The following is a 57,671-nucleotide window of genomic DNA, read 5'->3' on the forward strand; positions in this document are numbered from 1 at the left end:
GGAACATGAAGTCCTCGTTCTCGGTGCCGCGCTTCATGCCCCAGTCTTCCGGTTTGAAGGTCAGCGCTTCCATTTCCAGATCTTCTTTCTGTTTGGTCAACACAAAGGGATCGAACTCGGTGGCGCGTGCCGGGTAGTCTTTACGCAGCGGGTGGCCTTCCCAGGTTTGCGGCATCATGATGCGCGACAGGTGCGGGTGGCCGTCGAAGGTAATACCGAACATTTCCCAGGTTTCACGCTCATACCAGTTGGCATTAGGGAAAACCTTGGTCGCTGTGGGCACGTGCAGGTCTTTTTCAGACAGCGCCACTTTCAGCATGATGTCGCGGTTGCGTTCGATAGAAATCAGATGATAGAAAACAGAAAAATCCGCAGCCGGCAAACCGTCGCGGTGGGTGCGAAGACGCTCGTCCACGCCATGCAGATCGAACAGCATGACGTAAGGCTTCGGCTGTTTTCTCAAAAACGTCATTACTTCCAGTAACTGGTCAGGTTTGACCCATACCACGGGCATTCCGGTACGGGTGGGCTGAACAGTAAAGGCTTCCGGCCCAAAACGGTTGCGCAGTTCGCCAATCACCGGGTCGTCAAGGTGATCTCTGGTTTGCCAGGCCGGCAATGCGTCGTGCGTCGTTGAATCTGTCATAATTTTTTTCACCACACTGAAGGGTTATTTCGCCGCAAGTTCACTTTTCGCTGTGTTAACCAATAGCGCACTAAGATGGACGTTAAATGAACGTCTTAAATCTCGTCAGGCGTCCGAAGGTTGGTCACCGCGATACGCTCGCCGTGTTTACGCTCTCTTTCAGACTGCATGTTGGCGCGGTAAACACCCTGATCGCCGACAACCCAGGACAGAGGGCGGCGTTCTTTGCCAATAGATTCCTGCAACAGCATCAGTGCCTGCATGTAAGCTTCCGGGCGCGGTGGGCAGCCAGGAATGTACACGTCGACCGGCAGGAACTTGTCCACGCCCTGTACCACGGAATAAATATCGTACATGCCGCCGGAGTTGGCGCAGGCACCCATGGAGATCACCCATTTTGGCTCCAGCATCTGTTCGTACAGACGCTGAATAACCGGGGCCATCTTGGTAAAGCAGGTACCGGCCACCACCATCAGGTCTGCCTGACGTGGCGATGCACGCAGAACTTCGGCACCAAAGCGGGCCACGTCGTGAACGGCGGTAAACGACGTCACCATCTCCACGTAGCAGCACGAAAGACCGAAGTTATACGGCCAAATAGAGTTTTTACGCCCCCAGTTCACCATGTCATGCAATGCATGTTCGAGTTTACCCATGTAAACCGTGCGGTGAACCTGTTGATCCAGGGGATCGGCGACGACCTCCTGTTTTTGCAGGGGGTAACGGTCGTTCTCACCGTTCGGGTCTATGCGGGTGAGCGTATAGTCCATCTTAATGCCTCGTTTTTAACCGACTACTGCGGGTGACTGTTGGTGGCGTTTTTGATTGTGCCTGGCTTGCTCTGGCGCCTGGAGCGCACCGGAGTCCAATCCAATGCGCCAATACGCACCAGATAAACCAGCCCAGCCAATAACACCAAAATGAAAATGGCGGCTTCGATGAAGCCTACCCAACCGCTCTCACGTATGGAGACCGACCAGGCGTAAAGGTACAAGGCTTCAACATCGAAAATAACGAAGAACATGGCGACCAGGTAGAACTTGGCGGACAGACGCATGCGCGCCGTGCCGACCGAGTCGATGCCTGATTCAAACGGGGTATGTTTGGCGCGCGCACGGGCTCTCCCACCCAGGAAGAACGCGCCCATCAGCATTAAACAGCAAAGCCCGATTGCCACGACAAAAAATACGGCGAACGCCCAGTGATGAGCGATAACTTCAGTGGTTGTTGACATACTCTATGCTTACTCATCAAAAGTGGCGTCGATCGCTCTGCTCTTGTTTCTGGCAGTTAGTGCACCACATCGATTTAAGGGAAGGATAAATAAACCACACAAACAAACTGCTATTACAGCAAGTTAGCCAGCGTTTTACTGTGGGCTTTTTACTCCTTTCTATAACCTTTTGTCAACTTTGACAAAAGTATCTACACACTAGTTTACATACTCATCATTTAATTAACATTTGATGCGACCGGCTTAGGCTAAATCGTGTCAGTTAATTGATGTGTAGAAACAGATAGATATAAACCAACATGCTCATTTCAGTTTTACTATACCATTGTCTCAGGAATCTCCTGTTCTTCCACTCACTACCTAGGGGTATTTTTTTGATCCAGGACACGTTTTCAGCATAAACCCTCAAAAAAAGTGTGGCCCTTTAATAATTTTTGTCAATCCCGCCGGTCAAATCGGCCCGCCACAAACTACCAAAATAACCATATTGATTCCAGGCCTTTACCTTTATAATTATTCGTTCAATAAATGACCGAAAGACTATTTTTTCGTCTGATAACCGTTCTCATTAACAATCTTTAAGCCCAACAAATAACACCTTCACTTTTAAAACCAATCGAAACCCTCATAAATCTAACTTTCATCGAATTCAGGGCAAAAAAAACCTCCGCCGAAGCAGAGGTTTTATTACCCGGTTTAACGCTTTTGGGCGTTATTCCTCATCGTCAACCAGACAGGTGTCATCTTCCAGCGAGGGACTCGGCCCACTGAAACTGTAGTTGTCGTTGCCGTTCTGCATGGTGCTGAATATCGCCATCGCCAGCTCATTGCCGCACTGGGTATCCTGGCACAGGCTATATTGAGTATCTGGCAGTGCCGGTAGCCCTTCCATTGCACCGAGCACCCGCAGGTCCGGGCTCATCATTTCAATCGGCCGAACGGTGATGCCCAATCCGGCCTTGCAGGCTGCGCGAACGGCGGACAACGTCGAAGCCACATAAGCAATCCGCCATGGGATCCCGGCTTCATCCAGATGTTTGATCGCCATCGAGCGGAACGGACTGGGTTCGTCCATCACCACCAACGGGATCGGTTCGCCGGCCTGGAAATGGTAATCCGCCGCGCAATACCACAGGGTTGGCGAAGTACGCAGCACAATGTGCGGGCGATCCGCGGTAGCCATAGTGGTAATAGCCAGATCGACTTCACCGTTTTCCAGCATGTCGATCATGAACGAGCTGGGTTTCACCCGGACATCAATCGCCAGTTTTGGATACACCGAAGTGACGCGGTTAAGCAGGAAAGGCAGGATGGTATCGGCGGTATCATCAGAAGCGCCAATAGTCAGAACACCTTTAATATTGTTGTACATCAGAGAAGTACAGGCTTCGTCGTTGAAGCGCAGGATTTTCCTGGCGTAGCCGAGAAGCTGAATACCGTGTTCGGTCAGTAATTTGTTGCGCCCATGACGGGCAAACAACTCTTTGCCAACCAGTTGCTCTAACCGCTGCATTTGTTGGCTGACGGCTGATTGAGTACGACAAACGGCGACTGCCGCCGCCGCAAAAGTATTCAAATCAGCAACAGCTACAAAGGTTCTTAGCAGATCGAGGTCGAGATTGAGTATCGGACGATTTGCAGTTGTCATAGTGTTTTCTTCACTTTTTAAATTCTAATTTACAAACTACCCTGGTGTGTTTCTAAGACATCGTTTAAAAGGGACGATGTCAGACATGACAGTACCCCACTCATTAGTGGAGGGCAAAAAAATTACTTTTATTTCGTTACCTCTATCGCCTTTTAAAATGTGATCTATCGAGAATGCTTATACAACGACTGACGTTATAAGTGGTGCAATTGTTTCATTTTTACCGAACAATATATTTTACTCACTCAGATAGCGGGATTACCACACCAATTGTGCTGCACAACTTCCGCAGCCAGACTGGCCTGAGCGTCTTCCTATACGCGAAAGAGTAAGAAGTTTCTGTTGTAACGGCCGGTACATTTTTTAATGATTTTAATAAATTCAATCAGTAACATTTATCCCGTCAATAACTAAGGAATAACTACTTAAATGCGGCTTAACAGAGAAACTAAAATAGCGCTAATGTGAATTTTCTTATGATTCAGTTTGGATCGCCGAGGGACAAGCGGCCATCAGACGACTCTGGCATTATCATTTCTTTACATTTTAGCTCCGTTAAATCCCCTCTGTGGCTTAACAGTAAAGCCCCTTCAGTTAGCTCAGCGTCAATGGCATGGGCCTTTATAGCTCTGCTCGCCCTCATCAAATCAGATTAAATAACTACAAATAAACCAAAAACAAGAATTAAATACCAGAAAAATACTTTAACATTGTTTATCATCCCTGAAATCAACCTCTGAGCCCTTCGTTTGCACCAAAGGCGTGCACAACCCTTCAAAAGCGTCAGCGCCAGGAGTACATTGGGCAGGTTGCGGTGTTCCACGGTAGGAACGCCCCCATCCCAGCAAAAGGCTCAACTTTCTATGTCCCCCATTGAGAAATCCAGCAAACTGGACAACGTCTGCTATGACATTCGCGGCCCGGTGCTCAAAGAAGCTAAACGTCTTGAAGAAGAAGGCCATAAAGTCCTCAAACTGAACATTGGTAACCCTGCCCCGTTTGGTTTTGACGCCCCTGACGAAATCCTGGTCGACGTGATCCGCAATCTGCCCACGGCGCAAGGCTATTCCGACTCCAAAGGGCTCTTCTCGGCACGTAAAGCGATCATGCAGCACTACCAGGCGCGCGACATACGTGACGTGACCGTTGAGGATATCTACATCGGCAATGGGGTTTCCGAGCTTATCGTGCAATCCATGCAGGCGCTGCTCAACAGCGGCGACGAAATGCTGGTGCCGGCGCCGGATTATCCGCTGTGGACCGCGGCGGTTTCGCTGTCCGGCGGCAAAGCCGTGCACTACCTGTGTGATGAAGAAGCCGGCTGGTTCCCGGATCTGGATGATATCATCAGCAAGATCACCCCACGCACCCGTGGCATTGTGATCATCAACCCGAATAACCCGACCGGCGCGGTCTATAGCAAAGCACTGCTGGAGCAGATTGTTGAGATCGCCCGGCAGCACAACCTGATCATCTTCTCCGATGAGATCTACGACAAGATCCTGTATGACGAAGCCGAGCACCATTCGATCGCGGCGCTGGCGCCGGATCTGCTGACCGTCACCTTCAACGGGCTGTCCAAAACTTACCGCGTGGCCGGTTTCCGCCAGGGGTGGATGGTACTGAACGGGCCGAAGAAACATGCCAAGGGCTATATCGAAGGGTTGGAAATGCTGGCGTCGATGCGTCTGTGCGCCAACGTGCCGATGCAGCACGCGATCCAAACGGCGTTGGGCGGTTACCAGAGTATCAATGAATTTATTCAACCCGGCGGCCGTCTGTATGAACAGCGCAACCGCACCTGGGAGCTGTTGAACGAAATCCCAGGGGTTTCCTGCGTGAAACCTCAGGGCGCGTTGTATATGTTCCCGCGCATCGATGCCAAACGCTTTAATATTCATGATGACCAGAAACTGGTGCTGGATCTGCTGCTGCAGGAAAAAGTGCTGCTGGTGCAGGGCAGCGCGTTCAACTGGCCGTACCCGGACCACGTGCGCATAGTAACGCTGCCGCGTGTGGATGAACTGGAAATGGCGGTGGGCAAACTGGGGCGTTTCCTGGAAGGTTATCGCCAGTAGTCTCCGTGGGCGCAGCATGCTGCGCCCCTTCCCCTCCGCCGAATCCTAACCGCACGGCCCGAGTTGCATAACCCGCCATCACTGCTCACAATGGAGTTCTCACTTGCCGTTGTAAAAGAGAGCACCATGAGCCAGAGCCACTTTTTTGCCCATCTGTCCCGCTTGAAACTGATTAACCGCTGGCCGCTGATGCGCAATGTCCGCACCGAGAACGTTTCCGAGCACAGCCTGCAGGTGGCATTCGTTGCCCATGCACTGGCGGTGATTAAAAACCGAAAATTCAATGGTAACCTGAGCGCCGATCGCGTCGCCCTGCTGGCGATGTACCACGATGCCAGCGAAGTGATTACCGGCGACATGCCGACGCCAATCAAATACTACAATCCGCAGATCGCCCACGAGTATAAGAAGATCGAAAAGATCGCCCAACAGAAACTGCTGGATATGATCCCGGAAGAATTACGTAACGATTTTCGCTCGATCCTCGATGAACACTATTACACCGAAGACGAAAAGTTGGTGGTTAAACAGGCCGATGCGCTGTGCGCCTACCTGAAATGTCTGGAGGAATTATCTGCCGGCAATAACGAATTCAAACTGGCAAAAGCGCGACTGGAAAAGACTCTGCAACAGCGCAGCAGCCCAGAGATGGATTATTTCATGAAGGTGTTTATCCCCAGCTTCAGCCTGTCGCTGGATGAAATCAGCCTGGATTCGTCCCTGTAATTTTCATGGCGCAGCGCGCTGCGCCGTTAATCAAAATGCATATAGCCAGGGCACAATAATCACGCTGACCAACATCACCAACAGCGTGAACGGCACGCCGATACGCACGAAATCCCCGAACTTATAATTCCCCGGCCCCAGCACCAGCGTGTTCACCGGCGAAGAAACTGGCGTCATAAACGCGGCCGAAGCGGCGATGGCAATAATCATGGCGAAGGGATACGGCGAAACGCCCATTTCACGCGCAGCGGCAATGGCGATCGGTGCCATTAATACGGCGGTGGCGGTATTGGAGATAAACAGGCCAATAGTGGCGCACAGCGCAAACAGGCACACCAGCATCACCCGCGGCCCGGCATCTCCGGCGACGTCCATTAACCCGCGCACGATCAAATCCACCCCACCGGTTTTTTGCAGCGCCTGAGCGAACGGCATCATGCCGACAATCAAGATAATGCTCGGCCAGTGAATCGACTTATAAGCGCTTTCCATGTCGATGCAGCGGAACTTGCCCATCAGCAGGCAGGCAATCAGCGCGGCGATCGGGTTAGGAATTTCATCGGTCAGCATCATCGCCACCATCAGTGCCAGGCAGAACAAGGCGTGCGGTGCCTGAGTGATGGCCGGCGCCACCTCGTCAACCTCGGCCGGCAGATTGAGTACGATAAAATCATGGGTTTTCGCCTGCAGTTGACGGATCGCCTTCCAGTCGCCGATCACCAACAGAATATCGCCCAACGCCAGGGGCTCATCCACCAGCTTGCCTGCCAGGGTTTCGCCATTGCGGCGAATACCGACCACGTTCAAATCATAACGGCTGCGGAAAGTGGATTCGCGCAGGCTTTTCCCCAATAACGTTGAATCGGGGATCAGCGATACTTCCGCCATGCCGACGTTGCGCGACTGTTCGGAGAAATAATCGCCACGCAGAACCATCGGTTCCAGCTGCTGTTCGCTGCAAAACTCGCGCAAATCGACCTGGCTGTCCGACATGTCGAGCAGCAGTACGTCCCCTTCGCGCAGCTCGGTGCTGCCGGACGCGCTAACCATCACCCGCCGGAAGCGCTTCCAGCGTTCAATCCCCACCACGTTGGCACCGTAACGGGCGCGCAGGTGCAATTCGTCCAGTGAATGCCCTACCAGCGGCGAGCCGCTGCGTAACGCCAGTCGACGGGCACGGCCGGTCAACTTATAGTCGCGGATCAGATCGCGGAAGGTACGGCGCTGCCAGGTTTCACGCGTTTTATCACCGTCGTCATTGCCCAGCCAGCGCCGGGCCACCAACATATAACCCACGCCCAGCACCAGCACCGCCAGGCCGACCGGCGTCACGGCAAAGAAGCCAAAGCCGCCAATACCCTCGCGCACCAGTTCACTGTTCACCACCATATTCGGCGGCGTCGCCACCAGCGTCATCATGCCGCTAATTAAACCGGCAAAACTCAGCGGCATCATCAACCTGCCGGGGGGAATTTTCATCCGCGCCGCCACGCTGAGCACCACCGGGATAAAGATCGCCACCACGCCGGTCGAGCTCATAAAAGCCCCCAGGCCGGCCACGGTGACCATCAACAACATCAGCATCCTGGTTTCGCTGCTGCCGGCCACCTTCACCAGCCAGTCACCGACCTGATATGCCACGCCGGTACGCACCAACCCTTCACCAATCACGAACAGCGCGGCGATCAGGATCACGTTGGGATCGCTGAAGCCCACCGTGGCCTCCGACAGGGTCAGCGTGCCGCTCAGCACAAAGGCAATGATCACCAGCAACGCCACTACGTCCATACGCAGTTTGTTGGTGGTGAACAGCACTATGGCAATCAACAGTAAACTCAACACCCACAGTAATTCGCTGTTCAAAACGGCCTCATCCAACTGAGATATCTAGGGCCTTAAAAATTAGCATAAAAAAACCCCGCCGATGCGGGGTCTAATCAATTCGGGTGAAGATAGGCCGGTTATGCCACCAGGCTAATCGTCGCGCCCTGCTCGGTTTTACTTACCGCAATCTGTTCAAGCGAGGTTAACAGTAGATCAACCTGCTCCAGCTTGGGTGCATCGGCCGGTGCATTGACCGCAATCACCTGGCAGCCCGCGGCCAGCCCGGAAAGAATGCCTGCGGCGGCGTCTTCCACCACCACACAATCCTGTGGTGCCAACCCCAGGCGCTCGGCGCCCAGCAAATACGCGTCCGGCTGTGGCTTGCCATGCTTCACCTGCTCGGCGGTAATGAACACCTCCGGCTGCGGCAAACCACCGGCGTTACGACGGGCGCTGGCAACCGGGATCGACCCTGAGGTAACGATCGCCCAAGGGATGTCGAGACGATTCAGACAATCGAGCAAGGCAGCGGCCCCCGGTAATGCCGTGACGCCGTCGGTGTCCTGCGCTTCTACCTGCTCCAGCAGCAGAAATTCCTGCTGAATGGCCGCCTCACTTTCTCCCGGCATAAAGTGACGCAACGAGGTAATGGCCTGTTTACCGTGGATAAAATCCAGTACGTCCTGCGGATTAATGCCGCGGCGTTTGGCCCAGTTAATCCAGGCGCGCTCTACCGCTGGCAGTGAATCAACCAACGTCCCATCAAGATCGAACAGAAAACCCTTACACTCCACAGGAAACCTCTTTTAATCAGGCATTGATAATTTGCGCTATCTCTACGGCGCTCAGATGATACTGGCGTGGGCATGACAGCCAGATGGCCAGCATCCGCTGGTACTTTTCCCACATTTTGGTTTGGGCATTAAAGCCGTGGCTGCCGGAATCGAAATGAGTATAGCGCCCTTCCGTGGTCACCAGGAAACGCACGTAGCTCAGATGACGCGCTTCAGTTGCGGCATCAAAGCCGAGAAACGCCAGGCGGCGCGCCTCAATCCCCTGTTTTTCCTTCAGGTTGTCCCAGGAAACCTGCAACGCATGGTGCATTTCCATCACGTTGATAATGCTGCGGCACACGTCTTCGCTCATTTCGCCAAAGTCGCGATCCAGCTCGCGCATCTGCAAACCGAAACCACGTTCGATAATGGTCTGAAGGCGGCGATAACGCTCGGCGTTATCCGGATCCAGCAGGGTCATCATCTTGTATTGGTTCGACAGGATCAGCCGTTGGGCGTGGGTCATTTCCATCATAGTTTCCTCGATAAATTACTTATGGCGGAAGCATCGCACAGCGCAATATCGCAGGAAATCACAACTCACCGGTTCTTTGATTTAAACCGGGGTTATTGGCCGGAACAGGTAACAAGGCCGCAATCAATGCGGCCATTTTTGCAGTTACAGATCATCCAGGAAGGTTTTATCCAACTGCTTGAACGCGCGTTTCAGCAGATCCGCCAACGCCTGATAGGTCGGCGTACCTTCTACCGGCGCGACCGCCTGGCCGGCTTCCGCCAGCTTGTTGCGCACTTCATGGAACCATTGCAGCAGCGTTGGCGGCAACGGGGTGACCGAACGACGGCCCAACCACCACAACCCCTGCATCGGCATGCTGCAGGCGAACAGTGCGGTGGCGATCGCCGGGCCAAGCTGGCCGCCCAGGGCAATCTGCCAGGTCAGGGTAAACACCGCCAGCGGCGGCATAAAGCGGACGGCAAAACGGGTGGCACTCGCAACGCGATTCTCCGGAAAGACCGGAGCCAGACGTTTGTCTGACGGCCAGGTTTTCATATAATGCTGCCCGCGCTGGAAGACCTGAAACCAGCTTACGGAACCGGACGGTTTGCTCGTCATCGCGTACCTCAACGTCACAAAGAAAATAAGGACACAGCCAACACAATACTAAAAAAGTTGAAGCTTTAAATTTATTTTGTGTTTGCCTCAGGCTATCGGTATCCTAAGCCGGCCTTTTGGCCGGTAGAAGATGACAAGAATTCTGTCAACTTTTAGCCCTATAAAAATCAAGATTATTTAAACCGCAGAGAAATCATCGGTTTTTTCATCGTCATGTGGTTTGTTCAATTCACATGATGTTAATCATAAATGTCAACGGCATTATGCGCTACGCTTGTTGTCTGATTGACGATTAATTCACCACGTGTTTTGGTCTTTCCTTTAACAACACGAACTATTTAAGTAGGTACTTCCATGTCGAGTAAGCTAGTACTGGTCCTGAACTGCGGCAGTTCTTCCCTGAAGTTCGCTATCATCGATGCTGTCAACGGTGAAGAACACCTCTCCGGCCTGGCCGAATGTTTCCACCTGCCTGAGGCTCGCCTCAAATGGAAGATGGACGGCGCCAAACACGAAGCGGCTCTGGGTGCCGGCGCTGCGCACAGCGAAGCACTGAACTACATTGTTAATACTATTCTGGCACAAAAACCGGAGCTTTCTGCACAGCTGACCGCTATCGGTCACCGCATTGTGCACGGCGGCGAGAAGTTTACCGCCTCTGCCGTGATCAACGACGAAGTTCTGCAGGGTATCAAAGATTCGGTGCCTTTTGCACCACTGCATAACCCGGCGCACCTGATCGGTATCGCTGAAGCATTGAAATCCTTCCCTAAACTGGCGGATAAAAACGTTGCCGTGTTCGACACCGCATTCCACCAGACCATGCCTGAAGAATCCTACCTGTACGCCCTGCCGTACAGCCTGTACCGCGACCACAGCGTTCGTCGTTATGGCGCGCACGGCACCAGCCACTTCTATGTAACCCAGGAAGCGGCCAAGGCCCTGAACAAGCCGGTTGAAGAAGTCAACCTGATCACCTGCCACCTGGGCAACGGCGGTTCCGTTACCGCAGTGCGCAACGGCAAATGCGTTGACACCTCCATGGGTCTGACCCCACTGGAAGGTCTGGTCATGGGCACCCGCAGCGGTGACATCGATCCGGCCATCATCTTCCACCTGCACGACTCCCTGGGCATGAGCGTTGATCAAATCAACAAAATGCTGACCAAAGAGTCCGGCCTGCTGGGCCTGACCGAAGTCACCAGCGACTGCCGTTATGTTGAAGACAACTACGAAAGCAAAGCCGACGCCAAGCGTGCGATGGACGTATTCTGCCACCGCCTGGCCAAATACATCGGTGCCTACAGCGCACTGATGGACGGCCGTCTGGACGCGGTTATCTTCACCGGCGGTATCGGTGAAAACGCCGGTATGGTGCGTGAGCTGACCCTGAACAAACTGGGCCTGCTGGGCTTCGAGATTGACCACGAGCGCAACATGGCTGCTCGCTTCGGTAAATCCGGTGCCATCACCAAAGACGGCAGCCGCCTGGCGCTGGTAATCCCGACCAACGAAGAGTTGGTCATCGCGCAAGACGCATCCCGTCTGACCGCGTAACGCTCTCCGACACCGTCAGCCCAGGCTGACGGTGCTGTTTTAGCCTCATGTTAAATCGTGAAGAGGACTATTCTGTGTCACGTACTATTATGTTGATCCCCACTGGCACCAGCGTCGGCCTGACCAGCGTCAGCCTGGGTGTCATTCGCTCCATGGAGCAAAAAGGCGTTAGCCTGAGCGTATTCAAACCTATCGCACAGCCACGTACTGGCGGCGATTCGCTCGACCAGACCACCACCATCATCCGCAGCAGCAACTCCACCATCACGGCGGCAGAACCACTGCGCATGAGCTACGTTGAAGGCCTGCTGAGCTCCAACCAGCAAGACGTGCTGATGGAAGAGATCGTGGCTCGCTACCACGAGAACACCAAAGACGCAGAAGTGGTGCTGATCGAAGGCCTGGTGCCGACCCGTAAGCACCAGTTCGCCAACGCGCTGAACTATGAAATCGCCAAAACGCTGAATGCAGAAATCGTCTTCGTGCTGGCGCTGGGCAACGATTCCCCGGCACAGTTGAAAGAGCGTATCGAACTGGCGCGCAGCAGCTTCGGCGGCAGCAAAAACAAAAACATCACCGGCGTGATCATCAACAAGCTGAACGCTCCGGTTGACGAGCAGGGCCGCACCCGTCCTGACCTGTCCGAAATCTTCGACGATTCCACCAAGGCCAGCGTGACCAACGTTGACCCGGCGCAACTGTTCGCAAACAGCCCGTTGCCGGTGCTGGGCTGCGTGCCGTGGAGCTTCGATCTGATCGCCACCCGCGCTATCGACATGGCCCGTCACCTGAAGGCCTCCGTGGTCAATGAAGGCGACATCATGACCCGCCGCGTGAAGTCCGTGACTTTCTGTGCGCGCAGCATCCCGCACATGCTGGAACACTTCCGTCCGGGTTCACTGCTGGTAACTTCGGCAGACCGTCCTGACGTGCTGGTTTCTGCCTGTCTGGCAGCGATGAATGGCGTAGAGATCGGCGCCATCCTGCTGACCGGTGGCTACGCCATCGACGAACCTATCAGAAAACTGTGTGAACGTGCCTTCCAGACCGGCCTGCCGGTATTTATGGTTGAAACCAACACCTGGCAGACCTCGCTCAGCCTGCAAAGCTTTAACCTCGAAGTGCCGGCGGATGACCACCAGCGCATCGAGAAAGTGCAGAACTACGTGGCCAGCCACATCAACGCCGAGTGGATCGAGTCTCTGACCGCCACCTCCGAGCGTTCACGTCGTCTGTCTCCGCCAGCGTTCCGTTACGAGCTGACCGAACTGGCACGTAAAGCCGGCAAACGCATCGTACTGCCTGAAGGCGACGAACCACGTACCGTGAAAGCGGCGGCTATCTGTGCCGAACGTGGTATCGCAGAATGTGTGCTGTTGGGTAATCCGGAAGAGATCCAGCGCGTTGCTGCCGCTCAGGGCGTTGAACTGGGCAAAGGCATCGAGATTGTTGATCCGGTCGCCGTCCGCGAACAGTATGTGCCGCGTCTGGTTGAGCTGCGCAAGAGCAAGGGCATGACCGAAGTGGTTGCGCGTGAGCAACTGGAAGACAACGTGGTTCTCGGCACCCTGATGCTGGAGAAAGGCGAAGTTGACGGGCTGGTTTCCGGCGCGGTTCACACCACCGCCAACACCATTCGTCCACCGCTGCAGTTGATCAAAACCGCACCGGGCAGCTCACTGGTGTCCTCCGTGTTCTTCATGCTGCTGCCTGACCAGGTTCTGGTGTACGGCGACTGTGCAATCAACCCGGATCCAACCGCCGAGCAGCTGTCCGAGATCGCCATTCAGTCAGCCGACTCTGCTGCCGCCTTCGGTATCGAACCACGCGTAGCGATGATCTCCTACTCCACCGGCAACTCAGGTGCAGGTAGCGACGTTGAGAAAGTGCGCGAAGCAACCCGTCTGGCGCAGGAAAAACGTCCTGACCTGATCATCGACGGTCCGTTGCAGTATGACGCCGCGATCATGGCTGACGTAGCCAAATCCAAAGCGCCTAACTCGCCGGTTGCAGGCCAGGCTACCGTGTTCATCTTCCCGGATCTGAACACTGGTAACACCACCTACAAAGCGGTACAGCGCTCTGCTGACCTGGTGTCCATCGGGCCAATGCTGCAAGGCATGCGCAAGCCGGTGAACGACCTGTCGCGTGGCGCACTGGTAGACGACATCGTTTACACCGTGGCGCTGACCGCCATCCAGTCTTCCCAGGCTGATGCTGCAGCAGTCAAAGCCTGATAATTCCTGAATTATCAGATAAAAAAAACCGGTCAATTGACCGGTTTTTTTATTTGCGCGAACACATCAGGCATTTTCATCGCTATCGCGTAGCGGCTTGCCATAAGCCTGCTCGTTGTTACGCGTCAGCCACAGCGACAACGCTTTTAACGAGTCCGGCGTGAATTCGTCGCAGCGGGCGGTGATCTCTTCCGGCGTCAGCCAGCTCACCTCAACCACTTCTTCTTCCTGCAGGGCAAACGGGCCGTGCGATACGCAACTGAATAATGCGCCCCACACCCGGCACTGATCTTCTTCAAAGTAGAACAGGCCGTGTTCGGCGAAAGGCACGCCGGCAATGCCCAGCTCCTCTTCCGCTTCGCGACGGGCGGAATCCAGCACGTTCTCCCCGCTCTGCACCACCCCACCCGCAGTGGCGTCCAGCCAGCCCGGATAGAAATCTTTAATATCGGTGCGACGCTGCACCAGAATTTTTCCCATTCCATCATGCACCACAATATAGGTAGCACGATGACGCAGCCGTTGGGCACGCATCTGTTGGCGACTGGATTGAGCAATCACTTCGTTTTGCTCGTTGACGATATCAACCCACTCGGTATCTGCAGCCTGATCCTGTTCCGCCATCCTCTAAAACCTTCTATTTTGGCGCGATGCATCCCGCGCACTGGTTAATCAATGAGTGTTTTTCAAAGATTTTTATTGTGTGTGTATAAATTAGTGCGTTAATGCCACCTCTGCAACAGCCTTGCCGCCGAGCAAAGTGACCACACTTAAAACGCCGTCCTCCAGTATGCCATAGCTGGCAGGAAAGCCCCCCTTCGGAATGCTGACCGACCCTGGATTAAAGCAGTAAATATCCCCCTGCCGTTCCGCCTGCGGCAAATGGCTGTGTCCATAGACCAGCACATCTCCGGCAGATAACGGCGGCAGTGCCGAGGGATGATAAAGGTGACCGTGGGTTAAAAACAATCGTCTTTTTTGTAATAGCACCTGCTGCCAGGACGCGGTGATAGGGAAGGACAGTAGCATCTGATCGACTTCACTGTCGCAGTTGCCGCGAACGGCGATGATCTTGTCGCTATAGCGATTCAATTGTTCGGCAACCTGCGCCGGCTGATACCCCACCGGCAGCGCATTGCGTGGCCCGTGATTCAGCAAATCACCCAACAGGATCAGCCAGTCGGCACCGCTTTGTTCAAAATGCGCCAACAGGCTTTCGGTGGCGGGAAGCGAACCATGTATATCCGAGGCAAATATCAGCTTCATAACCTTGTCCCTGATAAGCAAATAGGCCCTATTTTAGCGCGCCATCGCTGCGCGACAACCCACAGATGTGCCTGCGGAAAATTGTAATGTATCTTGTGGTGATAGCATCGGACGAATCTCACATAGCCTGCTATTCTTAGCTGCTATTGTTGGTAACCCTATAGAAAGATCTCTGATATACCTTTGTGCGCGGCGAAGACCGCAACAACGTGTAATGGCTTACAGATCACCTTACCGCAGGAGGCAACATGATTGACCTGTATTACGCGCCTACTCCCAATGGTCACAAAATTACCCTGTTTCTGGAGGAGGTTGGCTTACCCTACCGTATCCACCGCGTAAATATCAGCGCCGGCGATCAGTTCAAGCCGGATTTTCTGAGCATTTCCCCCAACAACAAAATCCCGGCCATCGTCGATCAGCAGCCGGTTGATGGCGGTGCGCCAATCAGTCTGTTCGAGTCCGGCGAAATTCTGCTGTATCTGGCGGAGAAAACCGGCAAGCTGCTGAGCAAAGGGCTACGCGAGCGTGCAGCCACGCTACAGTGGCTGTTTTGGCAGGTGGCGGGTTTTGGGCCGATGCTGGGGCAAAACCACCACTTCAATCACTACGCGCCGCAGCCTGTGCCCTACGCCATCGAACGTTATCACCTGGAAACCAAACGTCTGTATGCGGTGCTGGAAGCCGAGCTGCAAAAGCACCCTTATCTGGGCGGTGACAACTACAGCATTGCCGATATCGCCACTTATCCCTGGGTAGTGTCACACCCGCGTCAGCGCATCGATCTGGCGGATTATCCGGCGGTACGCAACTGGTTCGAACGCATCAGCAACCGCCCGGCCACCGAGCGTGCCTACAAGCTGGCTGAGCAGGGTTAATTTTCCGACTCCCCGGCCTCCGGGGAGTTTCCCCCGGCTCGTTATCATTTCCCTGCTTTCCGTGTATTCTGAGCACCAATAATCAGACCTGTGGAGATTCTCTGATGTCATTCAGTCAACCCGACGCCATTATTCGTATAAAAAATCTGCGGTTGCGTACATTCATCGGTATCAAGGAAGAAGAAATCAACAACCGTCAGGACATCCTGATTAACGTGGTGATCCACTACCCGGCGGATAAGGCGCGCGACAGTGAAAACATCGACGACGCGCTCAACTACCGCACCATCACCAAGGCCATCATTCGTCACGTGGAAGATAACCGCTTCGCCCTGCTGGAAAAATTAACTCAGGATGTGCTCGATATCGTGAAACAACACGCCTGGGTAACCTATGCTGAAGTGGAGATAGATAAACTATTGGCCCTGCGCTACGCCGACTCGGTTTCGATGACCATGAGCTATCGCCGGGCCTGAAAACCACCGTTTCAGGGAGAATCGACCATGCGAGTCCTGATAACCGGCGCCACAGGATTGATAGGGAGCAGCCTGACGCAACGGCTGCTGGGCCTTTCTCATCAAATTACGGTGCTGAGCCGCAACGTGCAACGCGCACGTGAGCGCTTTGGCGAGCAGGTCAGCTATTGGTCAACGCTGCAGGACAAGCCCTCGCTGGACGGTTTTGACGCCGTAATCAACCTGGCCGGTGAGCCTATCGCCGACAAGCGCTGGAGCAAAGCGCAGAAAGAACGCCTGTGCCACAGCCGCTGGGATCTGACCGAACAGTTGGTCAAACTGATTAACGCCGGCAGCACTCCGCCCGGCGTGCTGATTTCCGGTTCTGCAACCGGCTATTATGGCGATCAGGGCCAGGCGGTAGTCACCGAAGACGAAGCCCCGCATGACGAGTTCACCCATCAACTGTGCCAACGCTGGGAGTCTCTGGCTCTGCAAGCGCAAAGCGACGCCACTCGCGTCTGTTTGCTGCGTACCGGCGTGGTGCTGGCGGCCAAAGGCGGCGCGTTGGCTAAAATGTTACCGCCATTCCGCCTTGGGCTGGGTGGGCCGATAGGTGACGGCCGCCAATATCTGCCGTGGATCCACCTGGAAGACATGGTCGACGGCATCGTTTATTTACTGGATCACCAAACCCTGCAAGGGCCATTTAATATGGTGGCCCCTTACCCGGTTCACAACGAACAGTTTGCCGCTCAGCTCGCCAACGTGCTCGACCGACCTGCGTTTTTACGCGTGCCGGCCTTTGCCATGCGTTTATTGATGGGGGAAGCGGCGGTATTGGTGCTGGGTGGACAGCGAGCGGTACCGAAAAGGCTGGAAGAAGCCGGTTTTAGCTTCCGCTTTTTGGAGTTGGAACAGGCGTTGGATGATGTGATTAATCAGCGGGGCGCAGCCCGCTGAGGATCCGATCGGGGCCAGAAAGATCTGGCCCCAAAAGCCCGTTATTTTAACGCGCCGGAAAGAAACTGCTGCAGGCGAGGACTTTTCGGATTGCCGAACAGCTCAGCCGGTGGCCCCTGCTCTTCGATCAGTCCTTTGTGCAGGAAGATCACGTGGCTGGAAACATGGCGTGCAAACTCCATTTCGTGCGTCACCACCACCATGGTTTTGCCCTCTTCCGCCAGCTTCTGCATGATGCGCAGCACTTCGCCCACCAGTTCCGGATCCAGTGCCGAGGTCGGTTCGTCAAACAGTAACACCTCCGGCTCCATCGCCAATGCCCGCGCGATAGACACGCGCTGTTGCTGGCCGCCAGACAGATGCACCGGGTATTTGCCACGCGCACGCTCGTCGATCCCCACCTTGTCCAGGTAACGTATCGCGCGCTCACGCGCCTCGGTCTTGCTCAGCCCCAGAACCTGCACCGGTGCTTCCATCACGTTCTCCAGCACCGTCATGTGGCTCCACAGGTTAAAATGCTGGAACACCATGGTCAGGCGAGTGCGCAGCAACTGCAGCTGTTTCTTATCGAAGACCTTAAGCTGGCCGTCCTTGTCGCGCACCATGCGAATGTCTTCATTATTCAGGCTGATGGCGCCTTCACTTGGCTTCTCCAGGAAGTTAATGCAGCGCAAAAAGGTACTTTTACCGGAGCCGGAAGACCCGATGATGCTAATCACATCCCCTGCGTTGGCCGCCAGCGAGACGCCTTTCAGCACTTCGTGTTCGCCATAGCGTTTATGCAGTTCGGTGACGGCTAATTTATTCTCAGACATAGTAGGTTCCCGTCATTATCAGTGATTAACGTGTGCCATCCAGCGCTTTTCCGCCTTGCGGAACAGGCTGATTAATCCGTAAGAGATGATCAGATACAGCACCGCTGCAATGCCAAAGGCATAGAACGGCTGGTAGGTCGCCGCATTGATATCTCGCGCTATCTTCAGCAGGTCCGGCACGGTGGCGGTGAACGCCAGCGCGGTCGAGTGCAGCATCAGGATCACTTCATTGCTGTAGGCCGGCAGCGCGGTGCGCAGTGCCGAAGGCAAAATGATACAGCGGTACATTTTGAAACGTGAGAAACCGTAAGCATTGGCCGCTTCGATTTCACCGTGCGACACCGAGCGTATCGCCCCGGCGAAGATCTCGGTGGTGTAAGCACAGGTGTTCAGCGTTAGCGCCAAAATGGTGCAATTTAGCCCGCTGCGGAAGAAAGCGTTGAGGAAGTCCGTCCCACGCACGATTTCCAGGCTGTACATACCGGAGTAAAACACCAGCAGCTGCACGTACAGCGGCGTACCACGGAATATATAGGTGTAGAGCCAAACTGGGAAACGCACCCAGGTGATGGAGGAAACGCGTGCCACCGCCATCGGGATCGCCAGCAAACCGCCCATCACCACCGAGGAAATCAGCAGCCACAGGGTGACGGCGACCCCGGTGAAACGGTAACCGTCGCTCCACAGCAGCGATTGCCAGTACTGTTGTAAAATCTCGATCATAGCTCAGCCCTCCGGACGCCCAGGGAATAACGCCGTTCAAGCCACAGCAGCACACCATTGGAAACGGTAGTGAAAACCAGATAAACCACACCGGCCACGATCGCAAAGAAGAACGGCTGATAGGTGCCTTTGCCGGCCAACTGAGTGGCTTTCACCACGTCATTGAGGCCCAGAATAGACACCAGCGCCGTAGCCTTCAGGATCACCTGCCAGTTGTTGCCAATGCCCGGCAGGGCAAAGCGCATCATCGCAGGGAACAGAATGCGGCGGAAAATTTGTGAACCGGTGAAGCCGTAGGCCGTTGCCGCTTCAATCTGCCCCTTCGACACCGCCATATAGGCACCGCGAAAGGTTTCGGTGAAATAAGCGCCGTAGATAAACCCGAGGGTGATAATGCCCGCGCTGAGCGGATCAATATCGATTTGCGCGAAGCCAAGCAGTTCGGTGAGGTTGTTGAGCGCAATTTGCAGGCCGTAGAAAATCAGCAGCATCAGCACCAGATCGGGTACGCCACGGATCAGCGTGGTATAAGCGCCAAACACGGTAGAAAGCAGGCGATTTTGGGAAAGCTTGCCGCCGGCACCGATCAAACCGATGACCAGCGCCAGCAGTACGGAACTGAGGGCCAGCTCCAGCGTCACCAGAGCCCCCTCTAATATCAATTGGGAATAGCCTTGCAGCATTTACTTCACCCTGTCGTCATTGGATCCCGAACCATCGGGGCCGGCGGGCCAGCCCCGTAGTCACAACATGGAACGGTAAGCGGCATTAACCGCCGTAGACGTCAAAGTCGAAATATTTCTTCGCATACTTGTCGTAAGTGCCGTCTTTGCGCATTTCGGCAAAGGCTTTATCCAGCGCCGCCTTCAGCTCGGTATCGGTCTTGCGCAGGCCCATGCCGGTCCCCACGCCGAAGAATTTGTCATCCTTCACCGATTCACCGGCAAATGCATAATCCTTGCCTGGAGGCTGTTTCAGGAAGCCATCGCTGCCCGCCACTTCGTCCTGGAAAGCCGCATCAATACGGCCGGATGCCAGGTCGGCATACACCAGATCCTGGTTCTGATAAGGCACGACGGTGATGCCCTTAGGCTGCCACATGGCATTGGCATAGGCTTCCTGGGTCGTCCCCTGCAGCACGCCGACGCTCTTGCCTTTCAGCGCGTCTACGGTAGGCAGCAGCTTGGAACCTTTCGGCGCGATCAGGCGGGCGTTAGCGGCATACAGCTTGTCGGTGAAGGCAATTTCCTGCTGGCGTTTTTCGGTGATCGACAGAGAAGAGATGATGGCGTCAATTTTCTTCGCCTTCAGGGACGGGATCAGCGCGTCAAAATCGCTTTCCACAAAGGTACATTTAGTATTTATGCGTTTGCACAGCTCTTTGGCCAGATCGATATCAAAACCAACCAACTCGCCCTTGGCATTTTTGGATTCAAAGGGTGCATAGGTCGGATCGGTACCGATCTTCAGCGTTGATGGTACTGCGGCAAATGCGCTGCTTGCCGCGCTTAAAGCCAAGACTAAAGGAAGAACCTTAACCAGCTTTTTCATAAATCACCCTCAAATTGATTTTTTGATGCCACTGCGGGCATTACTTTTCCACCAAATCAATTTGCAGTAATCGTGCCACATTTGTTGCTGTAGGCGGAGGGAACGGCTCCGGCCTTCACAAAACTGTTTCCTGGGACGATAACCGCAAAATTAAATCGGCCAGTGTTGGCCGCGCCACGGGCAATGGATAAATACCAGAGCCTTGAAACAGTGAGCGTGATGAAGTGGGATCATTATGGTGCATGCGCCGCCCTAATTCAGTGCGGTGTTGCACAAATGTGCTAAATTGGGGAGAAATTTGTTAATTGGCACCTTGCCAGCGGGCAAATAAATCTTGCGGTAATTCAATGTCAAACTGATCGACCACCCGGTTTACCGTTTGATCGATGATGTCTTCTACGCTGGCAGGACGATGATAAAACGCCGGTACCGGCGGCATAATCACCGCGCCCATTTCCGCCGCCTGGGTCATCAGACGCAGATGGCCGATATGCAACGGAGTTTCGCGCACGCACAGCACCAGCCGGCGGCGTTCTTTCAGAACCACGTCGGCGGCACGCGTCAGCAGGCCGTCACTGTAGCTATTGGCAATACCGGATAAGGTTTTGATTGAACAGGGCAAAATCACCATACCGGCCGTTTTGAACGAGCCGGAAGAAATGCTGGCACCAATATCGCGCGAGTCATGCACCACATCGGCCAGCGCCTGCACTTCACGCAGGCTGAGATCGGTTTCCAGCGACAGCGTCTGTCGCGCCGCATTACTCATCACCAAATGGGTTTCCACCTCTGCGACGTCGCGCAATACCTGTAACAGGCGCACGCCGTAGATTGCGCCGCTGGCGCCGGAAATACCGATGATGAGTCGTTTCATAGAGCTGGCCTCTGCCAAGGAAAAATAGGATCAGGCAGACTTTGCCGCAATGGGGCTACATAAGCAAGTCAGGGAGGAATAATGCACCGCAGCGAACGCCGCGGTGCACTGTTTTGGTCAAGAATGAAACTTAACCTTCGTTGTGCATTTCCAGATTTTCGGCTTCGGTCTGACCACGTATTTCTTTGGCGTCGTCATTACGCAGCGATTCCAGATATTCGAGGTAGCTCTGGTCGACGTCTTTGGTGACGTAGATACCGTTGAATACCGAGCATTCGAACTGGGTGATGTCCGGGTTCTCTTCGCGTACCGCTTCAATCAGATCGTCCAGGTCCTGGAAGATCAGACCATCGGCACCGATGATCTGGCGGATTTCGTCCACTTCACGGCCGTGGGCGATCAGTTCGTTGGCACTCGGCATGTCGATGCCGTAGACGTTAGGGAAGCGAATTTCCGGCGCAGCGGAAGCCAGGTAAACTCGTTTCGCCCCGGCGTCACGCGCCATCTCAACGATCTGCTCTGAAGTGGTGCCGCGCACGATGGAATCATCCACCAACAGCACATTCTTGTCGCGGAACTCGGCACGGTTGGCGTTCAACTTACGACGTACCGACTTACGGCGCGCCTGTTGGCCCGGCATAATAAAGGTACGGCCGACATAGCGGTTCTTCACAAAACCCTGACGGTACGGCTTATCCAGGATGCGTGCGATTTCCAACGCTATATCACAGGACGTTTCCGGGATTGGGATCACCACGTCGATGTCCAAATCTTCCCACTCGCGGGCAATCTTCTCACCCAACTTCTGCCCCATGCGCACGCGGGCGCTGTAGACCGAAATCTTGTCCATAAAGGAGTCTGGGCGAGCGAAATAGACATATTCGAACAGGCACGGGTTGGTTTTCGGGTTCTCTGCACACTGACGAGTGAACAGTTGGCCCTTCTCGGTGATATACACCGCTTCGCCCGGCGCTACGTCGCGCAGGAATTCGAAGCCCAGCGTGTCCAGTGCGACGCTCTCTGAAGCCACCATATATTCATTGCGGCCATCTTCAAGCTGACGCTTGCCGATCACCAGCGGGCGGATACCGTTAGGGTCACGGAATGCCAGCAGACCGTGACCGATGATCATCGCTACGCAGGCGTAAGCGCCACGCAGTTGCTGATGCATGGCGGCAACGGCGGTGAAAATGTTGTCGGATTCCAGCGGATAATGTTGGAAACGATCCAGCTCACTGGCCAGTACGTTCAGCAGGATCTCGGAATCGGAGGTGGTGTTGATATGGCGGCGGCCGCTTTCAAACAGCTTTTGGCGCAGCTCATGGGCGTTGGTCAGGTTGCCGTTGTGTGCCAGCGTCAAGCCGAACGGCGAGTTTACATAAAAGGGTTGAGCCTCTGAGGCACTGGAGCTGCCAGCCGTTGGGTAGCGCACATGGCCGATCCCCATGTTGCCCTGCAAGCGCTGCATATGGCGTGCCTCAAACACATCCTTCACCAGACCGTTGGCCTTACGCAGACGGAACCCATTGTGGGCATCTATGGTGACGATGCCTGCGGCATCCTGGCCACGGTGCTGAAGCACCATCAACGCATCATAAATCGACTGGTTTACCGGCATAAAACCGGCGATACCGACAATACCGCACATGTTGTCTTTTCCTCATCAGCGCTACCGCCCCGGTAAATGGGTCGGCAAGAAACTCGACGTGCTCTGCAGGTAGTCAAAGAACCACCTGATGATGTAACTGAACTGGGGGATCAGCTGCGACTGTTTCCAGTCGGTACTTTGTGAGAAGCCGGTAAAGGTATCCAGGAAAAACAGTATCGCCGAAACGATCAACACGCCGCGCAGTGCGCCAAAACAGACGCCCAGCACCCGGTCGGTGCCTGATAACCCGGTTTTCTCTACCAGTGAGCTAATCACATAGTTAACAATAGCGCCTACGATCAGGGTCGCGATAAACAAGATGGCAATCGCGATGCCGTTTCGCACCAGTTCATCTTCAAAACGAGTGAAGTAGACCGCAAGGTAAGAGTAGAAATGGCTGGCAACAAAAAACGCACATCCCCATGTCACAAGTGACAATGCTTCGCGAACAAACCCTCGGATCAGGCTCACCAGAGCCGAAAATCCAATCACCGCTATAATGACGTAATCAATCCAGACCATGAACTATTCCAATGATGAATCGCCCCTGCATCCATTTCGCGGCGAATTCTAACAGAAAACGTAAACGTTTGCGTAGGGGTTTTCCTGCCCCGCTACAAATAAAAAGCGGCGATAAAAAAATTCCCAATCGCCGCGCCTACATAGGCCATTTCAGCTACGAAAGGCACATTATTTTTAATGATTATATCGGCATGACTCGATTATGGGGCACAGCATGCTGCACCCCATAAACTTAACGTACGCCGTATGGCTTCACCTGACCGCTCAAACCACTGATCGAGTTCAACGCGGACAGAGAAGACTGCAGCTTCTGTTTTGAGGCATCCGGGCCGACGTAGATCCGGGTGATCTGGCCCTGTACCGGCGTTGATGGCACGGTAAAGGCACGGTAACCGGACAGCCTGAGCGATGCCACCACCTCGTTCACCTTGGCGGCGTTCTTCAGCGCACCGAGCTGCACCACATAAGCCTGCCCTGCCGGCGCTTTCTCTTCCGCCGGTTTCTGCACGGGTGCAGGCTCAGGCTTGGGTACTGGCGTTGGCTCAGGTTTCACCACCGGCTTCGTCTCCACCGGTTTCGGTTGTGGTACCGGTTTTGGTTTCACTTCCACCGGTTTGGTTTCTACCGGTTTAGGCTTCACCTGCGGCTGCGGCGTCGGTTGTGGACGGGATTCGACCGGCGGGGTCACCAGCGTCGGCTGCTGCGTCGGTTGGCGAACTGCCTGCTGCGCTGCTGCCTCATTGGCCGCCTGCTGCTCAACCAGTGCGCCCGCGCCTTCCGGCGGCTGTGCCGGTAGCGGTTGGCTTACCGGTGGCACCACGTCATTTTCTTCCACATCACCGGCCTTCGGCACCAATGGAATGGCGGCGAATTCGTCTTCATAATGTTTCTTTTTACCGTCCAGCAGCCCTGGCAGGATAATCACCCCCAGCGCGACCAAAATCACGGTACCGACCAATCGGTTTTGAAATTTACTTGCCACTCACACTCCCCGCTCGTCTAACGCCGCCATAACCTGTGCAACGGTGTGGAACGATCCACAGACGATCACAATATCCTGAATATCTGCGTCCTGCATAGCCTGACGCCAGGCAGTTTCGACATCGGCAAACTGCCGCGGTTCCGTCAAATATTGCGCCAACAGTTCGACGCTGGCCCCGCGCGGCCCGTCCAGCGGCGCGCAATACCACTCATCGACCTGCTCACTCAAACAGGCCAGGGTGCCGGCGATGTCTTTATCCGACAACATCCCCACCACCGCTCGCACTTTGCCGCCATTGCGCGGTAAGGTCGCCAGACGCCCGGCCAGGTAACCTGCCGCGTGGGGATTATGCGCCACGTCGAGGATCAGCATCGGATCGCGTCGCACAATCTGGAAACGTCCAGGCAATGTCGCCTGCTGCAAGCCGGTGAAGATTGCCCGCTCATCAATTTCCAACGCAGAAAAATGCAGCGCAGCCAGTGCCGTCGCCGCATTGGCTAACGGCACGTTGGGCATCGGCAAATCGGTCAGCAAGGTACCGCCGCCTTGCCACTGCCAGCGTTCGCCCTGTTCACTGAAGCTCCAGGCATCGCCGCGGCGATACAGTTGGGCACCCAGCGTTTCCGCCACCTGCCCAATGGTGGCCGGCATATCCGGTTCCCCCACCACCGCCGGTTTGCCGCTGCGGAAGATCCCGGCCTTTTCGCGGCCAATGCTTTCGCGATCGTTGCCCAGCCAGTCGGTATGATCCAGCGCAATGCTGGTCACCACTGCCACGCTCGGATCGACGATATTGGTCGCATCCAGGCGGCCACCCAGCCCGACTTCCAGGATCACCACGTCAAGCTTAGCCTGTTTGAACAGTTGCAGCGCCGACAGGGTGCCAAATTCGAAGTAGGTCAGTGAAGTTTCACCCCGGCCCGCTTCAATGGCGGCGAACGAGCGGCAGTGTTCGGCCTCACTCAGTTCATCGCCCTGAATACGCACCCGCTCGGTATAACGCACCAGGTGCGGCGAGCTGTAGACGCCAACCCGCAAACCGGCCGCCATCAGGATGGTTTCCAGGGTGCGACAGGTGGTGCCTTTGCCATTGGTACCGGCTACGGTAAATACCGTTGGTGCAGGAGTGAGTAAATCAAGATGCGCCGCAACGCGCTGTACGCGTTCCAGGCCGAGTTCGATCGCCTGGCTGTGCAGACGTTCCAGATAGAAAAGCCACGAGCTCAATGGCGACGTGGCTTGGGGAATTTGGTGGTTTTGCATGAGTCCCGTCACTGAACTTGGGTTCATTAATCCATCAGGGCACCACCCTCACCGCGGTAAAGGCGATGCTCTCCGTTATCAGCCGTCATTTAGCCACAAAATGGCGGCTGAACCCCGCGCCGATGGCTACCGGCGCGGGGAACCTATTGATCTCAGGCGTCGGCCTGATTTTCCTGCTCGGACACCGGCGCGGCTTCATCGAAATGCGGCTGCGGCTGGTTGGTCAGCTTGGAAAGGATACTCGCCAGGGTCTGACGCATTTCCGGACGGCGTACGATCATGTCGATTGCGCCTTTTTCAATCAGGAACTCACTGCGCTGGAAGCCCGGCGGCAGTTTTTCACGCACCGTCTGTTCGATAACGCGTGGGCCGGCAAAGCCGATCAGCGCTTTCGGCTCGGCGATATTGATATCACCCAGCATCGCCAGACTGGCGGAAACGCCACCCATGGTCGGGTCGGTCAGTACCGAAATGTACGGCAGACCACGCTCCTGCAGTTTCGCCAGTGCGGCACTGGTTTTCGCCATCTGCATCAGCGACATCAGCGCTTCCTGCATACGGGCACCGCCACTGGCTGAGAAACACACCAGCGGACAGTTGTCTTCCAGCGCCTGCTCAACCGCACGCACAAAACGCGCACCGACCACGGACGACATGGAACCGCCGATAAAGGCGAATTCGAACGAAGCAGCGACAATCGGCATACCGTACAGCGTGCCTTTCATTACTACCAGCGCGTCTTTTTCACCGGTCGCTTTCTGTGCGGCAACCAGGCGGTCTTTATACTTTTTGGAATCCTTGAACTTCAGAACGTCTTTCGGCTCCAGTTCGCTGCCCAGCTCCACTTCACTGCCTTCATCCAGCAGAGTATGCAGACGCATACGCGCAGTCATGCGCATGTGGTGGTCGCATTTTGGGCATACTTCCAGATTACGCTCCAGCTCGGCGCGGTAGAGAACCTGGCCGCAGCTATCGCATTTAGTCCAGACCCCTTCAGGAATACTTGCCTTGCGGGTTTGGGTGATGTTGCTCTTGTTAAGAATTCGTTCAATCCAGCTCATCGATGACCTTTCTGTTTGAACCTGGCAAATGCCAGTCCGCTGTTCATGCTTTAACAATCCCCCCGAAAACACCCCTAATGAAAAATGCCTGAGCAAAACGCGGCTAGCGCGCGCGAGGCACTGGTTTCAAGGTTGTTAACAGGAACAGACCATAAATGTCGCTCATTAAACCATATCGGCCCGACACTGTGGATAAAAAACTGGTCGAACCGACAGGTTAAGCGATGTTTTTACTGTTTTTGCTGGCGGGCAGCCGCGCGTTTATGGCGCCAAATTTCAATGATGCCCGGCAGAATTGAAACAATGATGATAGCCACGATCAACAGTTTCAGGTTTTCCTGCACGATCGGCAGATCGCCGAAGAGGTAGCCAGCATAAGTGAAGAGCAGCACCCAAACCAGTGCACCAATCACGTTGTAGGCTGCAAAATGGCGATAGGACATATGCCCCATACCGGCGACGAACGGCGCAAAAGTACGCACGATCGGCACAAATCGCGCCAGAATAATCGTTTTCCCGCCGTGTTTTTCATAAAACTGGTGGGTTTTATCCAGGTAGCTGCGGCGGAAAATTTTCGAATTCGGGTTACTGAACAGCTTTTCCCCGAACAGCCGGCCAATGGTGTAGTTCACCGCGTCACCCAGTATCGCCGCGCCTATCATCAACGCAACCATGGTATGTACATTCAGATCGTTGGTCGGCAAGGCCGCCAGCGCACCGGCAACAAACAACAGAGAATCACCCGGCAGGAACGGCGTCACCACCAGCCCGGTTTCGCAAAACAGGATCAGGAACAAAATGGCGTACACCCACATACCGTATTGCGCCACCAGTTCGGCCAGATGCACGTCAATATGCAAAATAAAATCAATTACAAACTTGATGATGTCCATAGGTTCTCTCTTTTACCGGGTGTCTCACCCACCCGGCAGCTACACAAGGGAGTAACGCGTCGGGCGCGCCAGTATTTAGTCGTCGGGTAAAAACAGTGGCCCCATTGGCGGCCGGGGTATGGCAAAGTGCTCAGGGTAATCAACGCTAACCAGGTATAACCCGTCGGCCCGCGCCGTCGCCGCAGCCAGATTACGATCCTTCAGCGCCAGTAATTCGGCCATCCAGTTCTCATCCTGATTGCCGCAGCCAATTTCCATCAGGCTACCGACAATGTTGCGAACCATATGATGCACAAAGGCATTCGCCTTGATATCTACCACAATATATTCGCCATAGCGCGTAACCTTAACGTGTTTTACGTTACGCCACGGCGTGCGTGACTGACATTGCACGGCGCGGAACGAAGTAAAGTCGTTCTCGCCCAGCAGCGCCTGCGCCGCCCTTTCCATCCGTTCGGCATCCAGCGGGTGATAAAAGTGGGTCATTCCCTGCTGCAATACCGCCGGACGATAGCGATGGTTATAAATAATGTAGCGATACCGACGCGCAGTCGCGCTGAAACGGGCATGAAAATCTTCATTCACGCCAGTCACCCAACGCACGGCGATATCCGGCGGCAGATGGGTGTTGACGCCCATCGTCCAGGCCGCGTCCTTGCGTTGCGCGGTAGTTTCGAAATGCACCACCTGACCGGTGGCATGCACTCCGGCGTCGGTACGTCCGGCGCACAACACGTTGATCGGCGCATCCGCTACCTTGCTCAACGCCTGTTCCAGACAGGCCTGCACGCTGGCGACTTCCTGCTGACGCTGCCAGCCGTAATACTGGCTGCCGTCATATTCAATCCCCAGCGCGATTTTCAACGTCGGCTGGGTGGGCAAGACAACTTCATACATCAGTACATCTGCTCCTGCACCAGACGTTCTGCGGTTTCGATCGCCATCAGCGCGCCGCCGAAACGCACGTTGTCGGCCACCGACCAGAACTGCAGGATTTCCGGAATACCATAGTCATTACGCAAACAGCCAACGCTCAGCGCATCGCTGCCAGAGGCTTCCGTCACCTGGGTCGGGTAGTCGTCTTCTTCGCTCAGTTGGATATCATCCACCTGCTCCAGCTCGCTGCGCGCTTCTTCCGCAGACATCGGGCGCAACGCCTCCAGGTGAACCACCTGCGCATGGCCGTAGAATACCGGCGACTGCACACAGCTAACGGAAATCGGCAGCCCTTCGTCCTGCAGCACTTTACGCACCTGATCGACAATCAAACGCTCTTCGCGCACGCTGCCCTGTTCGTCGGCCAGCAACGGCAACAGGTTGAACGCCAACTGCTTGGCGAAAACCCCCGCTTCAGCCGGAATGCCGTTCAGCAGGCGCGCACTTTGACCGGCCAGATCGTCGACCGCCACTTTGCCGCGTGCCGATACCGACATCAGGGTAGTGACGTGCAGACGGGAAAGCCCGGCCTGTTCGGTCAGCGGTTTGATTGCGGTCAGCAGTTGGCTAACCATGCTGTCGGCCACGGCAACGATATTGCGGTTGCGGTAATCCGCCAGCACCTGTGGGTTCACCCCAGGAACCACCAGCGGCACGTCCGGCTCCAGCGCAAACAGGCCGCTGGTGTCGATCACCAGGCAGCCCATGTTGCCGGCTTCTTCCGCGTAGCGGGCCGAAGCCTCGGTTCCGGCGACGAAGAACGCCAACTGCGCCTGTGACCAGTCAAATTCTTCCGCGTTTTGCACCAGTACCGATTTGCCGTTGAAGCGCACCGTGGCACCGGCGCTGCGTTCACTGGCCAATGGATAGAGTTCGCCCACCGGGAACTGGCGTTCCTGTAATAATTCCAGCAACGCTTCACCTACCGCGCCAGTAGCGCCAAGCAGAGCGATATTCCAGCCGTCAGACATTGGGTTTCTCCAGAGTATTTATTCAAATGCAGATGGGCGGCTACTGCACCGCCCTGATAACAAAATTAGTCGCCGTGGCTTAAGAAAGCCTTATGCCGTCAGGAAACCCAGCTTGTGCAACAGCTCCGCACTGGCGCTGTCATCGCACTGGACGCGTAATGAAGACCATTCACGGCGTTCCTGGTAATGCTTGCGCAGACGATCAAACTCGCCCGGTTGCCCGGCCACTTTGCGCAGCGGCGCATCATCGCGGCGCACATCATACACCAAGTGCATCAATCGTTTTAATTTGCCTTCATCCAGCGGCCCATTGAGTTGGATCTGGCTGAATTCGGGCACCGGCAACAGCGAGGCCAGCTCGATCTGTTGCGGCTGGCCCAGGTGGCGGCTGAAGGCCTCAAACACCTGAGTGGTGCCGCGTGCCTTGCCTTCCAGCGTGTAACCGGCAATATGCGCGGTGCCAATATCCACCCGCGCCAACAACGGCAGCGAAAGCTCCGGTTCCGGCTCCCACACGTCCAGCACGGTACTCAGTTTTTTGCCTTTCTCCAGTGCCTGCAACAGCGCAGCATTGTCCACCACCGCACCGCGACAAGCGTTGATCAGAATGCGATTGTCCGGCAATGCCGCCAGCAGTTCCGCGTCCACCAGATGCAGCGAGTTGTAAGGGCCGGACTTATTCAATGGCGTATGGAAAGTGAGCACGTCGGCTTCCGCCACCAGCTTTTCCAACGGCCAAAACTCACCGGCATCACCGCGTTCAGCCCGCGGCGGATCGCATAACAAGGTACGGACGCCTAAGGCTTTCAGGCGGGCATCCAGGCGTGAGCCTACGTTGCCAACACCGATAATACCGACAGTTTTATCCCGCAGTTGGAAACCATCGCGCTCGGCCAGCAGCATCAGCGCGGAGAACACATATTCCACTACCGCAATGGCGTTGCAGCCCGGTGCGGCAGAAAAACCGATACCCTGCTGTTGCAGCCAAACGTCGTCTACGTGGTCGGTACCGGCGGTCGCGGTGCCGACAAAACCAATGCGGGTACCGGCCAGCAAGGCTTCATTCACTTTAGTCACCGAACGCACCATCAGTGCATCGGCATCGGCCAGCGCATCACTCGGGATCGGGCGGCCAGGCACCGCCTGCACATTCCCCAAACGACTGAACAACTCAGTCGCGTACGGCATATTTTCATCAACCAGGATTTTCACTTATTGCTCCGACGGTTTACGGCTATTTCGCTGGGAAATAGTGTGCCACTGAATCATGCCCGGCGAAAGCGCTCGGGGGTGGTACCGGCGATTTGCTGAAACATGACAATAAACGCCGAGGCCGAGCTGTACCCTACCTCCAGCGCCACCTCCTGCACGGTTTTGCCCTGTTCCAGCAGGGACACGGCATGCAGGAAACGCAAACGCTGGCGCCATTCGCTAAATGACATGCCCAGATCCTGTTGGCAACGGCGCGACAGCGTACGCTCGGTGGTATAGACCCGGGCAGCCCAGGCGGCGAGCGACGTATTGTCCGAAGGACAGTGTTCCAGCGCCTCCAGCACCGGTGCCAGGAATTTGTCTTCGGATGACGGCAGGTAGGTTTGTTGAACCGGCGACAGATGCAGTTGGTCGATCAGCGCCCGGCACAGGCGCAGGTCCTGTTTGCTCTGCGGGATATATTGTTTGCGTGCGTAAAAATCTTCGGCAATGGCGCGGAAAATGGGCGTCACGCTGACCAGACAGGGATCGACCGGCATCCCGGCGCACAGCGGCAACGCAATATCGACCATGCGGCACTGCGCCAGGCGCTGGTTATAACAAGAGTGTTCAATTTCCGCCGGCGCCCACAGCACAAACTCCGGCGGTGCCAGAAAACGCTGACCGCCGATGCGCAGCACCATAACACCGGCCTTGACCCACATCAGTTGCCCCCAACTGTGCCGATGCGGCTGGAACTCCGTGCGGGCATTGAACTCCTCGCAGCGGAACTGCACCGGTCGTGGTGCCGGGATCAGTGCTTCGGGGTAATGACGGATTTCTGGCATGGTTTCGTCCCGTGACTTGTCTTGTTTAGGGCAAATATTGTCTGGATATCACTATATATAATAAACCGGACACGGGTAAACTAGCCAGCATGTCCGTTGTTAATGAGAATAATTATCATGAATATGCTGTTCCCTCTGCTGGCGGTGTTGATTTGGTCAATTAATGCCGTGGTCAGCAAACTCTCCGCTACCGCCATCGATCCGGCCGCTATCTCCTTCTATCGCTGGTTACTGGCGCTGATCACGCTGACGCCTTTCGTGCTGCCCGGCGTGGTCCGTCACTGGGCGGCGATACGCGCCAACTGGTGGAAATTAATGGTTCTCGGCATGCTGGGTATGGTGTTGTATCAGAGTCTGGCTTATTACGCGGCGCACAGCGTCAGCGCGCTGTTTATGGGCATTATTGTTTCCCTGATCCCGTTACTGACTATTCTGATCAGCATAGTGCTGTTGCGAGTGGCTCCTACGGTGGGCATCGCGATCGGTAGCCTGCTGTCGCTGGCCGGTTTAATCTGGCTGGTGAGCGCCGGTAACCCGGGCGAGTTACTGCAACATGGCATCGGCAAAGGCGAGTTGATGATGTTTGCCGCCACCGCCGCCTATGCGCTGTACGGCGTACTGACCAAGCGCTGGGCGATTGCGCTGCCGAATTGGCAGTCATTGTATGTACAGATTGTGTTCGGCGTGGTGTTGCTACTGCCTAACTTCCTGATGGCGCAGGACGTTGCGCTGACCAGCCAAAATATTCCGCTGGTGCTGTTCGCCGGTATCCCGGCCTCGATCGTCGCGCCTTATCTGTGGATCCACGGCGTGATGCGTTTGGGTGCCAATACCGCGTCGATCTTTATGAATCTGGCCCCGGTATTTACCGCCATCATTGCGGTGGTGTTCCTGCATGAACATCTGCACAGCTACCACTTGATCGGCGGCGGCATCACCCTGTTGGGTGTGATCCTGTCGCAGCGTCTGCGCACGCCGCTGGGCCGTAAGGCCAAGCAAACCGCAGAGTGTGAAAGTTAAGGCAGCAGTTGAAAACGCACCCGCACCAACAGGCCTCCCAGGGTGGCCGAGGTCAGCAGCTCCGGGCGGGTGCCGTGATAACGGGTGATGTCGCTGACCAGCGCCAGCCCCAAACCGGCACCGGGCTGATTACCCACGTTATCCAACCGATGAAACGGCTGCAGCGCCTGCGCCGTATCCTGTTCGGCAATGCCCGGGCCGCTGTCTTCAATTTCCAGTACGCACTCCCCAGCCAGCTTATCGATGCTTAACCGGGCCGTGACCGTGCCCTGATTCGGGGTGTATTTCAGCGCATTGTCCAGCAGGTTGGCACAGAGTTCGGTCAGCAGCAGTGCCTCCCCTCCAACCCAACAGACGGATTCCCCCTCATATCCCAGATCAATACGTTTGCTGCGTGCCTGCGGTAACCGCGAAAAACAGGCATCGCGCAGTACCTGCGCCAGATTCACCGGCTGCAACTTGTGGTCGGCAAGATGTTCATGGGCTTTGAGCCTGGAGAGATAGAGCAGACGATCGGTCAGCGCCACGGTGTTATCCAGCGTGGTGCTCATCGCCAACAGACTTTCCCGCCATTGCTCCGGTTTATCACTGGCCAGCGCTACCCCCACCTGGGTTTTCAGCACGGTTAACGGGGTGCGTAACTGGTGCGAAGCGTCGGCGCTGAAACGTTCCTGACGCGCCACCATCAGCCGCAGTCGTTCAATATAACGGTTGAATGCCAGCAACAGCGGCTGCATTTCCGACCAGGGCAACACCATCGGCAACGGCGTCAGTTCGCCCGGATCGCGTCGCAGCATAATGCCGGAAAGTTTGCGCATCGGCTTAAGCACCCGCTTGAGTAGCGCAAAGGCCAGGATCATGGTCAACACCACCACCGTTCCCTGGCTGAGCAAGGCGGAAAGCATCATTTGCCGCGCCAGATAGCGGCGCGATTCCAGCGTCTCCGCCACCAGAATGGTCGCCATGCCCATCACACCCGACTCGTTGACCGGCTGATACAGCGCGGCCACGCGGATCGGCCGGCCGCGATATTGGGCATCATAAAAATGCACCAGCGCCGGATACAGACTGGAACGCAGGATATGGGGCGGCATCGGCGGCAAATCGTTATAGCCTGAAATACTGTCGCCCTGCGGGGAGATCACTTCGTAATAAAGCTGATCGTTCATGTTTCGCTCGAAACTGTCGAGTACCACATAGGGCACGTCCGCTTCCAGTCGGCCATTGCGCACCACCAGCCGTTCCGCCACGGTGCGCGCCGAAGCCAGCAGCGTGCGATCGTAGGCCAGCGTGGCAGCATTCATCGCGCTAAAGTAGTGGGTATATATCGAGATGCCGCCCAGCACCAGCAGCGGCAGGCCAAAGAACAACAACAGTTGATAAAACAGTGAGCGTGGCGCGTTAAACCACCTCATTGCAAAGCTCCAGGCTGTAGCCCAGACCACGCAGGGTGATGATCGCCACATTGCTGCCCTGCAGCTTTTTCCGCAGCCGATGAACGTACAGCTCGATGCTTTCCGGGTTGGCTTCATCAGACAGGGTAAATACCTGTTCAAACAGCTGCTGTTTGGCAACCGGGCGGCCACGCCGGTGGATCAAGGCGGTCAGCACCGCCAACTCTCGGGGCGTCAACTGCAGCGGTTTGTCGTCGAGCTGGAAATAACCTTCATCGTGATAGGTCAGCGCACCATACTGCAGCGCCTGCTGGGTGACGCCGACGCTGCGGCGCAGCAATGCCCGAATACGCGCTTCCAATTCATCGAGTTCGAACGGTTTGGTCAGGTAATCGTCGGCCCCCAGATTCAGCCCTTTGACGCGATCGGCAACGTCGGTTCTGGCCGTCAGCAACAGCACCGGCAAATCCTGCCCGCGCTTGCGCAGCCGGGCCAACAGTTCCAGACCATTGAGCCGCGGCAGCGCTACATCCAGTACCACCAGCGCATAGCTCTCGTTTAACAACAAGTGGTCGGCCGCCAGCCCGTCCGGCGCGACGTCGACAGCAAAACCGACGCCGGTCAGCGCCTTTTGCAGCCAGTGGGATAACTCGGGATGGTCTTCAACCAATAACAGACGCATGTTTCCATTCCATTGATTTATCTATGCCTATGCCCTCGGTGAAATAACCACCAGGCCAGGATGACGGCAAATTAACATATTTATAACAGCAGGATGGCATGGAAAACGCGGGGAAAGAAGGGTTACGCCGGGCCAGTTTTGGGAGCTGGGGCACAATTGCAACATGGAATAAACCACAGTCGGCCAGCAACTGCGGTTTATTCCGTTGGTTCGCCATTATTTTTTTCTATCAGCCAGGGCGATATCCAACACCGGCTGCAATTTGGCTGGCGTGAACGGAGGGGAAACCAAGACCGAGCGATTATTGGCAGCAAAAACAATATCAATGCCGGTAATACAGGCAGTCATATGGCAAACGTATTTATCGCCTTTGGGATCGGCGAAATGCAGCTCAAAAACGCCGAGCTCCGGGCGCAGACGTTTCAGCCGGCACTCACCTTCATCGCCATAAATGTCGGCATACGCCGAAGGCAACATCTTGATAGCTTTAACTTTATTGCTGTCCCTGCCACCGAATAACTTCCCTAATGAAAACATAAACGCACACCTGTCATGATTTTATTTTTAGCCATTTTATCCCAAGGTCGAAAAGGCAAAAATGATATTACGCAGACTTTAAGCAAGGTTTACGGGCTGTTATTGCCCCGTGGCATGTGTTAGCGCAACAGTCAATTTGGCCACTCAGTACGGCATTATAACTCCAGGCAGGAGATGCGTATCACATCCCGGAAACTTTTCCGCCGGTTGAAAGGTAAATGAAAGGTTGTTGATTTAACAATCCAGCAACCCGTATCGGCGGGGATCCGCACCGACTGAAAAATACCTTGGGGAAAGCAATGAAAAAAATAATCACCCGCACTCTGACCGCCACCGCCCTGCTGTTGGCAGCCAATCAGGCCTTTGCCGTCGAAGCACCGAAACGCACCGAATGTATCGCCCCTGCCAAGCCCGGCGGAGGGTTCGACCTGACCTGCAAGTTGATTCAGGTTTCGCTGCAGGAAACCAAAGCCATCGATAAACCGATGCGCGTTACCTACATGCCCGGCGGCGTTGGCGCAGTAGCCTACAACGCCATCGTTGCCCAACGTCCGGCAGAGTTCGGCACGGTTGTCGCCTTCTCCGGTGGCTCGTTGCTGAACCTGTCACAAGGGAAATTCGGCCGCTACAACGTGGACGACGTGAAATGGCTGGCCGCCGTCGGTACCGACTACGGCATGATCGCGGTCCGTGCCGACTCGCCATACAAAACCCTGAAAGACCTGATGGATGCCTTCCAAAAAGATCCGAACAGCGTGGTGTTCGGCGCGGGTGCCTCGATCGGTAGCCAGGACTGGATGAAAACCGCCCTGCTGGCGCGTGAGGTCGGGGTCGATCCTCACAAGATGCGTTACGTGGCATTCGAAGGCGGCGGCGAGCCGGTTACCGCATTGCTGGGCAACCACATTCAGGCAGTTTCCGGCGATCTGAGCGAAATGGTGCCTTACCTGCAGGGCGACAAAATTCGCGTGCTGGCGGTGTACTCCGATCAACGCCTGCCGGGCCAGTTAGCCAATGTGCCGACCGCCAAAGAGCAAGGCTTCAATCTGGTATGGCCGATTATCCGCGGTTTCTACGTTGGCCCGAAGGTCAGCGAAGAGGAGTACCAGTGGTGGCTCGACACCTTCCAAAAAATGATGGCAACCGACGAGTTCAAAAAACAGCGCGATCTGCGTGGTCTGTTTGAATTCAACCTGGCTGGCAAGGAACTGGATGCCTACGTGAAAAACCAGGTCAATCAGTACCGCGAACAGGCCAAAGTTTTCGGCCTGGCCAAGTAACCGGAGGCTACCATGAGCGATCGCATTTTCGCCGGTTTCTGGCTGCTGCTGTGCATTGGCGGCCTGTTTATCGGCTGGGGTATTCAGAGCGAATACAGCTACGAACCGCTGGGCCCCCGTCCCTTCCCGCTGGCGATTCTCAGCCTGATGGCGCTGTGCGCGGCGTTACTGCTGCTGAACAAGCCGCAGGTGGTTGAATGGCCGCATAACAAGGTGATGCAACGCCTGCTGGTGCTGGTCATTACGCTGGTGCTGTACGCCTGGGGCTTCGAATGGCTGGGCTTCCCGCTGGCAACCGCACTGCTGACCTTCAGCATTGGCCTGCTGTTCCAGGCCAGCCTGAAAGCGGCATTGGTGTCCGGCGTGGTGATGGGCGTGGCGCTGTATTACGCCTTTGACCGCTTACTTGATGTGACACTGCCACTCGGCGTTTGGCTGAGCTAACGGGGGCGATGATGGAAACCTGGATGTATTTGTCTCAAGGGTTCGAGGTGGCATTGGTGCCACAGAACCTGATTATCGCCCTGATCGGCTGCTTCGTTGGCACCATTGTCGGCCTGCTGCCGGGGTTGGGGCCGATCAACGGCGTGGCTATTTTGCTGCCGCTGGCGTTCGCTCTCAAACTGCCGGCAGAGTCCGCACTGATCCTGCTGGCGACGGTGTATATCGGCTGCGAATACGGCGGTCGTATTTCCTCGATCCTGCTCAACGTGCCGGGTGACGCGGCGGCGATCATGACGGCCCTGGACGGCTATCCGATGGCGCAACAGGGGCGCGCCGGTGTGGCGCTGTCGATCTCGGCGGTCAGCTCTTTCGTCGGTTCGATGATCGCCATCGGCGGCATTATCCTGTTCGCCCCGCTGCTGGCACGCTGGTCGCTAGCGTTCGGCCCGGCGGAATATTTTGCCCTGATGGTGTTCGCCATCGCCTGCCTGGGCAGCATGATGAGCCAGAACCCGCTGAAGTCGCTGCTGGCGGCGCTGATTGGCCTGGGGCTGGCGACGGTCGGGGTGGATGCCAACACCGGCGTTTATCGCTTCACTTTCGACAGCGTTCATCTCTCCGACGGCGTGCAGTTCATCGTGGTGGTGATCGGCCTGTTCTCGGTCAGTGAAATTTTGTTGATGCTGGAAAGTACCAGCACCGGGCAGAAGCTGGTGCGCAAAACCGGTCGCTTACTGTTTAATCGCAAAGAGGCTGCCGAATGCGTTGGCCCCACGCTGCGCTCTTCGGTGATCGGTTTCTTCGTCGGCATTTTGCCGGGCGCGGGTGCCACCATCGCCAGTGCGCTCACCTATATGACCGAAAAGAAAATCAGCGGCAACAGCGACACCTTCGGTAAAGGGGATATTCGCGGCGTGGCGGCTCCTGAGGCGGCCAATAACGCTTCGGCCTGCGGCTCGTTTATTCCGATGCTGACGCTGGGCGTGCCGGGTTCCGGTACCACGGCGGTAATGATGGGCGCACTGACTCTGTACAACATCACACCCGGCCCGGCGATGTTCACCGAGCAGCCAGATATTGTCTGGGGGCTGATCGCCGCACTGCTGATTGCCAACGTCATTTTGTTGATTATGAACCTGCCGTTGGTTGGTCTGTTCACCCGCATGCTGACCATTCCGCTGTGGTTCCTGGTACCGGCGATTGCCGCAGTGTCGGCGGTCGGTGTTTATGCGGTGCACAGCACCACCTTTGACCTGCTGTTGATGGTCGGACTGGGGGTGTTTGGCTACATCCTGAGGAAAATGCACTTCCCGATGTCGCCGTTGATCCTGGGCTTCGTGTTGGGAGAGATGCTGGAGCAGAACCTGCGCCGCGCGCTGTCTATCAGCAACGGACAGTTTGGCATCCTGTGGAGCAGCAGCATCGCGCAAACCTTGCTGGTGTTGGCGGTAGCCGTGCTGGTACTGCCGCTGGTGTTGCGCATAGTGCGCAAACGTCGCCAAACGGTGGAAGCGGCCAAGGCCGAATAAGTCAAAGGGCGGGGTTATTCCCGTAATGCTTGTCAGTTAAGGTGTATTGTTCCCTCTCCTTTGGGAGAGGGTTAGGGTGAGGGGATACATATTGACGCGAAAGCCCCTCACCCCGGCCCTCTCCCTCTGGAGAGGGGGACTATCACTTTAGCAAAGTCGTACATTATTATTCAGAACTTTGCTTAACTGACCGGCATTACGGGTTATTCCCGCCCTTTTCATTTAACGCTTAATTTCAGCTATCGCCCGTTCCAGGGCCGCAATATCATCATCGGCCAGCAAGGGCTGCACGCGGGCAAAATCTTCCGCCGACAAATCATAAATACGCAAAGCCAATAACCGGGCGATGGTCTGCGGGCTAAACCGCAGTTTGATTGGCCGTGCCGGATTGCCGCCCACGATGGTGTAAGGTTCAACATCCTTGGTCACAATACTGCCAGCAGCCACTATCGCCCCTTCCCCAATGCTCACACCCGGCATCAGCATCGCCCGCATCCCGATCCAACAACCGTCCCCTAACCGGGTGTCGCCCCTCGGCTGATAGGAAGCCAGAATGCTTTCCATCATCGGATACAGGCAGAACCAATCGGCACGGTGAGTATGATTCCCCCCCATCAGGATCACGGCCTCGGCGGCAATGCAGACATAATCGCCGATCAGCAATTGGTCTATCGCCCCTAGCGGCTGCCACTGTTGGCTGACCTCGTCCCCGTGCAAATAACGCACCACGGAGCGTTCAAAACCGTCATCCAGGTAGTCGCTGTAATAGCTGTGGGTCCCTTTGACGATAATATTGGGGTTGGTCACCGTTTGGTGCAGCAGTTCTGTTTTTGACCAGTGTTTTTCAGTCATGGCGCTTTCTCTATATTCATTGCAAGAGCCACAGCCTAAAGTCTGTGGCAGTGTTTTTTGGTCGCAAAACACTGCCGGACTAAGCGATTAACGCCCGTTTTAATCTTGGGTTATTGGTCATTATTGCCTCCAAATCTCGGCATAATGCTAACAAATCAGGCCTCGGCCGTCTTGTTTTTCAACATCAGCACCCCGCCCATCACCAGGGCGCTGCCGAGCAGTTGTAACGAGTTCATGTTTTCCCCCAGCAGGAAATAGGCGATCACCGCCGTGAACACCAACTCCAGCGACAAAATCAGGTTCGCTACCGCCAGCGGCAGGGTTTTCAGGCTGATGTTGTACAAACCAAACCCCAACAGCGTCGGGCCTGCGGCCAGCGTCAACAGCAACAACCAACCGCGCCACTCGATGCCCTGAACGCCCTCGGAAAGGAACCACAAAGAACCGGTCATGCCGTGGAATGCCGCCAGCGGGTATAACGTCAGCGCAATGTTGAACAGCCACTGATAGACGGCGGAAAAACCGAACACGTACAAAATGGTATTCCACACCGGATAATGGCGTTCAGTCGCCACCCGTCCGCCCAGCGTGTAGAGGGTATAACCGATGCCGGACAGCATACCGACCAACAACCCCAGCAGGTTGAAATGGCTGTTGCCCATGCTGTCACCGTTGCTGACCAGAAAACAGCCGCCCAGGCTGACCACAATCACCACCAACTGGCGCAGGTTCAGGCGTTCGCTGTAGATCATCCAGCCGAGGAAGACGGTAAAACCCACCGAGCAGTAAGTCAGGATGGTCGCCACCGACGCGCCGTTCAGCGCCACCGACAGCGTCCACAGGCTGTTGAATACCGCCAGCAGCAGACCATAACAGGCATAAAACGGGATCTGGGAACGCCGTAAGCGTGCCCACTCAGGCTTGAACAGCAACAACGCCGGTAATAAAACCAGCGCCACCAATGCCGCTCGCCAAAAGGCCAGCACAAAGGTCGGCAGGTGATAATACTGCGTCAACACGCGGATAATAATGGCGGTAAAGGCCAGCAACATGGCGCTGATAATGGCAATCACATAACCCTGACTGCTGCCCTGTAAAATGCGCGCGCCGGGGAAAACCGGCCTGACTGAAACACCCGATGGTAATGACATGACACCCTCAAAAAAACGGCGGTAATAGACTCAGGCAGAGATTCTAACGCCGCGCGATTTTGCCGCCAGAGCCACTTTCCCCCGATGTTATACAGGCCACTTTTATCCGCTTGAAGGCCTGCTGCTATGGGGTATAGTAAAAAGTGCCACCAACTACCGAGCCAATTTTGCATGCATATTCCGTTAGACCGTCAGCAGGATGTTCCGCTGTATCTGCAAATTGAGGAGGCGTTGCGGCGGGCAATCCTGAGCGGCGTATTTGTTGATGGTGACAAACTGCCCTCCACGCGCCAGCTTGCCGGCGAATTGGCCGTCAGCCGGTTGACGGTGGACAACGCCTATGCCGAATTGGCAGCCAAAGGCTTTTTACGCCAGCGACGCGGCAGCGGTGCCTATGTCCAGCACCCGCTGGCACAGCCCGCACAGCCACAACCGGCAACCGATGTCCCTTTCCCGGCGGAGCGTTTTACCACCCTGACCTCACGGCTGGATGGTTACCCCGATATCCCGCTGCCGGACAGCATCATCAACTTTGCTGCCGGTGTCGGCAGTCCGAAAGTTTTCCCACAGGAAGAGTTCCGCAAGATCTTGCTGTCGGTGCTCAGCCGCCATGCGGAAGAGGCTTTCAGCTATGGCGAATACTGTGGCTACTACCCGCTGCGCGATACGCTGGGGCGGATCCTCACCGCGCAGGGCATTCCGACCCATGCGGAACAATTGCTGATCACCAACGGTTCACAACACGCCATCAGCCTGATTGTGCAAAGCCTGCTGGAGCCGGGCGATACGGTGATCGTCGAACAGCCGACCTACGCCGAAGCCCTGGGGCTACTGCGCCTGCACCGCATCAATATCGTCACCATTCCCAGCGATCGGCACGGCATGCTGGTTGACCAACTGCCCGCCCTGCTGGAAAAACACCGGCCGAAGCTGATTTACACCATACCCAATTTCCATAACCCTACCGGGCGCTGCATGAGTGAAGCCCGGCGGCGTCGCCTGTTGGCACTGGCTCAGCATGCCGGGGTGGTGATCCTCGAGGACGATTTTGTCGGCGATTTGCGCTACAACGGCAAGCAATTGCCCTCGCTGCGGGCGCTTGCGCAGCCGGGGGCGGTGATTTATGTCAGCACATTTTCCAAAATGCTGTTGCCCAGCATGCGCATCGGCTATCTGGTGGCGGACAGCGAACACTATCAACGCATCGCCCGATTGAAACACGTCGACAGTTTTACCAGTTCCAATCTGATCCAGCGCGCGCTGGACGCCTTCGTCACCATCGGGCGCTACGACAAGCAACTGCGGCGTGCCGGACGAGTCTATCGCCAGCACCGGGATGTGATGGTCGCCGCATTACAGCAGCAACTGCCGCCAGGCTGCCGGTTTGAAACGCCGGAGGGCGGGTTGTTTATCTGGCTGACGCTGCCCGCCGCCGTTAGCACCGAAGCACTGATGCCGGTGGCCTGGCGACAAGGCGTGACTTTTGCACGCGGAGAGTGTTTTTATGCCGAGGAACAGCGTGGCGCGCACGGCCTGCGATTGAATTTCGCCGCCAACACGCCGCCGCTGATTGAAGAAGGTATCGCCCGGCTGTGCCGGGCGATTAGTCAGGTGATAGATTCAGAATAAACCGGTGATTACAGCCCGGCCCACCACAGCCGCAGCTTCATGCCCCAATAGCTGGTCCAGCCGGTGGTGCTCTGCACCACCTGGCCTTTGGAGATAATCACCAGCGTCGGGGTAACGCCGATTTGCCACTGCGCCGACAGTTCGCCACGCGGGTCGTTAACCACCGGCAAGGTCACCCTCTTACCTGCCAGCCACCTCGCCACCTGAGCATCGTCACCGGAGCGCAGCGCTACGGTCAGCACGTTGTCGCCCTCGCCGACCAGTCTGGCAACATAGGGCGTGGTGAAGCGGCAAACACCGCACCAGCTGGCCCAGAAATAGACCAGCAAGGGTTTATCCTGACTGAGCTGTGCCAGTGACACCTGCTCACCACTCAGCGTCGTCAGGAGCTGCGAATCGAAGGCTGGCGGAGCCTGCGGTGCACGCAGCCAGTCCATGCCGAACGCCGCCACCAGGACAATCAACAGCAGGATCAGCAGTTCCCGCGCCCAACGCCGCAGCCTAGCCATTTTTGACCTTCGCCAATTGCTGTTTCACCATCGCCTCCAGCTCCTCGTAAGACACTGCCCCCGGCAACATCTGATCGCCGATCAGCGTTGCCGGCGTCCCCTGCACGCCCAATTTTTCTGCCAGCTCCATGTTAGTGCGCAACGTGGTCATGCTCAGCTCACTGGGTGCCACTTCTTTCACTCCGGTTTTCTGCTGGGCAGCGGCAATGCTGGCGGTGTCGTGGAAACCTTTTTTCGCCATCAGCCGCTGGTGCAACTCCCAAAACTGGTCCGGATGCTGCTGCCAGGCAGTCAATGCCACCCGTGCCGAACTGACCGAGCTTTCGCCTTTGAACGGCAATAATTTCACCACCAACGCGACATCCGGATATTGTTTGACGATCTTCTCCAGCATCGGATCAAAACGCTTGCAGTACGGACAGTTGTAATCGGTAAAGGTCACCAGCGTCAGTTTGGCGTTGGTCGCCCCCAGACGCGGGCTGGCCGGGTCTTCATACAGGGCTTTGGCGTTTTGCTTGATCGCCTGGCTGATTTGCTGGCCGGCGGTTTGCTGCTGCCAGGCATCGACCGCCTGCGCCAGAATATCCGGGTTCGACACCAGCGTTTCGCGGATCAGCTCTTTAATGCGGACTTCCTGTTCTGGAGTAAATGGGGCAGCGGCCCAGACAGGGGTGGCGATCAACATCAGTAAAATCATTAATTTTTTCATTGTGAATTTCCTTTGGCGGCGGACAGGGTTTGCAATACGGCATCGCGGGTCAACAGTGGGGACAACACCACGCCGTCGCGCCTGCCGGGGCCATAAATTTGATTAAAAGGCACGGCGACGCTGCCGCGTTGTTGCAGGAAGGCGCTAATTTCGGCCGATGGACGGCTCCAGTCCCCCCGCAGGGCGACAACGTCCTCGGCGCTCAGCGCTTTTTGCACGTCATCGCGCAGCAGTACGTTGAATTTGTTGGCTTTACAGGTCACGCACCAGTCAGCGGTGACGTCGACAAACACCCGTTTGTTCTGGGCCAGCGCCTGGGTGATCGCCTCCTCGCTCAGCGGTTGCCAGGCCACATTGTCGTGCAGCGGCTGACGCCACAGCCCGGCGGTCAGCGAACCGGCCAATAGCACCACCCCAACAAGCACCAGGGTAGCGGCTGCCAGCTTGGCCGCCAGGCGAACCCCGTGTTGCCAACCGACCGCCAGCAACAGGGCCAGCAGCGCGATAACACCCACCACCAGCGTTGGGACTCCACCGATATGGTTGGCCATCAGGCTTAGCAGCCACAACGAAGAAGCCAGCATCAGCAACCCCATCACCAGCCGCAGGCTGTTCATCCAACGCCCCGGACGAGGTAAACGCAGTGCCAGCGCCGGCCAGGCGGCAATCAAGAGCCAGGGCAGGCTCATCCCGATGCCCAGCGCGACAAACATGCCCCACAGCACCGGCAGCGGTGCTGCCAGAGCAAAGGCCACCGCGGTACCCAGGAAGGGCGCGGAACATGGCGTCGCCAGCAAGGTAGCGAAAGCGCCCTGCCAGAAATGCCCACTCAGGCCACGGCCGTTATGGGTCGCCAGTTTGGTGTTCAGCGAAGAGGAAAGTTGCAGATGGAACAGGCCGAACAGGTTAGCGCTGAATAACAGCGTCACCAGCACCATAAAACCGATAAACCACGGGTTTTGGAACTGAATGCCCCAGCCAAGCGCCTGGTTGCTCAGTCGCAGCAGCGTCATCAGCAACGCCAGCGCCATAAATGACGCCACAATGCCGAACGACGAGGCCAGGAACTGCAGCCGGATACTGTGCCGATCACGCTGTTCGACCTGCAAAATCGAGCCCAGTTTGATGCCTAATACCGGCAACACGCACGGCATCAGGTTGAGGATCAGGCCACCGGCCAGTGCCATCAGCACCGCCTGCCACAGTGAGAAGCTTGCCGCAACGGGAGAGGTCAGTGGCCCTTCAATAGGTAACGTCACCTGCTGTGCCACGCCGCCGTCACCGATCACCAACGTCAGGGTTTTGCCACGCAGATCCGGTGCGCTATCGCCCCAGCCATCACTAACCGGCACCCGCGCGAACATCCGGGTTCCGTCACTGCTGACCTTCGGCTTACCGAGATCGGCATCCTCCAGCGTATCGAAGAACAGCTCAGGCTGCTGCCAACCGGCAGCTCGCTCGGCGCTGATCTGCAGTTCCCCGTTCTGATAACCGGCTTTAATACTCTCCACCAACCCATCGGCAATAGGTACCTGCCCCATTGCCTGGGCAAAGTCATGGGTAAACTGCGCGTCGGACGGCGCGTCCAGATCCAGACTGAACGGATAGTCGGTCAAAATGCAGACGTTGCTGCAGGTAGACAGCGTCAAGGTGCCCGCCAACTGACGTGGCACCGCGCCTTTCATCACCATCGGCAGCTCAACCCGATCGTGATAACCCTGGGTGGAGATGCCGGCAACGTCAAAACGCTGCGGCGTTGGCCAGAACCAGGTTGCCGGCGGTGGATTACCCTGCCAGGCGATGGTCGGCGCAATACCGCCTTCCCCCGGCGAACGCCAGTAGGTTTTCCAGCCTTTTTGCAGCTCAATGCCCAGCAGCAAACGGGTTTCCCCGCTGTGCGAGGTATCGGCGCGCAGCCGCACCTTGGCGTGATCGTTAGTCGGGCTTTGTAGCCAGCCGCTGTCCGCCGCCTGCAAAGCAGGTAGCCACAGCAGTAACAGGCAGGCTAATGCCGACCTGATGATATTTAACATGTTTTTTCTCCATAAATGAATCAATCACCAAAACAGACGGGCGATGAACTCATTCACGGAATACGCATAATCGCAGATGTACCCTGAGGGTGGTGGGGGAAATAACTCTGGGAGGGGGAATGCGCAGACGCGCGGCCACGGTCGGGGCCAACAGCACCAGCAACATACCCAGGCCGAACAGCAGGGTTTCGAACATTACCGGCGGCGAGGCCAACAGGGATTTTGCACTCAGTTCGCAGGGACTGGGTTGCAGTTCAGCGGCATCATCGGTGGCAGAGGTGAGAGTGCTGACGGCAGGCAGGCCCATCACTTGCTGCAACGCATGCAGGCTCGCCATGCGCTGAGTCATGCAGGTCAGCACCACCAGGCAAGCCAGGCATAAAAACCATTTCGCAATCCGCTGCTGTTTAACCATGCCGTCCTCAATTCCAAGTCTGCGCTTATCTTAGCGGCGCAGACGCTTTTAGCAATGTTTTGCCTGTAAAGAAATGTCTGAGGACGGTATTGGTCGCGGCCGTTTACAGGTATCATAAGAACAATCCTGCGCTTTTCGCCGGGTACGACGATTTTCTACACAGCGAAGGACAGGTGATATGCAACCTTTGAGTGGACCGGGCACCCCGATCGCCAGCGATCGTTCCCCTAGCCCGGACAAAACCACCACCACTGACGGTAGCCCGCTCTCCCCGGCACAACGCACGACGCTGGAGAAGCTGGTCGTCAAGATCATGGCGCTCAGCCCGGCCAAGTCCGCAGAGATCTGGGTCACGCTGCGTCATGACCTGCAAACGGACAACAACAGTGAGCTACTGGCACGCCATTTCCAACCGGCCGAGCAACTGTTGCAAAACCGTCTGGCACAGGTGCAGCAAAGCCATGCCAACCGCCAATTGTTGCAGCAACTCACCGATCTGCTGCCGCAGGGCAATAACCGCCAGGCCGTCAGCGACTTTATTCGCCAGCAGTTTGGCCATACGGTGCTGAGTCAATTGAGCCACCCGCAGTTGCAGCAGGTACTGAACCTGTTGCAGACCGGCAGCCTGACCATCCCGCTCCCGCAACAAACCACCACCAGCGATCGTCCGCTGTTGCCTGCCGAACATCAGAGCTTGCAACTGCAGGTGACCAAGCTGAGCGCCGCCACCGGCGAATCACCGGTCAAAATTTGGCAGACGCTGTTTGATCTCAGCGGGGTCAAAACCAACGATCCGCTCCCGGCTCGTCATTTCCAACTGCTGAATCAGTTTTTGCAGGTGAAGGTAGCGCTGAGTCCACAAACCGCACCGACGCTGAACAATCTGTTGGCCGCACTGAAACATCCTGCGGATCCGCAGGAGCAGCAACAGTTGAATGACTACTGTCAGTCACGTTTTCACTGCAATGCCGGCGCACCGCTGACCCATCCGCAGATGAGCGACCTGATCAACCAGCTGTTTGCGCGTCGTCTGGAAAAGACCGGCCCGGCACAGCCGCTGTCCGGCAGCCACGCCGAACCGCAGCCGTTGCTCAACCCACTGATTGCCGCCCTGCCCCAACCGCTGCAAAAAGCGCTGAGCAAACCGGCCGTGGCGTTTATCCTGTTTATTCTGGTGCTGGCCCTGGTACTGGCGCTGGTGTTTTAACTTTTTGACTTCCCGGCAACCTATTTCCTGGCCAGCGGATAACCCTTATCCAAGGCCAGACTGGGTATGGTGCTCGGAGGCTTCAAGCTTGAATTGACGCACCTGCGGCAGTGCAAGAATAAAGGCTGAAAACATCAGGCCCAATGTGGCGATAAATATCGCCTCGCGCGGGGAGCGTGCCTCGGCCAGGTAACCACTGGCCAAAGCCCCCAAGGGGACCGTAATACAGAATAAAACCTTTAAAGAAGCGATGACTTTACCGATCAGGTGCGGGGGGATAATTATTTGATTAATAGAAACATTAATGACATTAAAAATAGTTTGTCCTAATCCAAAGAAAAAGAATGCAATACCTATAGCAAAAACAGCACTTTCCACCGGCTGTAGCAAACTGAGGATTGCCCCCAGACAACGGTCAAACCAACACCAAATAATAGTGATTTACCATAGCCAAATTTTTTTATCATTAATGGTATTATTGATGCCCCTACCAGGACCCCCAAAGCGCCAGGAATAAACACCAAACTAAGCATTAAAGGTGATATCTTCAATTGATTTACAGCGTAAAATATAAATATTGTATAAATTAATGCATAACAAAAATTCCATATAGCGCCGCTTAGAGTAATTACTCTTAATAACGGTGTTTTAAATACAAATTGATAACCTGCATAAACCGAACTAATACCGCCCTTCCGTTTGTCATTATCTATTGCCAGATTTATTTTTAATTTTTTCAACGGTAACAAAAACAACGATGAAAAAATAAAGAAAATAATGTTAAAAAACAAAGCATCGGCTGCAGAAAAAAACTTTATCACACAACCTGCAATAACCGGCCCCAACAATTCAGAAAGTGAATTTGCACTCGCCAATTTTGCATTGCACTGAATTATTTCAGATGGATGAAACAAAGCAGGAATCAGCTTGCGGTACGAAACATCAAAAAATAACTTACCCGTACCTAACAGGAATGCAGAGATAGCCAAAGTATAAAAATTCGCATGGGAAAAGTAAAATGACATAAAAATAAAAAGTAATATTAGCGCGCAAAAAACCTCACTGGCTATCATAATTTTCAATGGATTATGACGGTCAATTAAAATTCCAGAAAAAATCCCTAATACGATCGGAGCTAACTGTTCTGAAAACACTAAATACCCCATTTGTATTGGCGTTATATGCAATTGCATTATCGCAAAGATGGGCAAGGCGAACAGGGAAACCTCAGCGCCTACTTGAGTTAGTATTTGAGAAAGCCATAGCTTATTGAACGTTCCATTTTGCCATAGTGATATTTTCTCTTTCATAATATTCCCATAGCTATATTCATTAACGTTAAAGTCTTAGTTCTTCGCAGCCCATTCCCTATCAAACACTCTATAATGAAACTCGTCACTTGTAGATCCTTTGAAAAAATCTGCATTTTTCAATTCATTAATCTTCTTAAGTTCCAGAGACTCCACTAAACCAATGGAAGCAATATTGCGCGTATCTATCAATGCATCGACATGAGACAGTTTATAATTATTGAATAAGAAATCCACCAGCATAGACACACACTGTTTTGCCACGCCTTTTTTCTGATATTGACTAAATACATGGTAAGCAATATATGCCCAGCCTTTATCAATCATAACTGTCGACTGGACATACCCCAGATATTGACCAGACTCACGATCTATAATGACCCAATTTAACCATATTTCCTTTTTATCCGCCGAATAGCGTTGAGATACTCGCTCATAGCGAGACTCCAGTTCACCCAACGTTTTCGGGGGTTCGGAAGGTATAAACTTATAATCATCATCAATACACAATCCCGCATACATGCCATGCGCATGCCATTTTTCTAAAGGTTCCAGTATATATAAATCTGATGTTATAGGTTCAATTAGTTTAAAGCTCACGATTCGAACTCCATTAGCCCTAACATCATGACTGTAAACAGAGAATTAATGACAGAATCACTGTTATTTTCGAGTAAGTCATAAGACAACAATCCACCATTCTTGTTTATTGAATCAAAGATATCCAAACTCACACTCGCAGACAGCCGGCCTTTGATAAAGAAAACATATCGCTGTCCATTAGAAAAAATAATATTGGTTAATGTGCCATCACTCAATTTAATTGAGTGTCCTGCCTTAAAAATCTGCAACCAATGGGTTTCATTTCTGGATATAAGGCGGTCTCCCAGAAGTAATAAATCGACTTCATCATTATGCCTAAAGAAAGTAATGGCATCCTCAGCACTGTCGATAATAGGTTCGCCGCCGCCATTGAGGGAGGTGTTGACTAATATTGGATAGCCAGTTTCATCGTTAAAAAATGACATGACTTCATAAAGCGTGGGATCCGTACTTTTTAACAGTGTTTGCGCACGCGTGGAACGATCCGGATGAGCCAGTGCCTTCAACGAAGAAACGTGATTATCCTTTATATAATGGACATAGTTCATATAAGGGCTGATCGTCGGACCGTTGAAGTAATCATTAATTTTATCCTCTTGTATAATCGGAGCAACAGGTCGCCAGTCTTGTCTTTTTTTAATTTTATTCAATCTAACTTTAGACTCTTCCAACAACGGTGAAGCAAGTAAACTACGTCCACCTAATGCTCTTGGGCCAAATTCAGCGCGTCCTGCACAACGAGCAATTATCTTTCCCTCTTGCAATAACTTGGCAATACTCTTTGGTGTCTGCTTGCCATTATCCGTGATAAACAGTGAATGATGCCCCAAAGCAGCATTGATATCAGGTTCAAGAATATCTGTACCCAACCGATCTGTACTATAATTCTCTTGATATTCCAGATTAGGAGTTTCCCATATTCTCTGACCAAAAAAAGCGCAACCTATAGAAATGCCCGCATCATGCGGAGAACTCGGAAAGTAGCAATTTTCAAATATGCCACTATCAAAAACCTCAGAGTTAGATAGTATATTTAGAAAAACACCCCCAGCAGCACAAAAATTATCAGAATGGCCAAGCTGCCTGGTTCTTCTTGCGTAGGAGAATAACGTACTTTGCAAAGCATTTTGTGTCAGTTTTGCCAAGGGAATATTTTTAATTGGGTCACTATTGATAGTGAATCTTTCCTGCCAACCATTACGAAACTCTATATGGCCATCAATGTCAGCTATCAATTCATTAACATTAACGTCTTCATTTCCCGTATGACTCTCTAATGAAGCCAACGCCATTAACTGGCCATGAGCATTCTCACTGCCAAAGACACTCCTTGCGACATTATCATATAAACTTGCTGCATTTTGAATGAATACATCTGGGGTAGGATGAGGAGTACAAAACTCTCTTTCCAATAATGAATAGCCATTTTTGTCGACAGTGTAAATTGACAGGCACTCTGTCTTTAAGACTAAATTCTCCCTGACTTTATTATCAGTGGCATTATTGTAATAATCAGAAAATGACATCACAAAATCCTGCCCTGACTCCGTTGAAGAACCAGCCAAATCAACGACCAAAATACTGGCATCTGGATAACCAGAACAACCAAATGCAGAGATTGCATGAGCAAGGTGGTGAGAAATAACCCTATGTCGTTTGTCCCAAGGGTCAAACAAGTTAAAGCCTGGCTGCACCAAAGGATGTCTTAATCCTACGCCCCCTGGAGCAACAGACTGCAATGATGAAATAATATCAGTAACATCTTTCAACTCAACCCCAGCAAGCTTCAGGCATTGAGTAATCGGCAAATCGTTGCTGAAAAAGGGTCGACCGTCATACTTCCTGCGAGTGACCCTCTCTTGCTGCATGGCAGCCATTAATTTTCCATCGATAACCACAGCACACGAAGAATGATGACCAAGATGAATACCTAGCGTGACTTTTCTCATGTTGTGACCCACCATTAATTTATTTATATTGGTAGTGACTTAATTTAAATTCCCAAAGGATGAAAACCAAATGTCAAAATTGTAACTCTTTCATTTTCTTTTATATGCTCTCGCCCATGGGTTATGCTGCCGGCAAACATGATAACCAACTCTCCTGGCTTAAGATTTATTCGCTCTGGTTCAGAATGAGAAGGGAATACGACCAGGCAAGACCCCGTATCATCTGGGTTGGTATGTTCAAGCATCAACAAAACATTGAGCGAAAAAATGTCAGTATCAATATGCGGGTTTATTCCTTGACCGGTTTTGTCGTAATAGATAAAACTTGCAATCCCTGTGGGTAAAACCTCTCCGGCATGCAAGCGGACAAATTCTGTCAGCTTTGTTGATTTAGAAAACTCATCAGCAATCGGCGCACCACACCCCAGAAAGTGGTCTTTATTATCAACCGCATCCTTCCTTATACTCCTGGCTTCATGTTGCAGAGAATGCAACAGTTCATCTGTCATGAAATCAGGACGGCCACGAAAAGCAATTCCATTGGGTGAGATTCTATTGCTGTAAGGCTGTAATTTAGCCAAACAATCAGTCACTGTATTAAACGCATCAGTTTCGTCTTTCTCAATGGGTAAATTAAACTCTGGAGACAAACCGCCTGCCGCCAATCCCAGTAATAATTTATAATTCGCCTGTTCGGCTTCTGATAGGGTAGAGTTGAAGGCTTTTAATTTTTCCACGATACTTTCAACATGCTCACTCATATTTCCCTCACCATTCAGTTTAAGTTATACGGGTTGAAATCCAAATGCGACTATTCTGACCTCTTCATTTACTTTCATTCGTTCTCTTGAATGTAGAATGCTATCAGCAAACAATATAATCATCTCCCCTGGTTGCAGATAGATACGAACGGGTTCTTGATCGGTAGGATAAAGTATCAACGCGGATGGTGATGACTCGGATTTATGATCTAACATCATTATCACGTTCATTGGGAATTCGGCATTATCTATATGTGGATCAATCCCCATTCCTTTCTCATTGTAATAAAGATAATTTGTCTTTCCTGTAGGAATGATGTTGCCTGCATACTTTTTAACTTGATCAATTAGCTGTTCTGAAAAACCAACTTGCCGTGCAATTATGCCACCGCTTGAGACTAAATGGTCATCAAATCTCTGTGATAAATGATAAAGCTCTTTAGACTCTTCATTTAATGCAGCAAACAGCTCTTCGGACAAAAAATCCGGCCGTCCTTTCCAGGCTATACCATTAACGGTAACCCTATCGTGATGTGGCTGTAGCTCAGCCAAAGACTGCAGCGTCGCTTTCAAAGCAGAATTTTCAACATCCTGTTTATCACTTTTACCCAATAACTCGCCGCAAGCAAGGGAGAGGAGTAACTTGTAATGCTCTCTTTCCTGCTCGGATAACGTATTTTTAAAAGCATTAAGCCTATTATTTATATTTGCTGGTTCAGATGTTTTTATCATATTAAAGCCTCAAAAAATATATAGCGGAATGTAAAAACCGCACCGCTATATATTTCATAATTTAAAAACATTTAAACTAATGGACTTCCAGCTCATCGGAGAGTGCGATAATATCCTCTCTGACCTTGACACTGGCTGCGGCGGAGATAGGTTTTATATAGCTAAACTTATCTTCCGCCTGATTTGACTGTTGAAGTGATGAAAGATGAGTTCCCGCTGACTTGATAATCTTTGAGAACACCTCGCCTTCTTCATCTGAAAGCGTTTCTTTCAACATTTTCAACTTATCTCTTAATGTTGAAAATGAAGCTTCTAGTTCCTTGCTGGTAAGTTGAGACGTATAAATGTTGTTTGTTTCCACTAAATACCTCCAATTACTTTTTATCAAGGATGCGTATTGCTACGCCAGGATTAGATGGCTATTTTCACATGCCATCTAAACTTAATATGGAATGACGGAGTCATAAATAATGAAATTTTATGGTAATTAATCAATCATAAAATTGAAGATAGAAATAAATCATATCAATAGGTTATCGTTCAATGCTTATCAAGCCTTAAACATTAACACTGGTTATATTTAAAAATCACTTTATTTAATGTATTTTAACATGGCAAAAATAGCAAATTTTTAGGTTATTTTTGTTTCAACAAACCTAATTCATTGAAAGTAATTGAGTTTATTAAATTGGTAATGAGAGATAAAACAAATCAGAAAGTTAAATAAATTTTAACATATCATTGAGTTACGATTAAATGGTAAGAATTATCTTATACTTCATTCAAATAACACTGCTTGAGACAACACAAGAGTAACCCCCCTTGTGTCGCCCAACCATAACGGCTCTTTAAGCTGACAACGCCGTTTTCGATTAAATTACTGCTCGGTCAGCCGCAGTTCGGCAACCACCGGCAGGTGATCGCTGACCGCCGGCCAGTGAATGCCGTTCCAGTCGCCGCTGGCGTTCGGCACCGTCAGGCTGTCCAGATGCCAGCGCTGGGCATTGCCGCTAAAGATGTAGTCGACCTTGATTTCCGCATTTTCCGCCGGCCAACTGCGGCCATCTTGCGCGGCAGGCATAATGTCGCTCCAGTAGCGGCTGAGTTCGGTCCAGGTAACGCTGCCCGGAACGTCGTTCATGTCGCCAAACAGCAGCTTGATACCGCGCATTTCGATGGTGCGATCGTTCAACTCACGCACCTGCTCCAAACGCATGGCCGGATCTTCTTTAGTATCCAAATGAGTGTTGATCAGCGTAATCGGCGCCGGAAACTCGGGCACGTCGGTCTGGGCGCTGAAGGCAATGCGCTGTTCACGCTGACCGGAGGGCAGCGGGTAAATCTTGCTGTCATACAGCGGATATTTTGACAGGAACGCCAAGCCATATTCACCGCCGTCATAATCAATCGCGCGGCCAAAAACCACGTGCATACCGGTCAGTTTGGCCAGTTCCTCAGCCTGATCCAGCTTGCCGCTGCGGCCGGTCAGCTTGTCCACTTCCTGCAGCGCCACCACGTCAGCGTTCATCGCCTTGATCGCCTTGGCGATGGCGGTCATATCACTGACTTTACCGGCGGCAATATTGAAGCTGGCTACGCGGATCTTCGGTGCCTGCTCCAGGCTATAGGTTTTGTTCTTCAGGCCGCCAAGTGCGCTGGCCACTTCGCGGCTATTGGCGTTGCTGTTGGCATGGCCACCGTCGGTGGAAGACCAGGCAGTCTGAGAGATTCCCAGGGATAACAAAGAAATAAGCAAAGCGTGACGTGAGCGCATGAATTCTCCTTTAGCATTCAGATTGTTGTTGGGGCATCCGCACCCCAGAGCTAACAACGATTTTGCCGTAGTTACCCGCGACTATTTCCTAGTTGCCCCGCTATTTTTTTATTCTGCGCGGTGTCTCGCATTCCGACGGCTAAAGCATTGCACCATTGGACAACCGGCTGATTTACCATTAAAACCGATAGACCGCTTACCGAGAGGATCCCGCATGACCAGCGCCATAGCCGAACAGCTCACCGAACGTTTCTTCCGTTATCTGGCGGTAACCAGCCAGAGCGATGCCGCCGCCACAGCCCTGCCCAGTACTCCGGGTCAGCACGATATGGCCAAACTGCTGGCAGCCGAACTGCGCGAATTGGGGATGACTGATGTGCAAATTGATGAGCACGCCACCGTTACCGCACGTAAACCCGGCAACCAGCCCGGTGCGCCGCGCATCGGTTTTATTACCCATATCGATACCGTGGACGTCGGCCTGTCGGCAGATATTCACCCGCAGCGCCTGCGCTTTAGCGGCCAGGATCTGTGCCTGAACGCAGAGCATGACATCTGGTTGCGCACCGCCGAGCACCCGGAGATCCTGGCCTACCCGAATGAAGAGATTATTTTCAGCGACGGTACCAGCGTACTCGGCGCCGATAACAAGGCGGCGGTGACGGTAGTGATGACCCTGCTGGCTAACCTGAGTGCCACCGACCGTCACGGCGATATCCTGGTGGCCTTTGTGCCGGATGAAGAGATTGGCCTGCGCGGTGCCAAGGCGCTGGATCTGGCGCGCTTTGACGCAGACTTCGCCTATACCATCGACTGCTGCGAACTGGGCGAAGTGGTGTATGAAAACTTCAACGCCGCGGCAGCGGAAATCCGCATCGAGGGGGTGACCGCTCACCCGATGTCGGCCAAGAATGTGCTGATCAACCCGATTCTTATCGCCAACGACATCATCAATCAGTTCGACAGCCGGGATACGCCGGAGCATACCGAGGGCCGAGAAGGTTATTTCTGGTTCAACGACCTGACGGCCAACGCCAACCTCGCCACGCTAAAAGCGTCGATCCGTGATTTTGATCTGGCGAGTTTCAATGCGCGTAAAGAGCGCATTCAGGAAGTGGTGCGGCAGGTGGCGGCAAACTATCCGCGTGCCAGGGTAAGCTGTAGCGTCACGGATATCTACAGCAATATCAGCAACTCGATCGGTGAAGATAAACGCGCCATCGAACTGATTTTCGGCGCCCTCGCCGCCCATGGTATTCCACCAAAGGTGATCCCGATGCGCGGAGGTACCGACGGTGCGGCGTTATCCAGCCGCGGGCTGGTGACCCCCAATTACTTCACCGGTGCGCACAATTTCCATTCGCGCTTTGAATTTCTACCGGTCAGCGCCTTTGTGAAGTCCTATCAGGTCACCCGCAGCATCTGTTTGCTGGCCGCACGCGGCTAACAGACGCGCCAGAGGAGAGCGGTATTTCAAGTAGAAATATCGCTCTTAAGCCAGCAACCAGCCGAGCAAACCACTCCATGCCAGCAGTGGCAGCGAGTAGTAATGGAATTTCAGCCAGATTTTTCGCTCACCCGCCATCCGCAGTGCAATCAGGTTAGCCAGTGAACCGATCGCCAAGCCAAAGCCACCGGCGTTGACCGCATAGGCCAACAGTTGGCTGGAAGGCACGTAGTTAAGCAGCAAAATGGTCGCCGGCACGTTGCTGATCACCTGCGACAGACCGATTCCCAGGGCATAAATACCGCCCTCGCCCAGCCTGGCGATGTCAGCAAACCAGGGCTGAACCGCCTCAAGTCGGGTGAACAGCCCCACATCGATAAACATGGCGATAAAGACAAAAATCAGGCTCCAGTCAATCTGCAACAACACCCGGCGTGCCAACAGTAAAAAACCGGCGAACACCGCCAACAGGCCGTACAGCGGCAGATCGATATCCAGACACAGCAGAAAAATCACGTACAGTGCCACGCAGCTCAGCAACAGACGTCGCTGGTAAGGGTAGCCTTCGGTATGTGGGGCTTTAACGATCTCCCGCGCCGGGAAACTGAACCAGGTCAACAGCAGCAGACTACCCAGCATCGCCGCACCAAAGGGCGCCATCTGGGCAATAAAGGCCAGAAACGACAGCGAGGATTTACTCCACAGCAAAATATTCTGCGGGTTACCAATCGGCGTCAGCAGCGAACCGGCATTGACCGCCAGCGCCTGAAAGATAATCAGCCGGCTAATCGGCAGCGAAGACAGTTTTTTTAGCGTGATGGTCAGCGGAATAACGATAAACAGCGCCACGTCGTTGGTCAGGAATGACGACAACAGCGCGGCTGAAAACACCAGAAACAGCGCCAGCCGCCGTTCGCTATGCAGCGTATTGACTATCTTGCGGCCAATAAAGTCAAAATAGCCGCTGACCTCAACCCCCTTGGTCAGCAACATCAATCCCAGCAGGGTAATAATGGTGCGCCAGTCGATAAAACCGCTGAGCGCAGGCAGTTGTTGCGGATTAATAGCCAGCATCAGCACGCCGGCCACCAGCAGAATATGTAAAAAACGATCTTTCAGGAACGGCTGGAACAGCCGGACCAGGGAATTTGAACTCATGTTGAGCGCTTCTAAAAAACAACCGGGGATCAGGAGCCAGAAGTTAGCCCAAGCGCGACGGCAACGCCAGTAAAATGCTCTTTTACCTTTATCTGCTTTTCATTCGCCGCACTTTGCTTTATTTGTAGCGCCTTTCCCAGATTTGAAGGATTTCTTTATGGCTAACGTTTTCGCCAAAGGGCTGTTACTGAGCATGACGCTCGGCTTGCTGACCGCCTGTAATGACCAGAATACCCGCCCGCAAATGGACATCGACGGCAAAACCATGGGCACCTTCTACAGCGTCAAGGTCAGCGGTGATGTGGCAGTCGATAAACAACAGTTACAGCAGCAGATCGACGCCGTGCTGGAACGCGCCAACGACGATATCTCCACCTATCGCAATGATTCGGTGCTGTCACGCTTTAATCAGAGCAGCAGCACAGAGCCACAGCCGATCCCACGCGGCATGGCGGACATTATCCTGATGGCCCAACGCATTGGCCGCGACACTCAGGGCGCAATGGATATTACCGTCGGCCCGCTGGTCAATTTGTGGGGCTTCGGCCCGGATAAGCGAGTGGTCAAGGTACCGAGCCAACAACAAATAGAAGCGGCGCAAAAGAACGTCGGCTTGCAGCACCTCAAACTGATCGGTGACAACCACGGCGAATGGCTGCAAAAAGACTTGCCTAAAATGTATGTCGATCTCTCAACGCTGGGTGAAGGCTATGGTGTTGACCAGTTGGTGCAATTGATGGCGCGCAACGGCATCACCAACTATCTGGTCTCGGTTGGCGGTGCGGTTTCCTCCCGCGGCGTTAACGGCCAGGGCAAAGCCTGGCGGGTGGCGATCCAAAAGCCTACCG

Annotated in this window: 58 protein-coding genes (2 of these 58 running past the window's edge); 15 read left to right on the forward strand and 43 right to left on the reverse strand. The window is 54.2% G+C overall.

Going from position 1 to position 57,671, the window contains the following annotated elements:
• The 4 genes from nuoC to lrhA all read right to left on the reverse strand — a co-directional run.
• Positions 1-646, reverse strand: the 5' end (the start) of a protein-coding gene (gene nuoC / locus M2406_RS17980; RefSeq protein WP_012146020.1) for an NADH-quinone oxidoreductase subunit C/D. It extends 1,151 nt beyond the left edge of the window; only the first 646 of its 1,797 coding nucleotides appear in the window; the start codon lies at positions 644-646; the stop codon falls past the left edge of the window.
• A 95-nt stretch (positions 647-741) separates the two neighbouring features.
• Positions 742-1,416, reverse strand: coding sequence for an NADH-quinone oxidoreductase subunit B family protein (locus M2406_RS17985; RefSeq protein WP_012146021.1), 675 nt, complete (start codon positions 1,414-1,416; stop codon positions 742-744).
• 23 nt (positions 1,417-1,439) lie between these two features.
• Positions 1,440-1,880 carry an NADH-quinone oxidoreductase subunit A gene (locus tag M2406_RS17990; RefSeq protein WP_012146022.1) on the reverse strand — a complete coding sequence of 147 codons (441 nt, stop codon included), beginning with the start codon at positions 1,878-1,880 and terminating at the stop codon, positions 1,440-1,442.
• Between the two features lie 712 nt (positions 1,881-2,592).
• Positions 2,593-3,528 carry a transcriptional regulator LrhA gene (lrhA, locus tag M2406_RS17995; RefSeq protein WP_026142461.1) on the reverse strand — a complete coding sequence of 312 codons (936 nt, stop codon included), beginning with the start codon at positions 3,526-3,528 and terminating at the stop codon, positions 2,593-2,595.
• 863 nt (positions 3,529-4,391) lie between these two features.
• Here lrhA and M2406_RS18000 point away from each other — a divergent pair.
• Both M2406_RS18000 and yfbR read left to right on the forward strand, forming a co-directional pair.
• On the forward strand, positions 4,392-5,606 hold the full coding sequence (locus M2406_RS18000) for a pyridoxal phosphate-dependent aminotransferase (RefSeq protein ID WP_012146024.1): 1,215 nt from the start codon (positions 4,392-4,394) through the stop codon (positions 5,604-5,606).
• A gap of 126 nt (positions 5,607-5,732) precedes the next feature.
• Positions 5,733-6,332 (forward strand): 5'-deoxynucleotidase, encoded by a 600-nt coding sequence (gene yfbR / locus M2406_RS18005; RefSeq protein WP_017893493.1) that lies wholly within the window; start codon positions 5,733-5,735, stop codon positions 6,330-6,332.
• Between the two features lie 30 nt (positions 6,333-6,362).
• Here yfbR and M2406_RS18010 read toward each other — a convergent pair whose 3' ends face one another.
• The 4 genes from M2406_RS18010 to yfbV form a co-directional block, all read right to left on the reverse strand.
• Positions 6,363-8,195 (reverse strand): SLC13 family permease, encoded by a 1,833-nt coding sequence (locus tag M2406_RS18010; RefSeq protein WP_012146026.1) that lies wholly within the window; start codon positions 8,193-8,195, stop codon positions 6,363-6,365.
• A gap of 98 nt (positions 8,196-8,293) precedes the next feature.
• Complete coding sequence (locus tag M2406_RS18015; RefSeq protein WP_012146027.1) at positions 8,294-8,950, reverse strand: sugar phosphatase; 657 nt, start codon at positions 8,948-8,950, stop codon at positions 8,294-8,296.
• A 16-nt stretch (positions 8,951-8,966) separates the two neighbouring features.
• Positions 8,967-9,461, reverse strand: a complete 495-nt coding sequence (locus M2406_RS18020; protein ID WP_017893495.1) for a YfbU family protein — start codon at positions 9,459-9,461, stop codon at positions 8,967-8,969.
• A gap of 147 nt (positions 9,462-9,608) precedes the next feature.
• Positions 9,609-10,064 carry a terminus macrodomain insulation protein YfbV gene (yfbV, locus tag M2406_RS18025; RefSeq protein ID WP_012146029.1) on the reverse strand — a complete coding sequence of 152 codons (456 nt, stop codon included), beginning with the start codon at positions 10,062-10,064 and terminating at the stop codon, positions 9,609-9,611.
• A gap of 354 nt (positions 10,065-10,418) precedes the next feature.
• Between yfbV and ackA the strand changes: the two genes are divergently transcribed.
• Both ackA and pta read left to right on the forward strand, forming a co-directional pair.
• Positions 10,419-11,621: an acetate kinase gene (gene ackA, locus M2406_RS18030; RefSeq protein ID WP_012146030.1), complete on the forward strand. Its 1,203-nt coding sequence runs from the start codon at positions 10,419-10,421 to the stop codon at positions 11,619-11,621.
• Between the two features lie 74 nt (positions 11,622-11,695).
• Entirely contained in the window at positions 11,696-13,858 is a 2,163-nt protein-coding gene (gene pta, locus M2406_RS18035; protein WP_026142463.1) for a phosphate acetyltransferase, read from the forward strand.
• 66 nt (positions 13,859-13,924) lie between these two features.
• On the opposite strand, the gene yfcD is transcribed toward pta, so the two are convergent.
• Both yfcD and yfcE read right to left on the reverse strand, forming a co-directional pair.
• Positions 13,925-14,482 (reverse strand): NUDIX hydrolase YfcD, encoded by a 558-nt coding sequence (gene yfcD / locus M2406_RS18040; RefSeq protein ID WP_012146032.1) that lies wholly within the window; start codon positions 14,480-14,482, stop codon positions 13,925-13,927.
• Positions 14,483-14,572: 90 nt separating this feature from the next.
• Positions 14,573-15,124 carry a phosphodiesterase gene (gene yfcE, locus M2406_RS18045; RefSeq protein WP_012146033.1) on the reverse strand — a complete coding sequence of 184 codons (552 nt, stop codon included), beginning with the start codon at positions 15,122-15,124 and terminating at the stop codon, positions 14,573-14,575.
• Between the two features lie 248 nt (positions 15,125-15,372).
• Between yfcE and yfcG the strand changes: the two genes are divergently transcribed.
• From yfcG to M2406_RS18060, 3 genes are all read left to right on the forward strand, one after another.
• Positions 15,373-16,002 carry a GSH-dependent disulfide bond oxidoreductase gene (yfcG, locus tag M2406_RS18050; protein ID WP_012146034.1) on the forward strand — a complete coding sequence of 210 codons (630 nt, stop codon included), beginning with the start codon at positions 15,373-15,375 and terminating at the stop codon, positions 16,000-16,002.
• A 104-nt stretch (positions 16,003-16,106) separates the two neighbouring features.
• Positions 16,107-16,478, forward strand: coding sequence for a dihydroneopterin triphosphate 2'-epimerase (folX, locus tag M2406_RS18055; RefSeq protein ID WP_012146035.1), 372 nt, complete (start codon positions 16,107-16,109; stop codon positions 16,476-16,478).
• Between the two features lie 27 nt (positions 16,479-16,505).
• Positions 16,506-17,420 carry a TIGR01777 family oxidoreductase gene (locus tag M2406_RS18060; protein ID WP_259190957.1) on the forward strand — a complete coding sequence of 305 codons (915 nt, stop codon included), beginning with the start codon at positions 16,506-16,508 and terminating at the stop codon, positions 17,418-17,420.
• A gap of 41 nt (positions 17,421-17,461) precedes the next feature.
• On the opposite strand, the gene hisP is transcribed toward M2406_RS18060, so the two are convergent.
• The 15 genes from hisP to M2406_RS18135 form a co-directional block, all read right to left on the reverse strand.
• Positions 17,462-18,235, reverse strand: coding sequence for a histidine ABC transporter ATP-binding protein HisP (gene hisP / locus M2406_RS18065; RefSeq protein ID WP_012146037.1), 774 nt, complete (start codon positions 18,233-18,235; stop codon positions 17,462-17,464).
• 18 nt (positions 18,236-18,253) lie between these two features.
• Positions 18,254-18,958: an ABC transporter permease gene (locus M2406_RS18070; protein WP_012146038.1), complete on the reverse strand. Its 705-nt coding sequence runs from the start codon at positions 18,956-18,958 to the stop codon at positions 18,254-18,256.
• Positions 18,955-19,641, reverse strand: coding sequence for a histidine ABC transporter permease HisQ (hisQ, locus tag M2406_RS18075; protein WP_012146039.1), 687 nt, complete (start codon positions 19,639-19,641; stop codon positions 18,955-18,957). The genes M2406_RS18070 and hisQ overlap by 4 nt, the downstream gene beginning before the upstream one ends.
• 85 nt (positions 19,642-19,726) lie before the next feature.
• Positions 19,727-20,509 carry a histidine ABC transporter substrate-binding protein HisJ gene (hisJ, locus tag M2406_RS18080; RefSeq protein WP_012146040.1) on the reverse strand — a complete coding sequence of 261 codons (783 nt, stop codon included), beginning with the start codon at positions 20,507-20,509 and terminating at the stop codon, positions 19,727-19,729.
• 301 nt (positions 20,510-20,810) lie between these two features.
• Positions 20,811-21,383: a UbiX family flavin prenyltransferase gene (locus tag M2406_RS18085; RefSeq protein ID WP_017893500.1), complete on the reverse strand. Its 573-nt coding sequence runs from the start codon at positions 21,381-21,383 to the stop codon at positions 20,811-20,813.
• Between the two features lie 130 nt (positions 21,384-21,513).
• Positions 21,514-23,031, reverse strand: a complete 1,518-nt coding sequence (gene purF, locus M2406_RS18090; RefSeq protein ID WP_012146042.1) for an amidophosphoribosyltransferase — start codon at positions 23,029-23,031, stop codon at positions 21,514-21,516.
• A gap of 21 nt (positions 23,032-23,052) precedes the next feature.
• Entirely contained in the window at positions 23,053-23,553 is a 501-nt protein-coding gene (gene cvpA / locus M2406_RS18095) for a colicin V production protein (RefSeq protein WP_012146043.1), read from the reverse strand.
• Between the two features lie 232 nt (positions 23,554-23,785).
• Positions 23,786-24,535, reverse strand: coding sequence for a cell division protein DedD (gene dedD, locus M2406_RS18100; RefSeq protein ID WP_115184156.1), 750 nt, complete (start codon positions 24,533-24,535; stop codon positions 23,786-23,788).
• Positions 24,536-25,798 carry a bifunctional tetrahydrofolate synthase/dihydrofolate synthase gene (gene folC / locus M2406_RS18105; RefSeq protein ID WP_012146045.1) on the reverse strand — a complete coding sequence of 421 codons (1,263 nt, stop codon included), beginning with the start codon at positions 25,796-25,798 and terminating at the stop codon, positions 24,536-24,538.
• 152 nt (positions 25,799-25,950) lie between these two features.
• On the reverse strand, positions 25,951-26,859 hold the full coding sequence (gene accD, locus M2406_RS18110; protein WP_012146046.1) for an acetyl-CoA carboxylase, carboxyltransferase subunit beta: 909 nt from the start codon (positions 26,857-26,859) through the stop codon (positions 25,951-25,953).
• Positions 26,860-27,089: 230 nt separating this feature from the next.
• Positions 27,090-27,752: a DedA family protein gene (locus M2406_RS18115; protein ID WP_012146047.1), complete on the reverse strand. Its 663-nt coding sequence runs from the start codon at positions 27,750-27,752 to the stop codon at positions 27,090-27,092.
• A gap of 75 nt (positions 27,753-27,827) precedes the next feature.
• Complete coding sequence (gene truA, locus M2406_RS18120) at positions 27,828-28,649, reverse strand: tRNA pseudouridine(38-40) synthase TruA (protein ID WP_259190961.1); 822 nt, start codon at positions 28,647-28,649, stop codon at positions 27,828-27,830.
• Positions 28,649-29,659 (reverse strand): aspartate-semialdehyde dehydrogenase, encoded by a 1,011-nt coding sequence (locus M2406_RS18125; RefSeq protein ID WP_017893505.1) that lies wholly within the window; start codon positions 29,657-29,659, stop codon positions 28,649-28,651. Before M2406_RS18125 ends, truA begins: the two co-directional genes overlap by 1 nt.
• A gap of 90 nt (positions 29,660-29,749) precedes the next feature.
• Complete coding sequence (pdxB, locus tag M2406_RS18130; protein ID WP_012146050.1) at positions 29,750-30,871, reverse strand: 4-phosphoerythronate dehydrogenase PdxB; 1,122 nt, start codon at positions 30,869-30,871, stop codon at positions 29,750-29,752.
• A 53-nt stretch (positions 30,872-30,924) separates the two neighbouring features.
• Complete coding sequence (locus M2406_RS18135; protein WP_012146051.1) at positions 30,925-31,698, reverse strand: helix-turn-helix domain-containing protein; 774 nt, start codon at positions 31,696-31,698, stop codon at positions 30,925-30,927.
• Between the two features lie 117 nt (positions 31,699-31,815).
• Between M2406_RS18135 and M2406_RS18140 the strand changes: the two genes are divergently transcribed.
• Entirely contained in the window at positions 31,816-32,718 is a 903-nt protein-coding gene (locus M2406_RS18140; RefSeq protein ID WP_259190962.1) for a DMT family transporter, read from the forward strand.
• On the opposite strand, the gene M2406_RS18145 is transcribed toward M2406_RS18140, so the two are convergent.
• The 3 genes from M2406_RS18145 to M2406_RS18155 form a co-directional block, all read right to left on the reverse strand.
• Entirely contained in the window at positions 32,715-34,133 is a 1,419-nt protein-coding gene (locus tag M2406_RS18145) for a sensor histidine kinase (RefSeq protein ID WP_012146053.1), read from the reverse strand. The genes M2406_RS18140 and M2406_RS18145 overlap by 4 nt on opposite strands.
• Entirely contained in the window at positions 34,120-34,794 is a 675-nt protein-coding gene (gene tctD, locus M2406_RS18150; RefSeq protein WP_012146054.1) for a transcriptional regulator TctD, read from the reverse strand. The genes M2406_RS18145 and tctD overlap by 14 nt, the downstream gene beginning before the upstream one ends.
• A 216-nt stretch (positions 34,795-35,010) precedes the next feature.
• A complete protein-coding gene (locus tag M2406_RS18155) occupies positions 35,011-35,331 on the reverse strand; it encodes a hypothetical protein (RefSeq protein ID WP_012146055.1) in 321 nt (106 codons plus the stop codon).
• 299 nt (positions 35,332-35,630) lie between these two features.
• Here M2406_RS18155 and M2406_RS18160 point away from each other — a divergent pair, with 299 nt between their 5' ends.
• The 3 genes from M2406_RS18160 to M2406_RS18170 are packed head-to-tail and all read left to right on the forward strand — an operon-like array spanning position 35,631 to position 38,584.
• The gene (locus M2406_RS18160; RefSeq protein ID WP_012146056.1) at positions 35,631-36,611 is read left to right on the forward strand and encodes a tripartite tricarboxylate transporter substrate binding protein; all 981 of its coding nucleotides are present in this window, start codon (positions 35,631-35,633) and stop codon (positions 36,609-36,611) included.
• A 12-nt stretch (positions 36,612-36,623) separates the two neighbouring features.
• Positions 36,624-37,055, forward strand: coding sequence for a tripartite tricarboxylate transporter TctB family protein (locus tag M2406_RS18165; protein ID WP_112363903.1), 432 nt, complete (start codon positions 36,624-36,626; stop codon positions 37,053-37,055).
• An 11-nt stretch (positions 37,056-37,066) separates the two neighbouring features.
• Entirely contained in the window at positions 37,067-38,584 is a 1,518-nt protein-coding gene (locus M2406_RS18170) for a tripartite tricarboxylate transporter permease (protein WP_012146058.1), read from the forward strand.
• Between the two features lie 222 nt (positions 38,585-38,806).
• Here M2406_RS18170 and M2406_RS18175 read toward each other — a convergent pair whose 3' ends face one another.
• Complete coding sequence (locus M2406_RS18175) at positions 38,807-39,436, reverse strand: CatB-related O-acetyltransferase (RefSeq protein ID WP_115184153.1); 630 nt, start codon at positions 39,434-39,436, stop codon at positions 38,807-38,809.
• Positions 39,437-39,591: 155 nt separating this feature from the next.
• Positions 39,592-40,587 (reverse strand): DMT family transporter, encoded by a 996-nt coding sequence (locus M2406_RS18180; RefSeq protein ID WP_012146060.1) that lies wholly within the window; start codon positions 40,585-40,587, stop codon positions 39,592-39,594.
• A gap of 171 nt (positions 40,588-40,758) precedes the next feature.
• Here M2406_RS18180 and M2406_RS18185 point away from each other — a divergent pair, with 171 nt between their 5' ends.
• On the forward strand, positions 40,759-42,216 hold the full coding sequence (locus tag M2406_RS18185) for a PLP-dependent aminotransferase family protein (protein ID WP_112363900.1): 1,458 nt from the start codon (positions 40,759-40,761) through the stop codon (positions 42,214-42,216).
• Between the two features lie 8 nt (positions 42,217-42,224).
• Here the strand turns inward: M2406_RS18185 and M2406_RS18190 are convergent, their stop codons facing one another.
• From M2406_RS18190 to M2406_RS18205, 4 genes are read right to left on the reverse strand one after another with little or no spacing between them, the layout of a single operon-like run.
• Complete coding sequence (locus tag M2406_RS18190; protein WP_259190963.1) at positions 42,225-42,725, reverse strand: protein disulfide oxidoreductase; 501 nt, start codon at positions 42,723-42,725, stop codon at positions 42,225-42,227.
• Complete coding sequence (locus M2406_RS18195) at positions 42,718-43,434, reverse strand: DsbA family protein (RefSeq protein WP_259190964.1); 717 nt, start codon at positions 43,432-43,434, stop codon at positions 42,718-42,720. Before M2406_RS18195 ends, M2406_RS18190 begins: the two co-directional genes overlap by 8 nt.
• A complete protein-coding gene (locus M2406_RS18200) occupies positions 43,431-45,467 on the reverse strand; it encodes a protein-disulfide reductase DsbD (RefSeq protein WP_259190965.1) in 2,037 nt (678 codons plus the stop codon). Before M2406_RS18200 ends, M2406_RS18195 begins: the two co-directional genes overlap by 4 nt.
• Before the next feature lie 49 nt (positions 45,468-45,516).
• Complete coding sequence (locus tag M2406_RS18205) at positions 45,517-45,882, reverse strand: copper resistance protein (protein ID WP_259190966.1); 366 nt, start codon at positions 45,880-45,882, stop codon at positions 45,517-45,519.
• A 178-nt stretch (positions 45,883-46,060) separates the two neighbouring features.
• Here M2406_RS18205 and flk point away from each other — a divergent pair, with 178 nt between their 5' ends.
• Positions 46,061-47,089: a flagella biosynthesis regulator Flk gene (flk, locus tag M2406_RS18210; RefSeq protein WP_012146066.1), complete on the forward strand. Its 1,029-nt coding sequence runs from the start codon at positions 46,061-46,063 to the stop codon at positions 47,087-47,089.
• A gap of 45 nt (positions 47,090-47,134) precedes the next feature.
• On the opposite strand, the gene M2406_RS18215 is transcribed toward flk, so the two are convergent.
• From M2406_RS18215 to M2406_RS18250, 8 genes are all read right to left on the reverse strand, one after another.
• Positions 47,135-47,479 carry a hypothetical protein gene (locus tag M2406_RS18215; protein WP_259190967.1) on the reverse strand — a complete coding sequence of 115 codons (345 nt, stop codon included), beginning with the start codon at positions 47,477-47,479 and terminating at the stop codon, positions 47,135-47,137.
• Positions 47,443-48,399, reverse strand: coding sequence for an MFS transporter (locus M2406_RS18220; RefSeq protein ID WP_259190968.1), 957 nt, complete (start codon positions 48,397-48,399; stop codon positions 47,443-47,445). The genes M2406_RS18215 and M2406_RS18220 overlap by 37 nt, the downstream gene beginning before the upstream one ends.
• A gap of 36 nt (positions 48,400-48,435) precedes the next feature.
• A complete protein-coding gene (locus tag M2406_RS18225) occupies positions 48,436-48,999 on the reverse strand; it encodes a GNAT family N-acetyltransferase (RefSeq protein WP_012146068.1) in 564 nt (187 codons plus the stop codon).
• A complete protein-coding gene (locus M2406_RS18230; RefSeq protein WP_259190969.1) occupies positions 48,996-50,951 on the reverse strand; it encodes a carbamoyltransferase C-terminal domain-containing protein in 1,956 nt (651 codons plus the stop codon). Before M2406_RS18230 ends, M2406_RS18225 begins: the two co-directional genes overlap by 4 nt.
• A 44-nt stretch (positions 50,952-50,995) precedes the next feature.
• Positions 50,996-51,712, reverse strand: a complete 717-nt coding sequence (locus M2406_RS18235; RefSeq protein ID WP_012146070.1) for a 2OG-Fe(II) oxygenase — start codon at positions 51,710-51,712, stop codon at positions 50,996-50,998.
• Positions 51,713-51,736: 24 nt separating this feature from the next.
• Entirely contained in the window at positions 51,737-52,444 is a 708-nt protein-coding gene (locus M2406_RS18240; protein ID WP_135345117.1) for a 2OG-Fe(II) oxygenase, read from the reverse strand.
• A 76-nt stretch (positions 52,445-52,520) separates the two neighbouring features.
• The gene (locus tag M2406_RS18245) at positions 52,521-52,805 is read right to left on the reverse strand and encodes a hypothetical protein (RefSeq protein ID WP_041418640.1); all 285 of its coding nucleotides are present in this window, start codon (positions 52,803-52,805) and stop codon (positions 52,521-52,523) included.
• Positions 52,806-53,321: 516 nt separating this feature from the next.
• On the reverse strand, positions 53,322-54,218 hold the full coding sequence (locus M2406_RS18250) for an endonuclease/exonuclease/phosphatase family protein (protein WP_259190970.1): 897 nt from the start codon (positions 54,216-54,218) through the stop codon (positions 53,322-53,324).
• Between the two features lie 214 nt (positions 54,219-54,432).
• Between M2406_RS18250 and pepT the strand changes: the two genes are divergently transcribed.
• A complete protein-coding gene (pepT, locus tag M2406_RS18255) occupies positions 54,433-55,665 on the forward strand; it encodes a peptidase T (protein WP_259190971.1) in 1,233 nt (410 codons plus the stop codon).
• Positions 55,666-55,710: 45 nt separating this feature from the next.
• On the opposite strand, the gene M2406_RS18260 is transcribed toward pepT, so the two are convergent.
• The gene (locus M2406_RS18260) at positions 55,711-56,823 is read right to left on the reverse strand and encodes an SLC13 family permease (RefSeq protein WP_259190972.1); all 1,113 of its coding nucleotides are present in this window, start codon (positions 56,821-56,823) and stop codon (positions 55,711-55,713) included.
• 157 nt (positions 56,824-56,980) lie between these two features.
• On the opposite strand from M2406_RS18260, the gene apbE reads away from it, so the two are divergent.
• On the forward strand, positions 56,981-57,671 hold the 5' portion of the coding sequence (apbE, locus tag M2406_RS18265; RefSeq protein WP_259190973.1) for an FAD:protein FMN transferase ApbE. 341 nt of this gene lie beyond the right edge of the window; the window shows 691 of its 1,032 coding nt (coding positions 1-691); its start codon is at positions 56,981-56,983; its stop codon lies beyond the right edge, outside the window.

The organism is Serratia sp. BIGb0163 (assembly GCF_024809935.1).
GTDB lineage: Bacteria > Pseudomonadota > Gammaproteobacteria > Enterobacterales > Enterobacteriaceae > Serratia > Serratia quinivorans.

Bases quoted from the DNA above. Each gene is read 5' to 3' on its own strand.
- M2406_RS17985 (WP_012146021.1), bottom strand. From the start codon at position 1,416: ATGGACTATACGCTCACCCGCATAGACCCGAACGGTGAGAACGACCGT.
- M2406_RS17990 (WP_012146022.1), bottom strand. From the start codon at position 1,880: ATGTCAACAACCACTGAAGTTATCGCTCATCACTGGGCGTTCGCCGTA.
- lrhA (WP_026142461.1), bottom strand. From the start codon at position 3,528: ATGACAACTGCAAATCGTCCGATACTCAATCTCGACCTCGATCTGCTA.
- M2406_RS18000 (WP_012146024.1), top strand. From the start codon at position 4,392: ATGTCCCCCATTGAGAAATCCAGCAAACTGGACAACGTCTGCTATGAC.
- yfbR (WP_017893493.1), top strand. From the start codon at position 5,733: ATGAGCCAGAGCCACTTTTTTGCCCATCTGTCCCGCTTGAAACTGATT.
- M2406_RS18020 (WP_017893495.1), bottom strand. From the start codon at position 9,461: ATGGAAATGACCCACGCCCAACGGCTGATCCTGTCGAACCAATACAAG.
- yfbV (WP_012146029.1), bottom strand. From the start codon at position 10,064: ATGACGAGCAAACCGTCCGGTTCCGTAAGCTGGTTTCAGGTCTTCCAG.
- ackA (WP_012146030.1), top strand. From the start codon at position 10,419: ATGTCGAGTAAGCTAGTACTGGTCCTGAACTGCGGCAGTTCTTCCCTG.
- yfcD (WP_012146032.1), bottom strand. From the start codon at position 14,482: ATGGCGGAACAGGATCAGGCTGCAGATACCGAGTGGGTTGATATCGTC.
- yfcE (WP_012146033.1), bottom strand. From the start codon at position 15,124: ATGAAGCTGATATTTGCCTCGGATATACATGGTTCGCTTCCCGCCACC.
- yfcG (WP_012146034.1), top strand. From the start codon at position 15,373: ATGATTGACCTGTATTACGCGCCTACTCCCAATGGTCACAAAATTACC.
- folX (WP_012146035.1), top strand. From the start codon at position 16,107: ATGTCATTCAGTCAACCCGACGCCATTATTCGTATAAAAAATCTGCGG.
- M2406_RS18060 (WP_259190957.1), top strand. From the start codon at position 16,506: ATGCGAGTCCTGATAACCGGCGCCACAGGATTGATAGGGAGCAGCCTG.
- hisP (WP_012146037.1), bottom strand. From the start codon at position 18,235: ATGTCTGAGAATAAATTAGCCGTCACCGAACTGCATAAACGCTATGGC.
- M2406_RS18070 (WP_012146038.1), bottom strand. From the start codon at position 18,958: ATGATCGAGATTTTACAACAGTACTGGCAATCGCTGCTGTGGAGCGAC.
- hisQ (WP_012146039.1), bottom strand. From the start codon at position 19,641: ATGCTGCAAGGCTATTCCCAATTGATATTAGAGGGGGCTCTGGTGACG.
- hisJ (WP_012146040.1), bottom strand. From the start codon at position 20,509: ATGAAAAAGCTGGTTAAGGTTCTTCCTTTAGTCTTGGCTTTAAGCGCG.
- M2406_RS18085 (WP_017893500.1), bottom strand. From the start codon at position 21,383: ATGAAACGACTCATCATCGGTATTTCCGGCGCCAGCGGCGCAATCTAC.
- purF (WP_012146042.1), bottom strand. From the start codon at position 23,031: ATGTGCGGTATTGTCGGTATCGCCGGTTTTATGCCGGTAAACCAGTCG.
- cvpA (WP_012146043.1), bottom strand. From the start codon at position 23,553: ATGGTCTGGATTGATTACGTCATTATAGCGGTGATTGGATTTTCGGCT.
- folC (WP_012146045.1), bottom strand. From the start codon at position 25,798: ATGCAAAACCACCAAATTCCCCAAGCCACGTCGCCATTGAGCTCGTGG.
- accD (WP_012146046.1), bottom strand. From the start codon at position 26,859: ATGAGCTGGATTGAACGAATTCTTAACAAGAGCAACATCACCCAAACC.
- M2406_RS18115 (WP_012146047.1), bottom strand. From the start codon at position 27,752: ATGGACATCATCAAGTTTGTAATTGATTTTATTTTGCATATTGACGTG.
- truA (WP_259190961.1), bottom strand. From the start codon at position 28,649: ATGTATGAAGTTGTCTTGCCCACCCAGCCGACGTTGAAAATCGCGCTG.
- M2406_RS18125 (WP_017893505.1), bottom strand. From the start codon at position 29,659: ATGTCTGACGGCTGGAATATCGCTCTGCTTGGCGCTACTGGCGCGGTA.
- M2406_RS18135 (WP_012146051.1), bottom strand. From the start codon at position 31,698: ATGCCAGAAATCCGTCATTACCCCGAAGCACTGATCCCGGCACCACGA.
- M2406_RS18140 (WP_259190962.1), top strand. From the start codon at position 31,816: ATGAATATGCTGTTCCCTCTGCTGGCGGTGTTGATTTGGTCAATTAAT.
- M2406_RS18145 (WP_012146053.1), bottom strand. From the start codon at position 34,133: ATGAGGTGGTTTAACGCGCCACGCTCACTGTTTTATCAACTGTTGTTG.
- tctD (WP_012146054.1), bottom strand. From the start codon at position 34,794: ATGCGTCTGTTATTGGTTGAAGACCATCCCGAGTTATCCCACTGGCTG.
- M2406_RS18155 (WP_012146055.1), bottom strand. From the start codon at position 35,331: ATGTTTTCATTAGGGAAGTTATTCGGTGGCAGGGACAGCAATAAAGTT.
- M2406_RS18160 (WP_012146056.1), top strand. From the start codon at position 35,631: ATGAAAAAAATAATCACCCGCACTCTGACCGCCACCGCCCTGCTGTTG.
- M2406_RS18165 (WP_112363903.1), top strand. From the start codon at position 36,624: ATGAGCGATCGCATTTTCGCCGGTTTCTGGCTGCTGCTGTGCATTGGC.
- M2406_RS18170 (WP_012146058.1), top strand. From the start codon at position 37,067: ATGGAAACCTGGATGTATTTGTCTCAAGGGTTCGAGGTGGCATTGGTG.
- M2406_RS18175 (WP_115184153.1), bottom strand. From the start codon at position 39,436: ATGACTGAAAAACACTGGTCAAAAACAGAACTGCTGCACCAAACGGTG.
- M2406_RS18180 (WP_012146060.1), bottom strand. From the start codon at position 40,587: ATGTCATTACCATCGGGTGTTTCAGTCAGGCCGGTTTTCCCCGGCGCG.
- M2406_RS18185 (WP_112363900.1), top strand. From the start codon at position 40,759: ATGCATATTCCGTTAGACCGTCAGCAGGATGTTCCGCTGTATCTGCAA.
- M2406_RS18190 (WP_259190963.1), bottom strand. From the start codon at position 42,725: ATGGCTAGGCTGCGGCGTTGGGCGCGGGAACTGCTGATCCTGCTGTTG.
- M2406_RS18195 (WP_259190964.1), bottom strand. From the start codon at position 43,434: ATGAAAAAATTAATGATTTTACTGATGTTGATCGCCACCCCTGTCTGG.
- M2406_RS18200 (WP_259190965.1), bottom strand. From the start codon at position 45,467: ATGTTAAATATCATCAGGTCGGCATTAGCCTGCCTGTTACTGCTGTGG.
- M2406_RS18205 (WP_259190966.1), bottom strand. From the start codon at position 45,882: ATGGTTAAACAGCAGCGGATTGCGAAATGGTTTTTATGCCTGGCTTGC.
- flk (WP_012146066.1), top strand. From the start codon at position 46,061: ATGCAACCTTTGAGTGGACCGGGCACCCCGATCGCCAGCGATCGTTCC.
- M2406_RS18220 (WP_259190968.1), bottom strand. From the start codon at position 48,399: ATGAAAGAGAAAATATCACTATGGCAAAATGGAACGTTCAATAAGCTA.
- M2406_RS18230 (WP_259190969.1), bottom strand. From the start codon at position 50,951: ATGAGAAAAGTCACGCTAGGTATTCATCTTGGTCATCATTCTTCGTGT.
- M2406_RS18235 (WP_012146070.1), bottom strand. From the start codon at position 51,712: ATGAGTGAGCATGTTGAAAGTATCGTGGAAAAATTAAAAGCCTTCAAC.
- M2406_RS18240 (WP_135345117.1), bottom strand. From the start codon at position 52,444: ATGATAAAAACATCTGAACCAGCAAATATAAATAATAGGCTTAATGCT.
- M2406_RS18250 (WP_259190970.1), bottom strand. From the start codon at position 54,218: ATGCGCTCACGTCACGCTTTGCTTATTTCTTTGTTATCCCTGGGAATC.
- pepT (WP_259190971.1), top strand. From the start codon at position 54,433: ATGACCAGCGCCATAGCCGAACAGCTCACCGAACGTTTCTTCCGTTAT.
- M2406_RS18260 (WP_259190972.1), bottom strand. From the start codon at position 56,823: ATGAGTTCAAATTCCCTGGTCCGGCTGTTCCAGCCGTTCCTGAAAGAT.